Genomic DNA, 56,185 nt, shown 5'->3' on the forward strand with positions numbered 1-56,185 from the left:
TCCCTTCAAGGGCCGGTCTCTAGTTCAACGTGGATGAAGAAACGGGGGTCACGTCACAGCCGAACTAGGATTCGTCGCTCGGCATCATCTCGCGATCGAGGATGCTCTGAATTGGTCGACGCTGACAGGACTGCACCACTCCACCCTTTCCGACAGGATCAAAGCGAAGGACGGGTCGAGCAGTTCCTTTTTCTCCGATAAGCTCGACGAATTCCGACGGCAAACCAGTGAGCGAATTTCGCGGAATAGTCTTGCGATCAATACGGTTCCTGACCTTGCAATGTTCGGGGCGCGTGACTCATCCATAGCTTCCCGACTCACCGATCTTCGAACGGGTTCTTCGGGATTGGTCGTCGACAAGCTGTCCGCTATAGATAACGCGCTTCGTCACAAGGCCTCATTCGACGTTTCGCTGGGTTCCAGCTCTGTTGGAATTGCGCCGGCACTGTCCCAGTACGCCATCGCGATCGAGAAGGTAGAGGATGCGATCCGTCGGGCTGGCTCGGTGTACGAAGCGTTTCCATGACTCAGGGTCGCAATGGAAGCGAAATCGCGTCTAGGCCTACATCTATCGAAATCGCTGGTCTCCGTACTAGGGGGAGCAAAACCTTTCTATACACTTAGCGACCTTGACCGCCACTCTCTTCTGAAGATGAGCGGGCGGGGGTTTGGAACGTTGGCTGCAATAGGTGTTGAGGGAAGGGGGCCTGTCGGCGCGATTTCGGACCTTCTCGCCGCCTACGGCGAGTTGGATCGGCCGCCTGGCTTCGACATGGTAGCAGCCGTTCCCGAAATATTCGACACGACGGACGACGTCCGGACGATTGTAAAATCGATCGAGGGCGCTTGGGATTGGTTGGCTGGACAACTGGCAGCGACATCTAAGACCGATCTCGTCACGACCCAAGGGCTCGTCGCGTTGGCCAGTCTACTCCTCGCATTTTGGAGTGTCATCGTGGCGCAACTCGACTACAAAGGAAGCGCCGAAGACCCTACCAAGGCGCAGATCGAACAAATTCGCCAGGAGATACGGAACGCGGCGAATGAAGCGGTAAGAAGAGATGACGATCGCGAACGACATATCCGTTCTATCGATCGCCCCGCACCTCTTCGGGACGAACCGGATGGCCGGTCGCAGTTGCGACGTACGGTCTTCCCGGACCAACTAATTCGGGTGCGCGACACTCGCGGGTTATGGGCGTACGTCGAAGTCTACGACTACGCCTCAAATCAACCGATAAGCGGCTGGATCAGTCGGGCAAGACTACGGCGCCGGAACTAGCAGTCCAATCGTATCTCCCAGAGGCGGCATCGGGCGACACGCCCGCTTATACCAGAACAGCCGTGCCGATACACGCGAAACCCCAAGGAACTGTGCTGTTTGCCAGGCCAGGGTTGGCTGCGAGGATCGGAGCGGATGCCGTCAGTCCATCCCTTCGAGCAATATCGTCGGCACGGTCCTGCTCGACCGTGTGGCCGGTCATTTTTTTGCGCGTGATGCCGTGCCGGGCGAAGAAACGGTGCAGCGTCGCGATTGCCACCGTCACGCCGGCCTGGCTCAGCTCGCGACGCTGCTCGTCCAGCGTGATGTCGCGCCGCGCTTCGTGCACCGTCAGCATTGTCTCCCGATGCGCCTCGATCCGCCGCGACCGCGTGTCCCCGTCCTGCGGCTTGGAGGCGTAGGTGCCCGTGTTGCGGCGCTGGCCATGCCACCGGATTACCCTCGCGGCAGCCACACCAAAACGCGCCGCCGCAGCCCGGAAACTCGCGACGCTCACATCAATGTGTCCTGACCCTAAAATGTCCTACCCTAAATCGAGATTATTATTAAGTTCACGGTACCCTCAAATTCTCGACAAAACCGCCCATTTTAGTAACCTGTAACTCCACTCTGCTCGCTTGGCGACGTAGAAGCCGAAACATATCAGTAACGCGGAAAATGCAGCGAACGCGGCTACGCCATGAATTTTCCAGTTGCTGTAGCAGGTAATTAGGAAGAGGACGACCGAGAACGTCCTGAAGAATTTTTGTGTTCCTTCGAGCCGATCCAATTCGATCGATGCCGCAGGGCACGTCCGCCTGAGTTGGTCTCCCCAAAAACTCTTGTTGCTCCATAGTGCAGGTAACTTTGAGCCCGGTAAAGCAGCCTCAATAGCACTATTCTTGGCGTCGGTGGCAAGGATGTCAAAACAGGCAAAGCGTTCCCGCCGCGTTCCACGGACGAGCCAAGGTTCCAAAAGATCGTAGATGAAGTCCAAGGCGGCCCCAAAGGCATACACTACACTGCCAAGACCGTACGCCAGTGCTGCAAATAGCAGAATATCCCCGCCAGGAACAAGGTTGGTAACAGGAATTCCTAAAGATTTTTTGCCAGCGGCCATTATGGCGTAAAGAAGTACGGCGCCAGGAACGAAGACGGCAATGAGGTCCCGAAAGCCGAGCGAAAGATCCTGTGGTTTCAAAAGCGATCCTTGTGCGTCAGGAATTTTTGTACTGGGTTATGGTAGAGGTTTGCGTAAGTCGTCCGCTTTAACCCAACCTCTATCCGGTTGGGCGAACGCATCGGTAAATCCGGCGCGTCGAAGCATCTGCGCCCGGTTCTGCGCATCGTTCTTTGATTTATCCGTGCCCGAAGTAAGAGCGAAGCTGTTGCTAATTCGTGTGCGGTAGACGTGAACGTCGTTCGGCGGCAGTCCCGCGCGCTGCAACCACTGGTTCAATTGTCGCGCAAGCGCGCCAACCGCATCGGGTGCAGTTTGCGGCAGGGTGCCTACTACGGCAAACCAGCGATCGGAGACTGGCGGGGTCCCTGTCTCCGCCGCTGCAACGCCAGCGTTTTGGGCTGCCGCGACAGGTGAGTTCAAATAGACTTTTGGATCCTGCTGTGACAACGCAGTGCTGGCAACCTGTTCAGTTTCGGCGGCGATTTTGGCAAGACGAAGCTGTCCCAGTTGAGACACACCGCGACAGAGCCGCGCATTGGCACCAGTTCTAAAGTCCGTATCCGCGGGATCGTCGCAATAATCGATCGCTGTAGTCAGGTTGAGACGCGTACGCAGGTCGGGCGGCAGTTGTTCGAGAATGAATTGAGCTTTCGCGCGTCGAATTGTAGCGGCGTTACGAGCGTCCGTGATGCGAGCAAGTTCGGCATCGTGCTCAATCGTTCTTTGCAGCGCTTTCTCGGCACGCGTCCGCTCGCCATGTGTCAGCACCAAGGCGGCAACGCTGACGAGCATGCCGGCTGTTGCGATCAGCGTTTTCGACCAGAAATCTGCCCATTCGGTCCATGTCTGCGGTGCAGTGGCCATGGTTCAGACGCCTGTCGCCGGATACGGAAAAGCTGTGGGCTGCGAAAGTGTCGGGTCGACATGACTGCGTACGGCGGCATCGCAGATGGCATATCCCCAGTTAATCAACCGATCCTGTGTGCGATCATCGAGCCGCTTCAGCCGCGTCGGCACCCCCGCCAGTTCCGCCACCGCCGCCGGTGGGCACGCAAGCCCCGGCGCCCGGCCGGCATAGCGTTCGAACGGCGTGCCGATCCCCCAATAGGCACCGTCGCGTCCACCCGGCGCGTCGGCACCGGCGCGAAAGGCGGCGACGATCGCGCGCTTGCGCAGCGCGCGGACCTGATTGTCGATCACGTCGAGCACGCGATAGGCATGCCGTGGCCAGTCGGTCTTCGGCTCCTCCTCCGAATTCAGCCGCGCGCCGCCGTCGCTGACGAAGAGCGTGCGATAGCGTTTCCAAGCCGTCTCCAGCCCCATATTGTCGTAGACTCCACCATCGGTCAGCACGACCTGCGTAGTGAACGGCGGCCGCTGGAGATCGGCGGTCTTGTCGGGCGTGATCGCGCCCGGCGCCAGATCGATCTCGATCGGGGAAAGGACCGGCGGAAAGGCGGAAGAGGCGGCGACGGCGGTTGCGAGCGACAGGTCGGGGTGCGGCACGCGCCCGACGCGCCAGTCGCCCATATACGGCTTCGAAAAGCGCCACAGCACCCCCGACTGGACGTTGGTCGCGTTGATGACGAAACGCGGCGCGTTGGGCAGGTCCTGCAACGTCGCATCGCCGAACAGCGCCTTGCGATAGGCCGCTGCCACGCGGTCGCCGATGCTGCCGGGCAGGAAGATGCCACCAACGATCGCATCGGCATCCAGCGTCCGCCCGGCCAGCGCCCGCACCGGGACGACCACCTGTTCGATCAGCCGGTTTAGCGCGCCAGGCGTGCCCGGCTGTACCCGATGCCAGCACATCGCCAGCCGCGCGGCCGTGATCGACCCGCCGGACACGCTCGACACCCGCTTGACCCGGCTGAGGATGCCCGCCTGTTCCAACCGCCACAGCACACCCAGATGGAACAGCATCGCGCGATAGCCACCGCCCGAAAGGCACAGCGCCTCGCCATCCTCCGGGGCGTCGTCGGGTTCGGAACCGTTCAGCGGATTAGGCAGGGTCTCGCTCACCGATGCACTCCTTCCACCGAGTCCGGTTCGCCGTGATCGTCGTCCGGCTCGCCGGCGTCGACGGCATGGTCCTCCATCACCTCCGGCGCGACCTCCGCCGCCGGTACTGCCGCGCGCGCCAGCAACGGCGCGACGCGAGGGTCGGTGCGGTTGGTCGGCGCACCATCGGCGTCGAAGGTTGCGAACAGGACGTAATCGGCCTCGGCCTTGCTATAGCCCGGATCCCAGTGATTGTTGTCGGGCACTTGGCTGTGCCCGAAATGGCCACCCTGATTTCCCCACAGGTCGCAGTCGCGGCGATGGCCGCCCGGATCGCGCCCGCCCACCGCCGGATTGGGCGGTCCGGCGGGCCAGACCTGCGGGATGCCGTGCGTCTTCTCCAGCCAGCGGCACAGGCGGGCGACGTTCTTCAGCGTCGCGGTCCGTTTCGGCGCGCCGGCAAAGCCCACGACCTCGATCTGCACCGCGCTGTCACGGTTCGTCTCAGGCGTGCCGCGCGGATGGCGCAGCGCGCGCGCCGCCACATCGGTATCGATATGCTGGTAGATGGTCGTGCCGTCGACGGTGAAATGGGGATCGGACCGGTTCGCCTTGTACGCGCCGAACGCGCCGGTCGCGCTCGACCCTTCGGTCGTGTGATGGACGATCTTGTACGGACCGCCCAAATGCCGGCCGGAGGGGCCGGTGATCGGGTGCGATTTGGCAAACGGGCATTTGGCCATGGTCGTCGTTCCTTAGACGGCGGGAAGCGGGGGCAGCGGGATCGCGCTGATGAACGCCGCGCGGTATGCGATCACCCGCGCCCGCAGCAGCGGCGCGATGTCGCGCATCGTCGCATCGTCGAGCGCCAACGTCCCGCGCCGCGATTGCAGCGAACTCTCGTCGGCATGTAGCTTGAAGAACAGGATCTGGGTGACGGTCTTGTTCGCCGTCAGCGCGAAGGCCATGATTTCGACCACCGCCGTCCCGTCGGCCTCGTGCCGCACGGTCGCCACTTGGAACCGCCCGGCGCGGGCATGTTGCGTCTCGCGGTTGAACAGGGTGATGAGCGGCGAATCCTTGCTCATCGTTCCCAGCGCCTTCAGCGTGGTTTCCACCAGCTTGATCGCGATCGGTGCGCCGGTCAGCAGCACCCCGACCACCTCGAGGATCGCTTTATGCACCTCCAGGCCCTTGCCCTCAAACGCATAGGTGGTCCCGTCATTGGCGAGCGTGCGCCACCCGAAGCTGCCGAGCGCACCGACATAGGTATCGAACCAGCCGACCGGATCGCCTTCGCCCGGTACCTTCGCATTGGCCATGAACTGGGCGAGCAACATGCTATCGGCGATCGCCTGCCGGTGTTCGCCAGCGATGGCGGTCGCGAAGCTGACCACGTCGGACCCGACCACCAGCGCCTGCGGCGTACCGCCGGTCAGGACCGGTGCGGCGGCCGGCGCCATGCCTAGCATGACCGGCGGTTTGGGCGGCAGCGGGGCCGCCGCGATCGCGGTGCGTACCTGTTCGAGATCGAAGGTCATAGCGTCGTTCCTCCCTCTTCGCCGCAAATGCGATAGTCGACGAACAGCGCGTTCTCCTCGTTCAGCCGCGCCAGAAAGTCCCCCGATACGGGATAGGGGCGCACATCGGGGTCGTCGCGCCAGCGACGGTCGCCCCGGATCAGCCGTCCGCATGTGGCGTTGAGCAGCGCACGCTTAGTATTGCCCGCCGGCATCTGCCATCCGCGCGCGGGCAGGCGGGCGAACGCCTCGTCGGTCGAAACCATCGCCACCAGCGACGGATGCGTCATCAACGCGAGACCGCGCCCTTTCAGCGTCGCGTTGTGGCTGCCATGATGACCGACCTTATAGAAACGGGTGCGGGCGAGGATGCGGGCCGCCGTTAGCGTTCTGCTGCCCAGCTTATAGGGCTGGTCGTGCCACGATTCCCAGTTGCCGACCTGTGCATCGCCGGGAAACAGCATGAAGTCACCGCCGGGCAGCGCGAAGGCGATGACGAGGCTGGTATTGTTGGTGTCGCTGTCCAGCTTCAGCGCGAAGTCGCCCGCCGCCGCCAGCCAGTCACCATCGATCCGGCGACGGGTCTGTTCCTTCGCATCCTCGCTCTTCGTGAGCGGATCGGGGGGTTGTGTCCCGTAATATCGGTCGCGCAGCCAGCGGCGAACTTCGTCGTCCACCTTGGGGTTCGTCACCTCCGTCTCGGTCAACCGCCGTTCGGCTGGTGCGAAGGGCGAATGCTTGCTGCGATCCGCGCGGGGGTCGGCGAGCGCTTCGTCGAGCAGCGCGTCGGCCGATCCGGACGGGGCGGCATATACCTCGTCATCCCGTTTGGTAGGACGGTCCTTGAACAGCCGTTGGCTGCGCGGCGGAGCGAGGACGATCGCGGTCAGCGAAACATCGCCGGGGGTTGCGAGGACCGCGCCGGGGCCGAGATAGCGCACGTCACGCGCGGCGCGGCGCAGCCGGTCGAGAACCGCACCGGTAGTCATGCGCTTGGTTGTTGAAATGGGTGCGGCGGCAATGAACGCGTCTAGCCCCGCCAAGAGTCCCCTTGGCGCGGCGGCAAAAGCGCTGCCGGGCCGCTTGTTGCCGACCTGTTCGGCGATCACCTTCAGTTTATCGCGAGAGTGGTCGAAACGTTCGCGAATATCGCTCGCCTGCCGGTCGTCGGGATCCTCGGTCCATGCCATCCACACCGTGTCGATCTGCATCGCGCCGCCGAAGAACAGGCTGGCGGCATGTGCGAACCCCGACAGGTGGTCGGCGTGTTGGTGGGTGGTAATGACGAGGTCGAGCCGGCCGCCGCACGTCGTCCGGATATCTTCGGCAATGGCCCGCATCACACCTGGTGCATCGGGGGTACCGGTCAGCACGCCGCAATCGATCAGAATGAACGACTTCGCGCTGCCCGCCTGCAGCCGCAACAGGAAGCAGTCGCCCAGCAGGCCGCGCCGAACCTCGTCGCCCGCGTCCGCTGGCTGCGGACCACGGTACATGCGGACGGTGACGGTCGGTTCATCCATTGTGGGCCCCATCGTCGCGGTGGACCAGCGCGAACGGTTCGGTGACGTCGTGCCCCCGCCGCGCGAAGGCCATGCCGAGCGGACTGCCGGTATGGAAGGCGCGCTGTTGCTCCAACCGGACGGAGTCGTCGATCCGCTTGCGGATGATTCGGCGGACGCGTCCGTCGCGCAGGTCGACGATAACCGTCGCACCGCCCCGGAACCAGAAATCCCGTTTTTCTGATGAATCTTTTAACGCGCGCGCATCGAAATCCGTATCGGCCTGTTGCTGCTGCTTCGCGTCATAAAATGCTCTCCGTCGCTGCGTCACATGAAAGATCAACTGGTGCAGTTCCTGCCCGTCCGGTCCTTGTCGGCGCGCTATTCGAGCGGTATTAACGGCGAAATCGGGTTTTCTCGATTTTTTGCTTTTCTTGGCATCGCCAGGATCGCTGCTGCCGTCATGAAGTGCAATCGTCGCATAGTCGTCGGTGACCATGCGGATGCCCAGTAGATCCTCCCATTCCTTATCAATCGGGTTGACGCCGGTCGGTACTACTCCGGTTTCAGGATCGGCGGATGATTGATTAAGCCATTGCCACAGCCATTTCTGGTTGTGGTTGATGATGTCGATTGCCTTTTCGCGGAGATTGCGGCGCTCAACGTTTCGCGACAGCGATGATCCGTAATGGTCGTTGCCGTCGAAGGTGATGCCGAACTGTAATCCGGCCAGCGCACCTTGCATCAACCCGTTGACCCGGTTTTCCGTCGCGAGATGCTTGTGGCCGGTAAGGTCGGGCTCGTCCCACATCAAACTGGCCGGAGCATAGGATATGCAACCTGGCACCGGGATGCCGCGTTTGCGGAACGCGTCGGCAAAGGCGACGCGGTAGCCTAACGGGTCGTCGGGGACGAGGTCGGCATCGGCGGTGATAATCGCGCGCAGATATTCGCCGAAGCTGTTGTCGACCGGCGGCATGTAGTCCAGACCTCGGACGCACATCCGCAACATCTGGTCAGCGGTTTTTGCTGCTTCGCGCGCCAGCCGCCGGGTTAGCTCGATCGGTAGCGGCGTCCCGCTGCCCGGACGATAGCCGGCCAGCCGCAAAAGGTCGGCGGTGCGCCGTTCGTAGATGGTGACGAACGCGTCAAAGATCGCTGCGACTAAGAATTGTCCCCGCGCATGGGGTTCGGAAACGTCCTCAAGCTTGTGGACGGATCCGCCCGTCGCCTCTTCAGCGATCAGTTGCAGCGCATAGCGTAGCGCCCCCGACCGGCCGGTTGCATGGCCGAACTGCGCGGCGATGCCAGTCAGGAGCCCGCTCGTCCTGAGTGAACCGGCCGACGCGGCGATCTCCTGTTCGACCACCTCGGTCATAGTGAAATGCTGGAACAGTGCGACGATGTCGGCGAACCCTTCGTGGAAGGCGAGCATGTCGGGGTTGGAGGCGTCGATGGTGCGCGATTGCAGGCCGTGCAGGATGGCGTGCGCCGTCTCGTGCGCGACGATGTCGTGCGACAGGCAGGTGAACACCCATTCCGAATCGCGCCCCGCCACCTCGTCCGACTTGAAATAGCCGAACAGCAGCGCGGTCTTGTCGGGGCTGTAATAGGCGTTCGCCTCGCGCAGCGCGTGCGGATAGATGCGCAGCCGCTTGACATAGCCGCTGCCGACACCCGGCTTGCCGGGCCTGGCCCACAGCACCGCCCGGCCAAGCGCACGCTCGAACGCGCGGATCGTCTTCATCGCGACCGCGAACACCATCTGCTGATGGAATTGCGGCCGCCCCTCGGCCTGCGGCAACCCGTCCTGCGCCAGCAGGTTGGGGTGGTTCAGGTCGACCGGCGCGTAGAACAGGCCGCAGGCGGGATCGTAATCGATCACCTCCAGATAATCGTTGCACGGTCCCGGCCCCAGCGCATCCTCCCACGGCGTTTCCCATGGCAGGTCGATCACCGCGTCGTTGGTGATCGCGGTTTCGAGCGTCACCGATGCGCGCGGGTCGAACGCGTAGACGCGCAGCCGCCGCCGGGCGGGTGGCCGCAGCCACGGCGGTAGGTCGCCGCCCGCCGCCATCAGGCCACGCCCGCGAACCGCAACAGGTCGACCATCGCAAAGCGGCGATGCATATGCGCGGTATCGATCGTCGGCAGGAATGGCCGCCAGTCCGGCTCCTGCGCGAGATAGGAGGCGCGATCGCCGTCGATCAGGCCAAGGATCACCTCCGCCACGATCCGCCCGCCGACCGGCCCCAGCCGTTCGCCGCTTTCGAGCGCCTCGGCCTCCTGCAGCACATAGAACCACAGCGGCGTATTCTCGTCCAACCCCCATGGCGCCAGCTTCGCGAGCTGACCGGCGGTCAGCGGTTCGATCTTCATCGCCTTCGCCACGCGCTGTCCCGACGGCAGCGAGAAGGTCAGGTGCCGCAACAGGTTGCGCTGCGCCAGCGACGACGGGTTCGACACCGGATTGGCCTGTCCGACGACCGTCGCGGGCAGGCGGAACAGGGCGGTCGACAGCATCGTGTCGATCTTCTTGTTGGGCTTTACCTGCCCGTCCTTGAAATCGAAGAAGGTCGGCCAGTCGACGAAGCGGCGGGGCGCCCGCACCGCGCCCGACAGATCGTCGGGATCGCCCGCGGGCGACGCGGTTTCGCGAAAGATCATCGCGAAGAACGCCGATCCATCGGCGTTGCCATGGAAGTTCGCGCGATAGGACGGGCGGACCTGGCTATGGCCGAAGCGATAGGCGCCGACCGCGAATTCGACCGGAATATAGGGTTCGTTGCGCCATTTGTAGAATTTGCGCCCGTTGACCAGGATGTCGTCGACCAGCGCGTCGCCGCACGTCTTGCGCAGGAATTCGTGGACGATAATCCATTGGTAATGCCAGCGGACGATGCGCTGCGCCTCCGGAAACACATCGCCGCCACCCAATCCCACTTCGTCGCGGACATGATCGACCACCGCATTGTGGAAGCGCAAGAACGCGACCTGCAACTGCGACAGGATCAGGTTTTCGTCGTCGCGCGGATCGCCGATCAGCGCGATCATCTGGCTGTTGCGCGGCACGTCGAACTTTCCCGGCGTGCCGGTGTCCTCCAGCAGGAACTTGTCGCCGTCATGCCGGTCGTAGAGGTGCGGACTGCCCCCCGGACCAGCGCCATAGACATTGTCGAGGCCGAGCGAGGGCGTGCGGAAATTGGCGATATGTTCGGGATCGGCCTGTCGTTCGAGGCTGGAGGTCGGATCGAACGTCATGTCGTGGTCGATGAACTGCCCGAGAAAGGTCATGCCTGCCGACATCTTGGGATTGTTGTTGTTGTGTTCGGACAGGTTGAGGTCGACGATCAGGTCCTTGGGATCGGCATCGAGCTTTTCCTTCGCGTCCATTGGCCCATCGACCGCGCCGATATCCATCAGCGCCTTGCGTATGCGCGGCGTGTCAGACGAAAAGGGCGGGAGCTTGCCGAACATCCGGCCGAACCGGCCCGAATCGTAATAGTCGGAAACCGGCGGAATGATATCGCGTGGATAGATGCCGTGGCGCGCCATGAACTTCCCCAAACTTTTCGCGAGGAACTTGGCAAAATCTATCTCGTATCGGAGGGCGCAGAAATACGCCAAATAGTGTATTTAAGTATTTGGCGGGTCATCGGTTTTATACCGCCTGTTGAAGGCTGCTAGAGCTGTTTTAGATCCATCCGGCTCGTTGAGTATCCACGAAAGAGCGATTTTCGGATTTAGGCTTGGAGGCGGTTTAGGAAGTCGGCAAGGATGGCGCGAGTGCTGTGACAGGATCGTCGGGATCCGGAAATCGTCGCGATTGATGGCGGGACGTCATGAGGGGCTGCGGCAGCGCGGTTTGGGAGAGCGCCGCAAGTGCAATTCGCCGGCGGCAGTTGGTCGTTAAGCACGGTAAGCCGGCAGCCAAGCCGCGAGTTGGCCACCACCGTGCCGCACGGATCGACGCAGACGCGACCGTCATCGTGACGCGATCGAGACAAATGACGACATTACGCTGGTCGAGTTGCAGGCCCTGCTGGCGAAGGGAGGTACTCATCACCGACGCACTGATGATGGCGACCCGGCAACGCGGAAAGCCCGATGCTCTGCTTCATCACCCGGACCAAGCCAGCAAATATACGAGCGAGAAGTTCAAGCGGCTGATGACGGACAAGGGTGTGACCTGCTCGATAAGCCGGTCGGGCAACGTCTGGGATGACGCGGCCATGGAAAGCTTCTCGTCGATGTAGACCGATCGGGTCGGACGCAAGACATATCGAACGCGCAATCACGCGAAGGCCGACGTGTTCGATTACATCGAACGCTTCTACAATCCGACGCGACGCCACTCGACCCTAGGCTATCCCAGCCCCAACGACTTCGAGCGGCAAGCGCAGCTAGCTTAACCTCGTGTCTGCAGAAACCGGCAGCAGCTCAGCTATACGTCCAGCGCACAAGTCGGTTAGCAAGGTTTTCTGGCCGATGAGCGTGAGCAGGGGGGGGGCAGGACGCTCATCGGCCGCGGCAAATAACCGCAATGGATGTAGTGGCACGCAAGGTGTCTGCTGGGGAAGCGCGATCATCGAGATAGTGCGGAACCGCTCCGTTGCTGAGCTTGGTGTTTAGAACCTTACCCCCACCAACGAGCTAACCGCCGTGCAAATCGTTCCGTATCTGTTGTATCGTGCGCTTCCCGCCTGCCGGGCGCCTCGACATGATACGGCAGCTTCCGATGCAGCATGACCTGCGTCTGCGTGCGGTTGCGCGCGCGATTTACGACGCCTGGTATCCGTCCGATGACTGAACACGGTTCGGATTCAACGAGGCGGAGCGCTACGGCACCGTGAAGTACCGACATGCAGTCGACGCGACTCAACAGGCGCGGTGTGTTTTGGTGGCGCGTGGCGAGCAACTGAAATTTGCGGTGCTTCCTCGACGCTTACGGGACATGGAAGCGCGCGATGCCGCCATAGATACTCGCGCTGACATCGACCTCATAATTCCCGTTGGTCAAGGAGCGTTGATTGCTTGCTGCTTCAAACCCGTCCGGCACCGTGGGGAAGACGATGCGGTTTATGCAACCGATCCCGTTACGTACGCGGCGTAATTCCCATAAAAACGCTGAGTCAACGCCCCGGACTGTTAAGTAGTCTATGCATGCGGGCGATCCGTCGTTGGCAGCGACATTAAACTCAATATGCGTGTTCGAGCGGACAACGACATTTATCGTGGCTACCGGTGAGCAGCTGGCCATCATCGGCGCTATTATCGGCGCGCAGAGCATAAGTTGTCGCATGCCGTATATCCCGTGTCCTGCTATCGACTTTTACGGGTCGGAAACACCGGCCCCCGCACCGTCATCGCCGCCGCGGCATACGGCCGCTGCAACTCGACCACCTCGTCATAGCTGCCCCGCAGCCACGTATCGCAATCCTCGGGCCGCAGGATCGTTATCATCGCCTTGGGGTGGATTGGCGCAACCAGCTCGTTCGGATCGCACGTCACCATCGTAAACCCGTTGCCCTCGGCCGTCTGCTGCCAGAACCCGGCCACGGCGAACGTCGGCTGATCGGTAACCTGAAACCACAATTCCCCTTTGATCGGCGGCTTGTCGTCGCCAAGGTCGTGTTTGTCCGGTTTCCATTCGCAGAACTCGGTCAGCGGGACGAGACATCGGTTCGTGGGGTCCGCCGCCAGCTTGCGCCACTGAGGCAGTTTGAGGTTGCGGACGTTAGTCATCGGCCACGCCGGCTCACCGCCCAGCACGTCCCAGGACATGATGTCCCAGCCGCGTTCGCCGTCCTGCTCACGAATCACATAGGCGCGCCCCTTCGGCCGCAATTCCTGTGGATTGAACCGGTTGTCGCGGGGGCGTTCGGGGAACAGCTTCGCGGCTGAACCGAACAGGTCGGCAGGTTCGCCGGCGAATCGAGCGCGGTCGCACATGGGCGTACGCTAACCGATCGCATGTGCGCTCCCAAGCATGGTCGGTTGGCGGACCGTTCGCCTTTACATAGGCTGAGCGCTGTCCGTAGCGAAGCTGACGCAGATGGAGCGGTTCAATGGCTGGCCTTATACTTTTCGGCGCATCAATGTTCCTCCCCTTGGCAACTCAGGCGTTGGTTACCCCGCCTCCCGTCTTGCGGCACGACAACCCGTCCGCTGCTGAGCATGATCGTCGGATCGAGCAGTCGATCGTATGCCGGAAGGACGATCATATTTCGGTAACCGTTACCAACGGACGCTTCACTGCCATACGGATTGACGGTCATGACGATCCTGAAGCGCTTGCAATGGCACAGAACGCCCTTGGCGACGCCAAAATCGCGTCATTCAACTTGAGCTGCTTTGCCTTTAGCGCGATGCTCGCCCCTTACGATCAGAACCAAGGACTCCTGGCGGCCTTGACGCTCCGATACGCCAAGTGACGTCACCCAGCGCACCGCGCGATGATCATCACTGCCGGTATCTTGATTGCTTCATCTTCGACCGACATCCCGAGACGATTATGTAAGGCGTGCATGGCAACGGAAGCGACGTTTAGCACGATCGTCCAGGGTTGCGAGACGCGCCGACACGGTCGCGACGCGACGGCTGCAACTGGCGGCGACGATCGCGCGCGCTGCCTGAACCGCAGGTCGCGCCCAAGCTTCCGATCGACGACGACCCCGGTGCCTGTTCGGTGCCGCGGGCCGGCGGATGGCGTCGTGGTGCCCGCCGGGCGCAGGACACGTTGCGAGCGAGGAGGCGAATCCATCTTGCAAAATGTCTGTTTCGTTGTCGATGCGGTAGTCTCCCCCTAGATAAGCGGCTATCACGGGAGAAGTATTAGGCCGTGGCGACGTAAGGTTCGCTGTATAATTCTGTTAGCGTGGTCTACAGCCCAGCATATGACAGATGATGAAAGTAGCTTCGTCGCCTAGAAAGTTTTGGAGCGCTGAAACCGCAGCAATTGACCAAGAGTGCATGACATCTGGGTGCTGGAAATCAGGACCATCTAGTATCAAGCGCCAGCCGCCTTCGCCGGTCTGAAGCCGATTCCGTCGGCGCAGGACATAGAGCAGCTGGTCGCTGGGACGCCTCACCACAAACCACGTCGTAGACAATCGTGTTCCGCGATACCGCTCGGGGATGCTTAGAAGGGCGCTATCGGCCTGCATACGCGCGAGAAACTCCGTCGTATGGATTGCCCGCGCCACCCGCGTATCGAACGCCACTGCCTCGTCAACGCTGCCGAAGCACCATTCCGGCCAATCGTCCTCTTCCTTATCGTGCATAGCGGTTGCTCCAGTCGACATGCTGGACTTCCACCTTCGGTCGGAACGGCCCAGCGAACTCCGGAAGGCAGTTCATCCATCTTTCTTCCGTCTCGCGATCGTTCACCGTGCGACACCAGGCGAAGCGAGCTGGATCCCAGCTATAGCCCCGGGCATGAAGATGGTGGCGAACGTTCGGTCGCTCGCGGCTAATGCGCACGGACCATTCTTTTCGACTGGCATTACGGATCAGAGAGGCGAGCACGGTCGTGTCGTCCGCGAGACGATTGCGCAACAGCGTCATCAACTCAGAGGAGTTTGCGTGATGTACTCGCGGGGCGAGCGGTAGCCTAGCGCCTTGTGCGGGTGGACCTCGTTGTAGTGGGTCAACCAGGCGGGGAGCTGCTCGATGACGGTACGTGCGTCGGGTGCACGCGGACGTATTCGCGCTTAAGCGTGCGCACGAAGGCCTCTCCCATGCCGTTTGACTGCGGGCTGCTGACCGGCGTGGTACGCGGGACGAGGCCGATGTCGCGCGCGAAACGCTTGGTGTCACGGGCGACGTAGGGGCTGCCGTTGTCGGTGAGCCACTCGATCAGCTCGGCGAGGCGGTTCACGGGGCCGAAGCGGTGCTCGACGGTGGCAACCATCAGGTCGCGGACGTCCTCGGCGGTGATGCCGGCGGTGGTGGCAACGTGCCCCATGGCTTCCCGGTCGCAACAGTCGAGTGCAAAGGCGACGCGTACCTTCTCGCTGTTGTCGCAGCCGATCTCCAGCGCATCGGAGCACCAGCGGGTGTTGCGCCGGTCGACGGAGACCCGGCCATCATGGCGCCGCTCCTCACCCTTGCCGCTATGGGGCTGGAGGAGCAGGCCGTGAACCTTCATGACGCGGTAGACACGCTTTGGATTGGGCGCTGCGCGCCCGGTCTGCCGGGCCTGGCGGCGCAGCAGGGCATGCACGCGGCGATAGCCATAGGTTGGCAGGTCGGCGACGAGCATCCTAATGTCGGCGACCAACTCGGCGTCGGGCAGCGGCGGTCGCCCTCGCGGCTTGGGCGGTGGCAATTGGCGGCGCTCTGCCGACTATGCCACGGGATTTACGGGGGCCCCAAGCACCGACGCCGGCGCTGAAAGGCCGCTTGGCGACGGCTTTGCCTCCAGCAACTTGTTCCATCGTCCTTACCTCGTACTGGCAAGGACCTGGATAACGCCGATACCGATCAGCATGTCGGGCGGTAGTCGGTCGCGATACGCACCATACGACAAATATCCGTCTAGGCACGTCGCGACCTTGGAATTTGCTGGCTGGAGCAGCATGTTGCATCCCTGTTGTCCGGCGTTCGACGGAAGAACCATTGCCAGGGTATCAATACGTAACGTATCCAATCCAAATTCCTGGATCGATACTATAGATCGATAATATTCGCATTGTCGTCAGACGCGCACGGACTATGTGTAGTCGACCGTCACGCGACGATCGATCCATTATCGGAAAGCCCCAATGATCACCGAAATCAACGCTACCGAACTTGCTACCGAGCTGACCATCGCATGGTTGGGCAACTCGAATACGCGGGTAGCCGCAGACGACGTTCCCGCGTTCCTTCAGTCGATGTATGCAACGGTGACCGGCCTTGGTGCACCCGCCGAAGATACGTCTCCGGAGCCTGCGGAGCCCGAATACACGCCAGCCGTGTCGGTACGAAAGTCGCTCGCCAGCAAGGACCACATCATCAGCATGATCGACGGCAAGCCGTACAAGACGCTTCGTCGCCACCTTTCCGGGCATGGTCTTACGCCGGACGAGTATCGTGCCCGTTATGGTCTGAAGGCTGACTACCCCATGGTCTCCGAGACCTACAGCGAGAGCCGCCGCGATATGGCCAAGCGGATCGGTCTCGGGCGCAAGCCAAAGGCGGCGTCGGAGGCCCCTGCGTCAGCAGAGGCTGCTGCCGCGACGCCGCCAAAGGGTCGTCGCGGAGCGAAGAAGGCGGAAGCCGCCGACGCTTGATAACGGGTGGAGCAGGGCGGGCGTTTGGTGCCTGGCAACTAGCCAGGCACCTGCGGACGGCACGGGCGACTGAAGCCGGTAACTTACGGCAGACGCCGTCCCTGAGCGTTGTCGTCGAGTTCCTAGCGGCAATTGAGCATCGACCCTGCTCCAATCGGCGACGCGCTGCTCACCGGGGCAGGTTGGGCCCGTCGACCTGACTGCTTCCTGTGGGTATGCGCGTCGGCAAGAGGCCGACTGTCGTACACATCACCGACAGTGGCGCAGTATCTGCCCGCCTTTGAAGCACATCTCATGCTGCGTAAACGCAGTGGCGCCATCCAAAACGCTCATGACAGGAGTAGCGCCGTCGTGCATATTTGCCCGAGGATCTTCTCACTGCCATCGAGCGTGAGCCGACATCGGACCGCGTGTCAGCCGACGGCGGATGGCTGAGTTTGGGGGAGTGGCGATGGCAACGCGTTCGGACACGTCGGAGGCGGCTGTCGAAGGCGACGCGCGAGCTCGCGGCACATATCACTTCCTCGACGTCGGCGGCGTCAAGTATGGCGAGTGCGTGCTGGTTGTCTTCGGCAACAAGCGCATTCTGATCGATGGCAGCCATCAACAGGACTACAGAGGGCAGGACGGCTACCGATCCATTCCTCAGCAGCTTTCCGACGTCCTCGGCGAGGCCGCTCCCCACGACATCGACCTGATCGTGGTGACGCACGGACATGCCGACCACGTGGGCTGCCTGCCCGAACTGTTCGAGAACGGCATCATCCGCCCGAGCTTCGCCTACGTCACCCATCCCAAGGCCGGCTTCGGACGCGCCATGGATGAGAGCGCTTCCGACGACGGCGGCAGCGCCACCCGGAAGCTGGAGGCGGCGTTGCGCGAGGAGGACGCGAGCGATCTGAGCGACGCCGAGCTTGCCGCGTTCATCGACGCCGCCGAAACGGTCGAGAAGAGATACAACAGGTTTCTCCTCGCGCTGGCCGAAGGTGGGGTCGAGGTCCACCTGCACATGGGCGGACCACTCCCGGACGCGATCGAGAAGCGCCTCTCCGGCACGGGGGTAGCCCTGTTGGGGCCATCGGAGGAACAGCTCCTTTTCTGTGCGGAGCAGATAGCGAAGTCGAACCGCGAGGCACAGGACGCGATCGCCGCCAATGACGTTCGCGACACGACGGAGGTCGTTGCACTTTACAGGGCTCTGACCAGCGCCAGGCCGGGAGACGCGGGATATACGCGCGGCAACGCCATGAACTGCCAGAGCATCGTGCTCGCCTTCGGCCCCGAGTCGAACCGAGTTCTTCTCGCGGGGGACATGCAGTTCGCGGAGCCCGGCGTGCGCAAGATCGAGGAAGCAGTGTCCAGGCTTCGAGCAGACGTGGTGGCCGCCGGGCCGTATGCGATGTTCAAGACCACCCATCACACGAGCCACAACGGACAGGACGAAAGTCTTCTCGACGAGCTCGGCAAGCCGCGGATCATCGTTCACAGCGGAGGCCTTCGGGATGAGGCCCATCCCTATCCGAGCGTTCTCGAGGCGCTAGAAGCAAGAAGGGGGCGCATTTTCGCGAGGACGGATCGGAACGGCCTGATAAGCGTGACGCCGGGCGCTGCGGGTGATCGCGAGGTGGTCGTGGCCAAGGGCGAGCTCAACGACTTCACGGCCAACGTGCTTCCGGACGAGACCCGCCCGGAGTCGGAGCCCACCGGTCCGAAGACGCTGGCCATGAGCCCGCCCTCCATAAAAACAGTCGCGGAGGTTGCTACCGCAGGGCCGCAGATCATCATCGTGAACCTGCCGCCAGGGCCGATCGATCTGACGGTCGCCGGCGTCGACATCATCGTGCGGAATCCGAAGGATCCCCGCGTCGCGAGGCGGTCGGTCACATTCGCCGCTACTACGGCTGCGTCTACTACGAGGGACGAAGGTGGCGATTTCGCCGGTCTGCTCTTCGCGAGCGATCCGGACCGATTGCGGCTCAACGTAGGCCGATCTGAGGCCGATGCCGCCATCGCCCGCATCGAAGAGCGGGGCGGGCAGTTCGTCAGCGGCAGCGGCGACGACTTCTCCGATCGCGTTGTAGCCGCGCTACGCGACGGCCGCCCGCATCGCGGAGTGGTCATCGTCGGAGGCTACGACGTCGTCCAACCCCACCGGGTGGACTGTCTGGATCCGGAACTGAGGCGCAAGCTGGGAGGCGATATAACCAGCGATCTCGATCAGTTCTGGGTTTGGAGCGATGCTGCCTTTGGAGACACGGACGATGACGGTCTGGCGGAGCTCCCCGTCTCCCGCGTTCCGGATGCGCGAGACGCCCGGATGTTGAAGGCGGCGTTTGCTGCCGCGCGGTCCGAAGTGGCTGGAAGATTCGGCGTCCGAAACGTGCATCGTCCGTTTGCGGACGAAATCTGGAAGGGCATGGCCGGCACCGGGGACATTCTCGTCAGCGAGCCGTTCCGAAGCGCCGATCTCGACCACGACCGCCTAGTCGCCGGAAATCACTACCACATGCTCCACGGCGAGCTGGACGACGGAACCATCTTCACCGGCGAGGACGCAGAAGGCTATCCGGTAGCGTTCGAAGTGAAGCAGGTGCCGACGTCGTTTTCCGGCGTCGTCTTTACCGGATGCTGCTGGGGAGCGCTCATCGTCGACGGCTCGGCGCTACGATATGTGGACCGCTTGCCGCCGCCGCGGGTAGTCGAAGCGTCGATCGCGCTCTCCTATCTCAAGGCTGGAGCGCAGGCGTTCATCGGATGTACCGGCGCGCACTACTCTGGACCGTCTGTGGATCGAGAGGCGAACTTCGCCATGGATCTGCACGAAGCGTTCTGGGAGCATTTCGCGCAGTCTGGTTCGGCCTCTCATGCGTTGCACTCGGCGAAGCTGGCGTTCGCGGAGTCGATCGTTCGGGGGACGCACCTGGACCCCCTCAGTACGGCCAGACGGCTGAAGAACCTGGCTCAGTTCACCTGTTTGGGTTTGGGCTGGTGAATGCTATATCGGATGCGTGAAAGGAAGGCAGATGGCAAAGGCTCCAGCTAAGCGACGCAGAGCGCTCGTCGAACGCTCCAAGAAGGCGGTTTCCTGCAAAAGGGCTAGTGGCGTTGCCTCCTCAAGTTCTACGCTCGTCCGGCCCGCGTCCATCCTCAGGGTCCAGATGCCCAATTGGAAGGTGGTGTCGAGCGCTTCAATCGTCGAGGAAGCAGGAGTTGGTGACATGAAGACCGATGGCGGACCTTCGCTTAAAAACCTTCGGTTGAAGTTTTTTGGTCAGCTGGATGCGAAGTCCGGAGCGATGTTGGCGGATGTGGACCACAGCGTGAAGACCGTCCGGATTCAGCCGAAGAGCGGCGGAGCGATGAAGACTGCCGACATTCGCAACGGCAAAGTCACGATCGTTCAGGGTTGAACTCGCTCGAGTTCGTGATGACCTCGGCGGTTGTCACTTGCGCAATGCTGAATGGGGACGAATGCTGTCAGGGCAGCTGTCGTTCCGCGACCAATATTCATTACCGATTCAGAATTCGCAGTCAATCTCTGGTTCATCAAGCGGCATATCCGAACAGGAGAAACCTCATCAGCACTTTGATAAAGGCATCCTGCCGCTGAACTGCTGCCTGCTACTCCGACGCCAAATTAAACCACATACCAGAACCTCCATAACCTTGTTGAGCACTATGCCAACCTGCGTGTTACTTGCGCCTACCGGAAGGTTTATATCCGCATGGCGTCCGGTTCGTCAGGCACAGGCTTTGTCAGGGCTGCACTAGGCCGCAACCCTTTGGCAGTTAACGAAGGCCTTCACGTCGCAGGACGTTCGACACAGTCGATTGAGATACGTCGAGGCGCTCCGCAATTTCTACTTGAGTCAAATCACGTTCGTAGAGTGCCACGATGTTCGCATCCCGCGCCGCCTTTTTGCCTTTACCTTTAGGTGTATAGGTCATTGTTGCCATCAATCCTGGCCCTACTACCTCTTGAGTGAAGGTTTGACCACGATGACCAACGGCAGTGGCCTTGGCGATGCCGGTCTCCTTGTTCACGGTGACCGTGAATTTCTTTACGCCTGGGTCATCTGAGAGGCGATCCGTCAATGCCTTCAATTCGGAGGCGAGCCCTGCGCTGCTAGCTATCGGAACGAGGGCTTTTAAGGTCTTCGATTCCTTATTGGAACGTAGTGGCTTCACCATTTTAACCGCCTTCATGGTAGATGTAATATTCCGCTACCAAAAATACCACACTTTGTTAGAGGTGACCACCCTTGACCCGGTGCCGCACGGTCCGACGGACTTGGCTCTATTGAGATTTTGCGTGCGGTCCGGACAATTGAACGAGGACGATCGCGTCTTGATGGGAAATTTCGTCTTTCGTCGGTGGCGCTGCATCGCGAAACACGACAAGCTTCGCACCTGCGGTGGTTGGGACCGCCTTCCCCTTGAACTTCAGTTCGAACGGCACCGTCAGTGGCCTGAGCACTTCCAGATTGTCTAAGAGCAAGCGGCAGGGATCGTCGGCGTTCGCGGTTGCGTCGACCGCCGCGGCACGGAGTCTCCAGATCAGGTCGATGGCGACCATCGCCTCGCGCTTCTCGCCGCTCTTCTTGCTATATAGCTCCCAAGCTAGCGGCTCGGTCACGGTCACGTCGAGCAGTCGCTTCACGGTCTTTCCAACCTTCGCGAGCACGGTCACCTGCAGCGGATGGGTGAACGGTGGTGCGATCGGGAGGCCAACCCGTGACAGGTCGCCGCTCATCTGCTGTGCTAGGTCCGCCGCGTAGAGGTCGCGCAGTCGCCCGATGCGGACGTAGTCCGTGCCGAGGATGCCTTCGCCGTCAAAGGCTACGCGAGGATGTGCGACTGGCCATTTTGGAGACCAGTCCACTTGGAACGACATCGGTAGCTCGCCCGGAGGGGCGCCCGGTCGATCGACGGAGATAAGATGGCTACTGGCGGCACTCGCCTTGCCGGGGACGCTGAGGCCGCCGCCCATCAGCAGGACGCCGTTTGCCTTCTCGCGACCTGGTATGAGATCGCAGACTGGCGTGATCGCGGCGAGGATGTCCGGCTGGGTCGGGTAATCCGTCGCGGACTGAGGCGTCGCTGGCTGGGCATCGGCTCTCGGTGCGTCCTGGTCGTTCGCCACAGAGGGCGAGGCTGCCGCCGCCTTGGCTAAGCCCGGTTCGGCTACCCCAGTGTCAAGCGGCGTGATCGCTGCCGCGGGCTGCAGAATGTGACGTCGGACGAACAAGTCGCCGGTGAGGATCTTAGCCGGAATGGAGTCTGCGAACGACTTCACCTTCGTCATCGTAACCGCAGAGTAGATCGCCGGCACTTCAGACATGGGCTGGAGGATGGCCGGCGGAACGGCCGCCTCCCGAATGGGCGCGATCAGATCAGCCGGACTTTGCGCAAGCCGGGCCTCAACGAAGCTGCCCAGATAAGCGTTGAACAACCAGGTCAAGTATTCAAGCAGCGATATCTTCTCTTCCGCAAGCCGATACTTCTGCAGATATGAGCTTGTCAGCCTTCATCTGAGAAATGCTCTCGGACGACCCGTCGCTGTAGGTGACGACGACGATCTTCGCGGAATCACTCTCCTCCGTTCGGCGATCGACCTCGTACCGGCGTCCGTCCGCCGAGCCGGCCCTCTGCGACAGCGCGGACTTCGCGTCGCCGCGTTGCGCCGAGGGTTCCTCGATCACCTCCGCCGTCCGGCTAGCAGCTTCCACGTCGGACTTGCGTTCATTCCGCTCTACGCCCTTCGCCATGTTGAGGGCGTTCTGCAGGCGGGAGATGGCGCTGATCCCGCTCGTGCTGCTGATGGACATGGTCATGACTCCGTATACGGATTTGTGACCAGAACCCTTAAGGGGAGATCGTTGAGAATGCGTTGATCTGCAGGGAAGGGTCGCGCTCGAACTGCCATCTCGGACGTCGTCCAACACAGAAGGGGCATCAGTATTCATCCGCGCCGCCATCGTTTTTTTTCGTGCGCCGGTTGGACGGAGAGCGGTGAGGTTTCCAATCGTCCGGGGTGATGGACGGCAATGTTCTTGTGGTCCCACGTTCGACATCTCGTTCCGCAAGGGAGATGGGTCGGCGTGTCCAACGTCAACCGAATGGGCGCGTACGTCACGTTCGGCATCGTGAACGTCGGTGAGGTTCCCATTCTCTCGGGGATGGTCGTGGATCGCAATGGAAACGCGCAACAGCGGAGCATCGATGGCGAAGTCCTTCTGCTTCCAGGTCAAAATCTTCAAGTGTTTGCGGTCGTCAATCATCCGGGCATTCATGCCAGTATACGGTTCAGTGAACTCTCCGGCAGAACGCGCGAGACGGCCATGGAACTTCGTCCTGCCACCAGCTGATGGGTCTTGGGTAGCTTGAAGGAGAAGAAGTAGCGTCGGAACGATCGAAATATCTAAAAACTGTCACTCTTTTAATCAATATGGAATCTATAGAACAAAGTATATCTCTGCCTACTGAAGCTATTTCTCGAATTCAGTTATTAGAGAAAATGTATTTCTATGATCGTGGTCGTAGGAGCATGACTTTGCGTCCAGCGGTCACTGATCCGTTCGAGCGGCGGATCGTTTCCTTTACAAACTCGCTGCTGCGCGATCGAAGGTAAGCGTGGTTTGGAGGCCGCAGATTATGCCGCTTGCGCAATCGGCTGATCTGCCGGCGGCATCCAGTTCCAGGGCATGAGTTCGTCCCATCGGCTGGCAGGCCAGTCTGCCGCGACTTTGCCGATGACATCGGTGATGTAGGTCTGCGGGTCGACGCCATTCGCCTTACAGGTCTGGATGACGGTGTAGATGGCCGCAGCGCGCTCGCCGCCTGCACGGGAGCCGGCGAATAGCCAGTTGCGGCGTCCGACCGCGACACCGCGCAGCGCACGTTCGGCGATGTTGTTGTCGATCTCGAGGCGACCGTCATTGACGAAGCGCGACAGCGCGGACCATCGTTTTGTGCCGTAGGCGATGGCTTTCGCCGTGTCGGACCTAGGCGACAGATGGCGTAGGGCAGTGTCGAGCACCTCGCGCAAGGCGTCGACCAGCGGTCGGCTTTTCTCCTGACGGGTTCGGTATCGCACATCGGGCGGTTGGCCGCGGACCTCGGCCTCGACGGCATAGAGCGCGCCGATCCGCTCGAGGATGTCGGTGGTCAGCGGCGTCGGCGACCGCTCGTGCAGGTCGAAGACCTTGCGCCGGAAGTGCGCCCAGCATGCGACCTCGGTGACGCCGCTGCGGTAGAGCCCGTCATAGCCGGCATAGGCATCGGCCTGGAGGAAACCGCGGAAGCCGGCGAGATGGGACGTTGGGTGCGCGGCGGTGCGGTCTGGCGTGAAGCGATACCAGGTCGCACGTGGTGCCGTGCTGCCCGATGCCTGGTCGTCGGCCGCGTACACCCACAGCCGCCCGGTCGCGGTTTTGCCCCGGCCGGGGTCGAGCACCGGCACCGGGGTATCGTCGGCATGGATCTTGTCGGCCTTGAGCACCTCGTCGCGGATGCGGCTGACGATGGGATCGAGGAGTGCCGCAGCCTGTCCAGTCCAGCCCGCCAATGTCGAGCGGTCGATGTCGATACCTTGCGCCGCCATCATTTCGGCCTGGCGGTAGAGCGGCAGATGGTGGTCGAACTTCGAGACGACGACGTGCGCCAGCGTAGCGAAGGTGGCCTTGCCACGCGCCACGGCGCTGACCGGGGCGGGAGCCTAGACGATCTTCTCGCATACCCGGCAACTGTATTTGGGGCGGACGTTGCGCACGACGCGCCAGCGCACCGGCACGATGTCGAGCATCTCGTGCGCGTCCGAGCCGAGCGCGCGCAACGCACCGCCACAGTCCGGGCAGGTGCAGGCACCCGACGCCGGTTCGTGGACGACCTCCTCGCGCGGCAGATGCCCCGGCAGACTGCGGACGGGCACCGGCCGAACCGCTACGCCGCTGTCGGCCACCTCGGACACAGACGTATCGCGCTCGGTCTCCAGTTCCTCCAGCGCCAATTCGAGCTGCTCGATCTCGCGCCCCAGCTTCTCGGACGACGCCCCAAACTGCATCCGCCGCAGCCGGGCGATTTGTCCGCGCAGGGTATCGATAAGCAGGTCGCGGGCGGCGAGCGCGGCATTGGCCCGGGCGAGCGAAGCCTCCAGCGCGGCGATCCGCGCGGCGGCATCATCAGGGGAAACGGGCGCTTCCGGCACCCGCATTTTATAACAGATTGCATGGCAACGGGCGAGCAAAAGCAACGCAAAACCGCCGTTTCTACCCCGCCAGCGTCGGCGTGAACGTCCGCTCCGGTCGCCGCCAGTCGATGCCTTCCAGCAGCATCGACAATTGTGCAGGCGTCAGCGTCACTGTGCCCGTCGCGGTCAACGGCCAGACGAAGCGGCCACGGTCCAGGCGCTTGGAAAACAGGCAAAGCCCCTGACCGTCGAACCATAGCAGCTTGACCAGATGGCCGCGCTTGCCGCGGAACGCGAACAGCGCTCCGGAATGCGGGTTCTGCGCGAGCACCTGCTGCACCAGCACCGCCAAGCCATCGAACCCCTTGCGCATGTCGGGCACCCCGCACGCCAGAAACACCCGCGTCGGCAGCAGCACCGGGTTCACCGCAGCACCGACAACACCCGTGCAAGTGCACCCGCATCCACGCTCGCGTCGACACTCACCCGCACACCGCCCGGCAATTCGATCTGGATGAGCCCCGATGGATATGGCGCCGGCAGTGGCGCAGGCGGCGTCGGTTCCGCCACCTGCACCTCGGCAAATACCGGCAGCGACGGCACCGCCTCGGCCAGCTTGCCCTCGCGCAGCTGCTTGCGCCATGTGTAGATCAGGCTGCTCGATACCTCGCGACGGGCGATGATATCGCAGACCCGGATCCCCGGGCGGAACGCCTCGGCCAAAATCTCCAGCTTCTCCGCGTCCGACCATCGGCGCCGGCCTGATACCCGGCCGACCACCTCCATCCGACCAGTCATACGAGTGCTCGTATGACTGGTCGTAGAACCGATAACTTCCCGCACCGCCTGCGCCCTCGTCAAAGGCGACAAACATCCCCGCCACCGACGCTACCGCAAGGCGGCCTGCGGACCACGCTTACGATCGAAGCATCCCTCGACGGTCTGCGGCGGCGTCGGGCGTGGCCTGCAAGAAGGCTCGAACCTCCGACAATTCGCGACACCCCCCCATTGTCGGCGTCACGATGGGCAGGGCGTCCGGAGGCAGTACGAGGCTGCGATACGATCTGATGGTTGAAGGTGGTCTGAAAGCGTCGTTCCGGGAGCAGTTTGGCGTACCGAGCAAGTGTGGTCGGTAGGCAAAATCGTGGGCGCGCCGGTAGCGGAGGGCCATGTGGTCCTCATCGAGTACACGGATGGCGGCAGACGTTTTCGGTTCTACGACCGGTCATATGTCCGGGCGGGTGGATGGCGTCAGCCGGGTGTCGGGTAGAAGGCGCTGGTCGGACACTGGGAAGCTGAGGTTTCCGAAATCGCATGGCTTAGACGGAGGATGCTGCGACATGGACCCCGACTGCAACGATCACGATGGCAAACCCACGTTCGAGCAGTCCTTTGCGCCGAGCAAACATTCGGCTCGCTGCGATGCCAGCGACGGTGCCGGCCGCTCCGCCAGCGATCAGCAACGCCGTCACCGGCCAATCGACCAGCCCGGAAACCGCGTAGGAGGTTGCGGTCATCAGACCGAGCGCGCCAACGACGACCAGCGACGTGCCGATCGCAAAGGATAGCGGCATGGCGGTGGCGAGGACCAACCCCGGCACGATTAGGAATCCCCCGCCGATCCCGAAAACCCTGCCGCCCAACCTGCGCCCACCCCGACGAGGCTAAGGCGGGGCAGGAGCGTGAGAGCCGTTTGTCGTGTCAGACGAACGTCCAGTGCCTCCGCCATCCGTCGCTTGCGCAGCATCGTCAGGCCGACACCGATCATCAGAACGCCGAACAGGACCAGCAGACGTTTGCCGTCGATCGCCTTGCCAAGTTCGGCACCGAGTGCCGCGCCCGCGATGCCGGACGCGGCGAACACGCCCGCGCACGGCCATTTGACGCGACCCGCCCGCGCATGGCCTATGAGCGCGGCGAGCGCGTTGACCGTCACCGCGACCGCAGCGGTGCCAATCGCGGCCTGTGCTGATCCAACTCCGACCACGTAGACCAGCAACGGTACGGCTAGGATCGAGCCACCCCCAGCCATCAGACCGAGGATCAAGCCGATCAACCCGCCCGAAGCAAGAGCGACGAGGGCCGTGCTGATATCCATGTCTGGCTCAGGCGGCCGCCTGCCGGTTCCACGGCATGATGCGCAACAGCCTGGCCATTCCGCACCGGCCCGTCGTGCCTGCGAACACCAGTCCTGCGCCAACGAACGCGGAGACGCCGAGAAAGCCGGGTGCCAGGAGAAAGCCGAGCAGCACGCTCGACAGCACCAATGCACCAGCCGTGATCTGCACCTGTCGCATCATTTCGATCGGCTGCTTGCGATTGGTGATGATCGGATGACCGTCCCTTCGCCAGGCGTCGATGCCACCGTTCAGAATATATGCGGGCGCTCCTTGCGCCGCACCGGCGAGTCCTGCCGCATTGGCGGCGGTGCGCATCCCGGAGCGACAGTGGAAGACGACAAGGTGCTCGCTGCGCGTCAGATCGGTGATACGGTCAAGCGGAAGGCTGACCGCGCCTGGAATGTGCTCACGAGCATGTTCGTCGGCATCGCGAATATCGACTAGGCGCGCCCCGGCATCGATCAGACAACGGGCATTGGCAGGGGAGAGTGTTGGAAGGGCCATGAGATCAATCCTTACAGTAGAGCTGGTAAAGGGTGGCAAGCAGCGTTTCGACGCGGGGATCGGCGATGCCGTACCGCAGCGTCTGGCTCTCGCGGCGGAAGCAGACGAGCCCTTCGTCCCGCATCTTCGCGAGGTGCTGTGAGCAGGCCGACTGCGACAGGCCGACGTCGCGGGCGAGATCGCTCACTGTAACCTCACCATGTTCGACCAGCTTGCACAGCAGCATCAGTCGTCGCCGGTTGCCGATCGCCTTGAGCGTATCGGCGACATGCTCCGCCTTCGCCTCGAAGGTCGCCAGATCCATCGAAGGCTTGCGCATTCTGATTACTCCATTAAATGCTGCTAATTTAGTAATATCTAATATGTAGTCAAGGCACTGCGGCGAGAATCATGATCCAACCCTTCATCGAGGCATTCTTCGACGAGCCGACCAGCACGATCAGCTATCTCGTCGGCGATCCCGTCACGCGCATCGCCGCAGTCATCGACCCGGTGTTGGACTTCGATCTGCCCAGTGGCTTGGCCGACACCCGCTAGGCTGAGCGGATCGTCGTGTTCGCGCGCAAGCACGACTGGCGGATCGGGATGGTTCTGGAGACGCACGCCCATGCCGATCATCTGTCCGCCGCGCCGTTCATCAAGGCGCACACCGGCGCATGGATCGGCATTGGTGCGCAAATTCGCGACGTGCAGCGGATCTTCCGCCCGATCTTTGGAGTGAGCGATCTGGATGCGGATGTCGATGGCTTCGATCGGTTGTTCGAGGACGGTGATCGATCCGCGATCGGCGAACTTGAGGTTGAGGCGCTGCATGTCCCCGGTCACACGCCTGCCGATGTTACGTACAAGGTCGGTAATGCGGCGTTCGTCGGCGACACGTTGTTCATGCCCGATTACGGCACCGCTCGCACCGATTTTCCCGGCGGTGATGCGCGCACGCTCTATCGTTCGATCCGGCGGTTGCTTTCACTCCCCGATGAGACGCGCCTGTTCATGTGCCACGACTACAAGGCTCCGGGTCGCGATGAGTTTCGCTGGGAAACGACGCTTGGCGCGCAGCGTCGGACCAGCGTGCGCGTCCATGACGGCATCGACGAGGCCGAATTCGTTGCCCTGCGCGAGCAACGCGATGCGGGGCTGCGCACGCTTAGGCTGCTGCTGCCTTCGATCCAGGTCAACCTGCGCGCTGGTCATTTCCCAGCAATGGAGGCCAACGGCGTCATCTATCTGCGTATCCCGGTCAAGTGGGGAGTATGCGATGCATCAGGCGATGCGTTGAACGTGACCTAGGGTCTGTCGTTCACGGGATCACGCCGACGCAAGCTGGCATGCCTCTCCCGCAACGCATAGTCGGTCGCGACCCGACCGCTTGGCTTGGTACAATGCCTCGTCGGCACGACGTAGGAACGTCGATTCGCAATCGTCCGTTGCCGAGGTCGCGATGCCGATGCTCGCGGTCACGGAAAGTGTGTTCCCGTCGAGCAATACGATGTCCTCGCTCCTGATACGCTGCAGCAGTCGCTCGCCTAGGAGGGAGGCGTCCGCCGACTTGCTATCGACCGCCAGTATGACGAACTCCTCGCCTCCGTAACGAGCCACCACGTCGTTGGTCCGAACGATGCTCGCCATCAAGCCGCTGACATGTCGCAAGACCTGGTCGCCGACATCGTGCCCGTACGCGTCGTTGACGTGCTTGAAGTGATCGAGATCGACCAGGAGCGCTGAAAGCGCACATCCCGTGCGATGGGCCCGACTCAGTTCCTCGGCGAGCCTGCCGTCGAGATACCGGCGATTATAAACCCCGGTCAGTGAGTCGTGCATGACGTCGCGTTCCAGCGATGCGATGCGGATGATGTCCCGGGTCGTCATTTCGGACAGTCGCGCGACGATCAGGACGAACGCACCCCCCGCCAGGAGGATGGAAGCGACGATGAGGTCGGGTATCGTCACGATCATCGGGACGTGGGCTGCGCCGAACACCGCATAACCGGCGAGGAAAGCGAAGATCAATCTCCGAAGCCATAGCCAGCGGACCTGCAACGCTCCCGAACCAAGTGCGTGCAGGATCGATCGGATCGACGGCAACGCCGCGGCAATCATGGCCATGCCGCCAGCGATCATGAGGAAGAACGTCCAGTACACGGCAGCGACTTATCCGAGATTGATGGAGATACTCCTAATCGTATGGTGCGTCGCAAGAATAAAAGTCGTCCGATTGGCCGGGCTGGCGATCGACGTGCGAGCTCAAACATCCTGGTGCACGTATGTTGAACCGGACGCTGTCAGGAAGACGTCGGTGCCGATAGCCTCGTCGGACGAGAGGTCGACCGCCGTGCGGCCGAACCTTTCGATCGGGATGCCAGGCAAGCGCTTCACGCTTTGTGCCGTGGACCCCGTTATCGGGTAGCAGTATGAATGCTTCCGAACGAATCTTCCGACGCCCCCTTCGTGGGCGCTTTCCCCCACCGCTGCCTCGCGCCCGAGCAGGAGACGGCGACCGGCTACGCCGCGACGTTTCTCAGAATACGGTCATTGCGCTGCATGGGCAGGCGCCGAATTGGAACGGCGAGGGAGCGCGGTCAGGAAACCCCGCATCTGATATTTCCGTTGGTCAGGATCCTGCGTTCGTTCTGAAGACCACGCGATCGGTTCGCATTCTTGCTTCCAGCAGTTCGGGCTTGAGGAATGGTCTAATTTCGTCCAGTTGCCGCTCGGAAGCCGAAACGATGAATTGGCGGGTCGTCTCGATCGTGAATCCGTTGTGGTTCGCGACGTTGACCTGGTCAACATCGCGGTCGTTCCACGCGACTTCAAAGCACCTGTTTGGGGAGGGCGTGCCGACCAGCAGTGTTCGTCGACCCAGCGCCATCGTGATGAACTGCGCGGCTCCTTGTGCACCGTCCAGTCCCTGAAGGGCTGTTCGTTGATCAGGAGATCCTCCTTCATATTCTTGACGATGCAGAACCTCATCCTTCGAACTACGCATACTTGACCCACAAATTCCGTTTCATCATGTCGATCACGGAACGATGAGCCTGACGTCCATTCTCTTCATTCGTTTCAGGCACCACGGCTCTCTTTTGTGTTCTAGTTATAAAAGGCTTTGTGCAATGAAGATGAAGGGATCGACCCTTGTCATCATCCTGGCGTTGTATGATTTTTCTCACGACTGGATATGAGCATGGAACGGTGCAGGACTTGACCATGAACGATGAGATCCGGGGGATCGTCCGCCGCTTAGGTGTCGGCGATGCTCGAGCCGACGAGCAGTTTCGCATCCTGACCGAACTGGACGCTGGGCGCGCTGGCCTTCATTTCTTCGGCCATCGAGTCGTTCATTTTCATTCTCCGAAAGGGATTTTCGATCCCCTTGGAAGCTGTCGTTCTACTTTCTGATTTTTAGACGCTTAGATCAGTCCGACCTGCAGCGTAGTCGGGGAAGTGTCGATCCTATAAACTGCGACAGGCTGTTCGGTCGCCTGTCCTCTACTCGAAAGCACGAACGGCGTACGCTTGGTCGGCCGTACTAGTGTTGTCTAGGGCAACGGCGATACCGATCGTTCGGCTGACTAGCCTTGCGGCAAAATCTTTAAATTTCCGAGAATGTTAGGCGCAATCCATGCGACTACACGACCCAAAAAGAACCTTTTCAGGGTCGAATAAGGCTGTGACGGGGTCACGGTTAGGTAGTCAAAGCAGCTCGATCAGACGGCCGAGATCCCCTCTTTCAATCGCAGGCTCGATGCCGTGCGGTGCGCCTTCAAGTAGGTCGCGTCGATCATGACCGTTCTTGGCTCCGCGAGTGCAGCCGCCAACACCTCCATCATGCGCGGGAACACGCCTGCCGCCCCCCAGGCGCTTCCACCGACTGTAGAGCGTCTTGGGCGGACCGTAGGCGCTCGGCGCATCACGCCAGCGCAGCCCGTTCTTGCTTGCCGTGGCTCATTGGAGAGAACGGCCGCAACCGCTCCATATGCTCGTCCGTCAGCCAAAACAGGTCTCTTATCCCGGTCTCCTTGCTGAGCCTGAATCAGAGTGCGGCACTCACATGAATGGGTTCTGACCCTAAGCGTGCGTGGCAATGTCGTTAACGTGCGTATCGGACGCCTTAACGTGCAAGATTAGTCAGATCAGGAAGGGTGGTGCCCAGGGACGGGATCGAACCGCCGACACTGCGATTTTCAATCGCATGCTCTACCAACTGAGCTACCTGGGCCTGTCCGGGTGACCGGAAGAGCCGGCCTGTTAGCCGTGCGAATCGTCCCTGTCCAGCCCGGTTTCGGATTTTTCGTCGGAAGAAGCGGCGGGGCCGGGAATCCGGTATCCTTCGCCCATCCAGTTCAGCATGTCGCGGTCGCGACAACCGCGGCTGCAAAAGGGGCGGAAGGCCGGTTCGGACGGGGTCGAACATAGCGGGCAATGGTTACGGGAAGCGAGCCTGGACATGCCCCGCCGATATGGCGAGGCCGCTGTCCGCCCGCAAGGCGAGCGGCGCGCCGAGCGTACGCTCGACCGCCTGGATCCAGTCCGGGCGCGCGGCGATGGCGGCGATGACCGCCGGATGCGCCGCAAGCGTGCGTTCGCCACTGCCACCGGTTCGTTCCGCCTGTCGCAGCAGCGCGCGGGCATGGGCGGGAACGTGCGCGAACAGTTCGGGAAGCGACGCACGCGATCGACGTCGGACGATCTGCAGGAAGCCGAAGCCGTTGACGGCGGTCCGCTCGAAGGGTTGCGGCAGGATCGCATCGACCGCTTCGGCCGCGGCGATGCGCGCAGCCTTGTCGTTCACGGTCGGCAGGTCGATGCCGATCGACCCGGTGATGTCGAGCCGCGTGATCGCGGCGGCCGCCGCACGCGCCCCGGTAACGGCAAGCGATGCCGGGGCAAGGTCGCCATCGATATCGATCAGCGTCATCGCCGGGGTCAGCGCGATCGACAGCGCGCCGCCCACGAAGGCGACGTTGCCGGTGGTCGCCTCTTCGATCAGCAAGGGCCAGCCGGCCTCGCCTAACAGGTCGCGTTCGAACGCGCCGACAATGCGTACCCCCGCCAGATCGGCGATCGACGGTCCGTCATCGCGCTGCGCATCCGGCGGGGCGGGGCGGGCGCGGGCGCGTTTGGGCTTGCCGGGTTCGGACAAGGCCGGCCGGGTGATCTCGACCAGCAGGGTCGCGCCTTCGGTCACGGCGCGGGGCAGCGGGCTTAGCACCGCCTCGCCATCGTCCCAGGCGACGATTCCCTCGTTGCGGATCGGCAGGCGGCGGACCAGTCGCGCGGACAGGATCGTGCCCGCACGCAATGCGTCGTCGGGTTCGATGCGGGCCTCGACAATCTCGCCGTTGACGATGCGCGCGGCTCGGACCTCGCCGATGCCGCGCTCGACGATCCAGTCAGCCAAGCGGCACGCCGGCGGTTTCGAGCAGCGCGCGCGTGTCGAACAGCGGCAGGCCGATCACCCCCGAATGGCTGCCCGACAGGAAGCGGACGAACGCTTCGGCGCGGCCCTGGATCGCATAGCCGCCGGCCTTGCCCAACCCTTCGCCGCACGCGACATAGGCGTCGATCTCACGCTGCTCCAGCCGCTTGAACGCGACGATCGTGTCGGCAATGCGGATGCGCGCCTGTCCATCGGGCATCAGCACGCACACCGCCGACAGGCAATGGTGGCGGCGGCCGGAGAGCAGGCCGAGCAGTTCGCGCTGGATGTCTTCGGTCGTGGCGGGGGGCAGGATGCGGCGGCCGAGCGCGATCGTCGTATCGCCCGCCAGCACCACCGCGCCGTCGACCGGGCCGATCGCGCGGGCCTTCGCTTCGGCAAGGCGCAGCGCATAGGGGCGCGGCAACTCACCCTTCAACGGGTTCTCGTCGATATCGGGAGCCTCGACGCGGTCGGGCACCACGCCGATCCGCGCCAGCAGATCGCGGCGGCGGGGCGAGGTCGAGGCAAGTATCAGGCGCATGGGCGTGGACCCGGTCACGCGGAACCGATTTACTTGAAGCGGTAGGTGATGCGACCCTTGGTCAGGTCATAGGGGGTCAGTTCGACCAGCACTTCGTCACCGACCAGCACGCGGATGCGGTTCTTGCGCATCTTGCCGGCGGTGTGCCCCAGGATCTCGTGATCGTTCTCGAGCCGGACGCGGAACATCGCGTTGGGCAGCAGTTCGACCACCTGGCCGCGCATTTCGAGAAGTTCTTCCTTCGCCAAACAGATACCTCGTGAAATTAGGGCGCACCGGAAACGGGCGGGTTCCCTTAGGCGCAAACCGGAAAAAAAGAAAGCACGAACGACCGGACCCGTGGCTGGCACGGCCGGTCGTGGCGTCGGCGCTGGAAATAGGGTGTGGCGGCGGGGAGGGCAAGGGTGTGCCGTTCCCTGTCATCATCCCGCCTGCGCGGGGATGACGACGGGTTTCATGCCGGATTATGCGCCTTCAGAAACGCGGTCATCTCCTGCAAAAACTGCAACCGATCCTCGCTGCGCGAAAAGAAATGGTCGCCGAGCGGCTGTTCGACATAGCGGTGCGGCTTGCCGGCGCGCTTCAGTTCGGCGGCAAGCGTGCGCGATTGCGCGACCGGCACGCGCTTGTCGACCTTGCCATGCATCAGCAGGATCGGCGTCGAGAAATCGGCGGCGTGAAAGCGCGGCGAGATCAGCTGGAAATCGGGCGCCTGCGTGCGCAGCCAGTCGCCGATGGTGCGGCCGTTGAGGAACTGGCTGTCATAGCGGCGCAGCGCCGCCAGGTCGGATACGCCGGCATAGCTGATCGCGCAGCGGTATAGTTTGCCGTCGCGCTGCGCGGCGCGCATCGCCGCATAGCCGCCATAGGATGCGCCGACCATGCAGACGCGCGTGGGATCGGCGACGCCTTCCTTGGCCAGATGGGTGACCGCGTCGTTCAGGTCGTCCTGCATCTTCAGGCCCCATTCGCCCGCGCCCTTCTTGGCGAACGCGACGCCATAGCCCGACGATCCGCGATAATTGGGCTGGATCACGACATAGCCGAGTTCGGCCAGATATTGCGTCCACCAGTCCCAGCTTTCGCTGTCGCGTGCCGACGGGCCGCCATGCGGCAGGACGATCAGCGGCAGGTTCTTCTGTCCCGACCGGTGGCGGGGCATCGTCAGTACCGCCTCGATCGGGGTTCCGTCGCGCGCGATGTAGCGGATGGTGCTGACCGGTGAGAGGCGGCGGCTTTGCAGCGTGTTGCTGTTCCACGCGACGCGCTGCATCCGGCTGAACGCGCTGTCCCAATAATACAGGCCGCCCGGCTGCGACGGGGCGGCGACCTCGATCAGGAATTTGTCGCGCTTGCGGTCCCACGACACGATCTTCGCACGGCGATCGCCGATCGATTTGTCGATATCGCCCTGCAGCGTTTTGAGCTTGTCATCGAACCAGACGGTGCGGCCGTGCTTGTCGGTCAGGGTCACGCCGGCGACGTCATTCTCGTCGGCATTGTCGATGATGCCGTCGACGTCATAGCCGTCGACCGAATGCAGTTTCTTGCCTAGCGACAGGTCGGGAAGCGACACCTGATAGACCGAGGTGAAGCCGCCTTCGTCGTCGAGCGCGATCGCGCTGCCATCGGCGCGGAAGGTGATCGGGATGGTCAGCCCGTCCTCGTCCTTGCGCGCGCGCCGGGCGATGACGCGGAAGCTTTCGGCGTTGTTGGCGCGGTAAAGCAGCGCCGAACTGCGCGACTGGTCGTTATATTGATAGGCGGCGCGGACCTGCCCCTGCCCATCGGCATACCAGCTATAGACATTCGGCCGCCCCTCCGCGACGCGGCGCGACTTGCCGGTCGACACGTCGATCTCGAACACCGCCGGGTTGAAGTCGGTTTCGCTTTCGATTCCCGTCTGGCGCGACAGCAGGATTCGGGGCGATCCGTCATGCGCCACCCACAGCACGTCGTCGGCGCGCAACCCCGACTTGTCCCAGTCGAGCCGGCGCGTCGTCTTGAAATCGGCCTTCACGGCCAGCACGCGGGTAACGTAATATTCGTTGCCGTACAGCATCTGCTGCGTGCCCAGCCCGACGATCAACCAGTCGTCATTGACCCAGCGCCACCAGTTGATGTCGGTATCCTCGGGTGCGCCGAGCGCCTGGCGCTTGGCGCTGTCGAACAGCGACGACAGCACCAGCACCTGTTTGCCGCCCATCGCGCTCTTGGCGACGACGCGGGTGCCGTCGGGCGACAATCTGGGCGATTCGACCGAGGGGAGTTCGGCGAACACCTTGATCGGCACCGGGGCGGCGGGGTCGACCTTGGCGGGTTTGTCCGCAGGCGGCGGCGGCGGCGGCGGCGGCGTCTGGGCCGAGGCGACGGTGGCGAGGACAAGGCCGATGGCCGCAACGAAACGCATGAAACCCCCTGTTCGGGGGCGGCCGGGATGCGCCCCCGCGCACCGGTTCCGGCAAGAACGGACGCCCCCATCCGCCGCCAACCTTACCGCAGCGGATGGGGGACGCAATCGGTCAAAAGCACCTATCCGGCGGTATGTCCGGCAAGCGCGGCGAGCAGCAGCAGCGCTACGATGTTGGCGATCTTGATCATCGGATTGACCGCCGGGCCGGCGGTGTCCTTGTACGGATCGCCGACGGTGTCGCCGGTTACCGCCGCCTTGTGCGCCTCCGATCCCTTGCCGCCGTGATTGCCGTCCTCGATATATTTCTTGGCATTGTCCCACGCGCCGCCGCCGCTGGTCATCGAGATCGCGACGAACAGGCCGGATACGATGACGCCGAGCAGCATCGCGCCGAGCGCGGCAAAGCCCTGTGCCTGACCCGCGACCCACGTCACGATGTAATAGACCGCGATGGGGGAGAGGACGGGGAGCAGCGAGGGCACGATCATTTCGCGGATCGCGGCGCGGGTGACGATGTCGACGGTGCGGCCATATTGCGGGCGGCTGGTGCCGGCCATGATGCCGGGGTCGGCGGCGAACTGCGCGCGGACGTCCTCGACCACCGATCCCGCCGCGCGACCGACCGCGGTCATGCCGAACGCCCCGAACAGATAGGGGAGCAGCGCGCCCAATAGCAGCCCGACGATGACATATGGATTGGACAGCGAGAAATCGACGGTCAGGTCGGGGAAGAACAGTTTCAGGTCGGTGGTGTACGCCCCGAACAGCACCAACGCGGCGAGCGCGGCCGAACCGATCGCATAGCCCTTGGTCACCGCCTTGGTCGTGTTGCCGACCGCGTCCAATGCGTCGGTGCGGCGGCGGACCTCGTCAGGCAGGTTCGCCATTTCGGCGATGCCGCCGGCATTGTCGGTAACCGGGCCGTATGCGTCGAGGGCAACGACCATGCCGGCGAGCGCCAACAACGCGGTCGCGGCGAAGGCGACGCCGATGATCCCGGCTAGCTGGTAGGAGGCGACGACCGCGACGACGATCACCAGCGTCGGCAGTGCCGTCGATTCGAGGCTGATGGCGAGGCCCTGAATGACGTTGGTGCCATGGCCGGTGACGCTGGCGCGGGCGATCGACTTGACCGGGCGGTAGGCGGTGCCGGTGTAATATTCAGTGATCCAGACCAGCGCGGCAGTGACGGCGAGGCCGATCATCATGCACCAGAACAGGTCCATGCCGGTGAAGCTCTGTCCGGCGACCGGCGCCTGCGCGCCGAGCGCCCCTTCGACGGTCAGCGTGTCGCCGCCGGGATCGAGGAAGCCTGCCCCGCCGATCACCGCGTTCAGATCGCCCAGCGCGTAGGTCGCCGCGAAATAGATGGCGGGGACGGCGAGCAGCGCGGTGGTCCAGAACCCCTTGTAGAGCGCGCCCATGATCGACTGGCCCCTGCCCAGCCGGACCATATAGGTGCCGAGGATCGAGGTGATGATACACACCCCGCCGACGATCAGTGGCAGCGCCATCAGGCGGAGCAGTTCGGCGGGCGGTGCCTGTACCAGCAGCGCGATAGACACCATGGTCAGGCCGATGGTGACGACATAGGTTTCGAACAGGTCGGCGGCCATGCCGGCGCAGTCGCCGACATTGTCGCCGACGTTATCGGCGATGACGGCGGGGTTGCGGGGGTCGTCCTCGGGGATGCCCGCCTCGACCTTGCCCACCAGATCGGCGCCGACGTCCGCCGCTTTCGTGAAGATGCCGCCGCCCAGCCGCGCGAAGATCGAGATCAGCGACGCACCGAAGGCGAGCGCGGTCAGCGCCTCGACCACTTCGCGGTCGCCCGGACCATGGCCGGCAATGGCAACGAGGTACCAGAAGATGCCCGAGATCGCGAGCAGGCCGAGGCCAGCGACCAGCATCCCCGTGATCGCGCCCGAGCGGAACGCCATGGTCAGTCCGCTCTGCAGCGAACCCCGCGCTGCCTCGGCGGTACGGACATTGGCGCGGACCGAAATCTCCATGCCGACATAGCCCGCGACCCCCGACAGGATCGCGCCGATCAGGAAGCCGACCGTCGACAGCGGGCCGAGCGTGGGGAACAGGATGATGGCGACGATGACGCCGACGATGGCGATGGTGCGATACTGGCGACCCAGATAGGCCTTGGCCCCTTCCTGGATCGCGGCGGCGATATCCTGCATCCTGGCGTCACCCGCCGAGGCGCGCAGCACCTGCATACTCGTGAACACACCGTACAACACGGCCAGCGCACCACACGCCATGGCCAGATAGACTATCGTCATCCGCAACCCCTCCTGCACAGGGCCGCCCGGCTGTCTCGTCGGGTCGAACCCTTGGAAGCGGGGCAGCTTATGCCGATGGGCGGGGGGCGCAAGGGGGAATGCGGGGGAGCTTCCAATCCTCCCCATGCCAATGGGGAGGGGGACCAGCCGCAGGCTGGTGGAGGGGCAAGGCCGCGGGCGGTGGCGTTTGTGGCCTTGCCCCTCCACCCCTCGCTGGCGCGAGCGGTCCCCCTCCCCGCGAGCGGGGAGGATTTAGTGTTGGTAGCCGAGGCGGTCGGGGAGGGGGATGGGGTGGCCAGCATTTAGTAGGGTCAGGCCCGCCCCTTCCGCGAACCTGCCGATCCGGGTCGCTGCTACCGGGGGCAGCGCGTCGCAGGCGAAGAGCAGTTCGTAGTCGTCGCCCGCCGTGGCGGCGGTCAGGGCATCGTGGCCGAATGCCTTGAGGCCGTCCGACAGGGGAACGTCCGCGAGGTCGATCGTCACCTTGAGGCCGCTCGCCGCCGCCATGCGGGTCGCGTCGATCAGCAGGCCATCGGACACGTCCATCATCGCGTGGACGATGGGGGCGAGCGCCCGTCCTTCTGCAAGGCGCGGGGTCGGGCGGCGATAGCGGTGCAGCAGCGGCGCGGGTCCGTCCGCCCCCTGTGCGATGGCAAGGCCCGCGCCGGCATCGCCGATCGTGCCGGTCACCCATAGCGCATCGCCGGTCTTCGCGCCGTCGCGGCGGGGGGCGTGCGCGCTACGGCCGAGTGCGGTCAGCGACAGGACGCGGGGAGCATGGGGGGGCAGCTTCACCGTGTCACCGCCGAGCAGGGGGCAGGTGTAGGTGCGCAGCACGTCGTCGAGGCCGGCGAGGAAGGCGCGGTCCCAGGCGTCGTCGCCGATCGGATAGCCGAGCATCACCCCGACCGGCTCCGCGCCCTTGGCGGCGAGGTCCGACAGGTTGGTCGCGACCAGTTTCCACGCGACATCGGCGGGGGGATCGCCCGGGAGGAAATGAACCCCTTCGACGATCATGTCCTTGGTAAGGATCAGGTCGCCGAGATGCGCGGCGTCGTCGGTCAGGTCGTGCGCGCCGGGATGGAGCGGCAGGGTACGCAGCACGGCGATGAAGTCGGCTTCGGTCATGGCCGCTCTGTTGCGCCCGCCGTGGACCCCAAGTAAAGCGCCAGTCGCCCATGACCGACCCCATCATCATCGCCGTGCCCAAGGGGCGTATCCTCGACGAAGCGATGCCGTTGCTCGCCCGCGCCGGTATTGTCCCCGAGGCGGCGTTTCGCGATCCCGACAGCCGGCTCTTACGCTTTCGCACCGACCGTGCCGATATCGACCTTATCCGCGTGCGCGCGTTCGACGTGGCGACCTTCGTCGCGCATGGCGCGGCGCAGCTGGGGATCGTCGGGTCCGACGTGCTGGCCGAGTTCGACTATTCGGAACTCTACGCGCCGGTCGACCTGAAGATCGGGCATTGCCGCATCTCGGTCGCGGAACCGGCGGGGATGGCCGCGACCGACGATCCGCGCGGGTGGAGCCATGTGCGCATCGCCACCAAATATCCGCATACGACGCAGCGCCACTTCGCGGCGCGGGGTGTGCAGGCGGAGTGCGTGAAGCTGAACGGGGCGATGGAGCTGGCACCGGTGCTGGGCCTCGCGCCGCGTATCGTCGATCTGGTGTCGTCGGGGCGGACGCTGAAGGAGAATGGGTTGGTCGAGGTCGAAACCATCGCCGAGGTGACGTCGCGGCTGGTCGTCAACCGTGCGGCGTTCAAGACCCGCGAACAGGTCGTGCCGCTGGTCGATGCGTTCCGCCGGGCGGTGGCGGCATGATCCGGCTGGACGCGGGTGCGGCGGGCTTTGCCGCCGACTTCGCCGCCTTGGTCGATGCGCGGCGTGAGGCGGACAGCGACGTCGCGCGCGACGTGACCGCGATCCTGCGCGCGGTGCGTGACGAGGGCGATGCGGCGGTGCGCGCCTTTACCGAGAAGTTCGACGGCCATGATCCGGACGTAACCGGCTGGCGGATCGAGCTGGCCGAGTGCCGGGCTGCGCTGGACGGGCTGGACCCGGAGCTGCGGGCGGCGCTCGAATTGGCGCACGACCGGATCGTCGCCTATCACGCCAAGCAGCGGCCCGAGGATCGCGACGAGGTTGACGCCGATGGCGTGCGGCTGGGCGCGCGGTGGAGTGCGGTCGCAGCGGCGGGGGTCTATGTGCCCGGCGGACGCGCCGCCTATCCATCGTCGGTGCTGATGAACGTGGTGCCGGCCAAGGTCGCCGGGGTCGAGCGGATCGTGATGGTCACGCCGACGCCGAAGGGCGAGGTCAATCCGCTGGTACTCGCCGCCGCCGCGCTGGCGGGGGTGGACGAGGTGTGGCGGATCGGCGGGGCGCAGGCCGTCGCGGCGCTGGCATACGGGACCGACCGGATGCAGCCGGTCGATGTCGTGACCGGGCCGGGCAATGCGTGGGTCGCCGAGGCCAAGCGGCAGCTCTACGGCGTGGTCGGGATCGACATGGTCGCCGGTCCGTCGGAGATCGTGGTCGTTGCAGACGGGCAGAACGACCCGGACTGGATCGCCGCCGACCTGCTCAGCCAGGCCGAGCATGACCCGACCAGCCAGTCGATCCTGTTCACCGACGATGCCGGGTTCGGCGATCGGGTGGCGAAGGCGGTCGACGACCAGATCGCCGAGCTGGCGACCGGACAGGTAGCGCGGGCGAGCTGGGATGCGAACGGGGCGATCGTGATCGTGCCGACGCTGGCCGATGCGATGCCGCTGGTCGACCGGCTGGCGCCCGAGCATCTGGAACTGGCGGTCGGCCATCCCGAACCGTTGTTCAAAGCGGTGCGCCATGCCGGGTCGGTGTTCCTCGGTCGCTACACGCCGGAAGCGGTCGGAGATTATGTCGCGGGGCCGAACCATGTGTTGCCGACCGGGCGGCGGGCGCGCTTTGCGTCGGGGCTGTCGGTGCTGGACTATATGAAGCGGACCAGCTTTCTGGGGCTGGACGCGGCGGCACTGGCGAAGATCGGGCCGGCGGCGGTGACGCTGGCCGGGGCCGAAGGGCTGCCGGCGCATGCGCGATCGGTGGCTATTCGACTGTAATTGCTGGCTGCTCCCCTCCCTGGCAGGGAGGGGCCGGGGGGTGGGTCGGCCCGCGAGCGAGCGTTGCGCCCGCCCCAAACCTACCCACCCCCGGCCCGTCCCTTGTCAGGGAGGGGTGGGTCTGTCGGCCAAAGTTCACGAAAGTCACACTTGCCACGCAATTGTGCAGTGGTCGGACCATCGGGGTCGGGCAGGCGGACGGTTCAAAGAGCGCGGCGACGCTGGCATGGTCCGGCTTTGTAGGAAAGCGCCCCCTCGACTTCCGAGCCGGACAGCGGCTATGGGGCGGCGCTTATGACCAGCAAGAATTCCCGTCCGCGCGGTGCCCGTCAGGCACGCGCCGCCGCCCGGTTGGCCGCCGTCCAGGCGCTGTACCAGCATGAGATGGAAGCGACGCCGATACCGGCGCTCCTCCACGAATTCCACCAGCACCGGCTGGGCGCGACGATCGAAGACGTCGAATATGCCGAGGCCGACGTCCATTTCTTCGACGACGTGGTCAAGGGCGTCGATGCGCGCCGCGACGAGATCGACGCGATGATTTCGTCGAAGCTGTCGAGCGGATGGACGCTCGACCGACTGGACAAGCCGATGCGGCAGATTTTGCGCGCCGGGACGTATGAGTTGATCGCGCGGCCGGACGTGCCGGTGGCGGCGGTCATCAGCGAATATCTGGACGTGGCCGATGCGTTTTATGATCGGCGCGAAAAGGGGTTCGTGAACGGGTTGCTCGATTCGGTGGCGAAGGTGGTTCGGGGGTAGTTCCTTCCTCCCCCGCTCGCTTCGAGCGGAGGTTCGAGCCTGTCGAGAACCGAAGTCGAGAAGGCGGTGTCCCAAGCGACCGGGTTCTCGACGGACGCTTCTCGACTTCGCTCGAAGCTGCTCGAACCGAACGGGGTGGGCGGTAAGGGTCGCGTTCCTTTCAACCGTTCGTCCTGAATAGCCATTGAGCTTGTCGAAATGGCGTATCGAAGGACCGCCACGGATGCTTCGATACGAGCCTTCGACAAGCTCAGCCTCTACTCAGCACGAACGGAGGGCGGGGGCAGAAAGCCAGTCCCGGATCGCCTCGTTCACCGCTTCCGGTGCCTCCCATGGCACAAAATGCCCGGCATCGACCTTCACCACCGTAAGGTCGGGCACCACCGTTTCCAGCCCCTCGACCTGTACCGGCAACAGCGCCTTGTCGCGGGTTCCCCAGATTACCAGCGTCGGTTGGGTGACGGGCGGGAAGGAGGCGTCGAGCCATGCCGGACGCTCGGGCGTTTCGCCCGGCGCGGGGACGATGATCGCCGAGGCGCGGTACCAGTTGAGCATCGCGGTCATCGCGCCGGGTTGCGACCATTCGTCGAGATAGGCCGCCTTGTCCGCCCCCACGATGGTACGCGTCACGAGCTTGGCGAAGCCGGTCGCGAAGAAATGTTCGAGGCCGCTGCCGATCAGGCCGCGATCGATCGACGTGTCGCGGAATTTGGTGATGTACTGGCTGGCGGCGCGCTGGTCGGGATCGTCGAACAGCGAGCGCTGAAAGATCAGCGGGTGCGGCGCGTTGAGGATGATGAGGCGTTCGATCCGGTCGGGATGGCGCAGCGCCGCCATCCACGCGATCGCGCCGCCCCAATCATGGCCGACCAGCGTGAAGCGCCCGACCCCCAGCGCATTGGCAAGCGCGATCAGGTCGGCGACGATGCGGTCGGGGGCATAGTCGGCGACCGTCGCGGGCTTGTCGGAGCGGGCATAGCCGCGCTGGTCGGGGGCGATGACCTGATGGTCGCGCGCGAATTCGGACAGTTGATGCCGCCACGTCCGGTGCGACTCCGGGAAACCGTGGAGGAAGATCATCGCCGGCGCACCCGGATTGCCTGCGACGGCGACGTCGAGCGACACGCCGGTCGACAGCGCGATACGGCGCAGGGCGGTCACGGATAGCTGACCGTCTTGGGGATTTCGGGGATGGGGATGAACTCGTCGGCATCGTCGGGGACTTTGGGGAAGTTGCCCGCTTTCCAGTCGGCCTTTGCCTGATCGATGCGATCGCGGCGTGAGGAGACGAAATTCCACCAGACGTGGCGCGGCGTCGTGAACGCTTCGCCGCCGCACAGCATCACGCGCGCACCGCCCGATGACCTGAGCGTCGCCGCGATGCCGGGGCGCAGGACGTAGAGCGTCATCGGTTCGAGCGGAACGCCGTCGAGGGCCGCGTCGCCGTGCGTCAGGTAGAGTGCGCGTTCGTCGGCACCCGCATCGATCGGGATCGCGCCGTTCGCGTCGAGGATGATGTCGGCATAGATGGTCGCGGCATATTGGGTGGTCGGGGCGGCGACGCCCCACAGGTCGCCCATCACGACGCGCGCGGTCGCGCCGCTGCCGCTGACGATCGGCAGGCGATCGGCCTCGACGTGCTCGAACGCGGGATCGATTTCTTCGCGATCCTCGGGCATCGCCAGCCAGGTCTGGATACCCGACAGCAGCGGTCCGCCCGCGCGTTCGTCGTCGGGCGAACGTTCGGAATGGACGATGCCGTGGCCGGCGGTCATCAGGTTGACCGCACCGGGTTCGATCCGGGCGAAGGTGCCGAGCGAATCGCGATGGTCGATCGCGCCGCCGAACAGATAGGTGACCGTCGACAGGTTGATATGCGGATGCGGGCGCACGTCGATGCCCTGTCCGGGGTCGAGTTCGGCCGGTCCCATCTGATCGAAGAAGATGAACGGGCCGACCATCGTCCGCGTCTTCGTCGGCAGGGTGCGGTGCACCTTGAACCCGCCCAGATCATGGGTGATCGGCTGAATCGTCTGGAGAAAGAAACGGTCTTTTTCCATCAATCGGCGTCCAGTTCGGGGTAATGGCGGAAAATGCCGTTGTCGTTGAACGGGATGCGCCGGTCGCTGGCAAGATAGTCGGCGATGCCGGGCAGCGTCGCCACCGCATCGCGGATCGCGATCAGCCGGGGCAGGCCGCGCTCCAGCGTCGTCATCCGGCGGGGAAAGGCATAGCGCAGCCCCTCGACGATCTGGAACAGCGAGGTGTCGACATAGGTCCAGCGATGGTCGATCGCCCATGGATCGTTGTTCTCGCCCAGCAACCCTTCGAAATAGAACAGGTATTTGTGCAGGCGTTCGTTCAGGAACTGCTTCGCGGCGCGGGCGGCCTCACCCTGCTGGTCCTCGTAATAGTCGCTGGTACCGACCGGGTGGTGGACGGCGTGCACCTCTGTCACCAGGTCGGCGATGGTCAACTGCCATTGATTGGCCCATTGCCGGTCGCGAATGCTAGACATGCTCAGGCCATGGCGCTCGCCCAGATATTGCAGGATATTGGCGACCTGCGCGACGACGAAGCCGTCGAGCGCTAGGAAGGGCGGCGCGAAGGGCGGGCGCGGGTGCCGCTCCAGCATTGCCAGCATCGCCTCCACGCCGTCCTCGCGCGCACGGTCGCGATAGGCGATGCCGGCACCTTCCATCGCGAGGCGGATGAATTCGCCGCGGCCCTGTATCGTCGGCCAGTACCACAGGTCGTAGCTCAATCGGCATCTCCCGGAGCGCGGGCACGGATCGCCAGCGCGTGAATGCGGGTGGCCAACAGGTCGGCAAGCGCCCGGTTGACCATCCGCTGCCGCCCAACGCGCGACTGGCCGATAAAGCCATCCGCTACGATCGTAACGGAAAAATGAGTTTCGCCGGTGCCGTCATCGCCCATATGGCCGGCGTGATGATGGCTGTCGTTGGTCACGACCAGCTGGGTCGGGGACAGGGCGTCGCGCAGCCGCTGGGCGATCAGATCGGCGAGCGGCATGGTGGTGGTGTCGGTCATCAGACCTATATAACCGGTTTTGCCAAAGGGAGTCGCGTGGCGCGCGAGAAGATCAGCAAGGACCGCCCCAATGCCCGGTTCCACGGGAGGGTCGAGGCGACGGGCCGACCGTGCGAAGTGCCGGGATGTGACGATGCGGGCGAATTCCGTGCGCCGCCCGTCGAGGGTGCGCCGCAGGGGGGCGAGCGGCCGAGCGCCTATCGCTGGTTCTGTCTGGAGCATATCCGCGCGTTCAATGCCGGGTATAATTACTTTGCGGGCATGACCGCCGAGGAAATCCATGATGCGCAGCGCCCCTATGCCGGATGGGAGCGGGAGACGCGGGCCTTTGCGCGTGCGGGCGGCGATCCGGGGCCGGCCTGGGCCGATTTCGCCGACCCGCTCGACGCAATCGGGGCGAAGTTCCGCGATGCGCGCGTGAACCGGGCCGAGCGCAAGGACGGCCGGCCGCTCAGCCCCGCCGACCGGTCGGCGCTGAAGGTCATGGGGCTGGACATCGATGTCGACCGGACGGGATTGCGTCAGCGTTATTCGGAACTGGTGCGGCGGTTCCATCCCGATCGCAATGGCGGCGACCGGCAACATGAGGCGGCGTTGCAGAAGGTGATCGCGGCGTATCAGCAGTTGAAGGGGGCGGCGGCGTTTGCTTGAATTCCCCCTTTTTCTCTGATCCGTTTGCTTCGAGCGCAGGTTCGAGCCTGTCGAGAACCGTAGTCGAGAAGGGGTTGCCCCAAGCGGGCGGTTCTCGACGGACGCTTCTCGACTTCGCTCGAAGCTGCTCGAACTGAACGGTGGGGGATGGGGGCAGGGGGGGGCGTCCCGAGAGGGAATGTTGCGACCGCCCCAAACCTACCCACCCCCGGCCCCTCCCTTGTCAGGGAGGGGAGGAGCTTCACGCGAAATTGACCGCCACCGCCTCCAGTTGCTGGGCGACCATGCCCCAGCCGCCTTCGAAGCCCATTTCGGCGTGCATCTTCGCCGTCTCCTCGTCCCAGTGACGGGCGGCGGCGCGGTAGTGGGTCGCGTCGCCATCGGCTTCGAAGGCGAAGATGCCGACGAACGCGAGTTGCTGCGGCTGCGGTATCCAGCCGGGGGCAAGCGCGTTGGTGAAGAGGATCCGTTCATAGGGGACCGCTTCGAGAATCACGCCTTCGCCGGTCATTGCCTCACCACCCGGGCCGCGCATCGTCGTCGCGAAGCGACCGCCGGGCGTCAGGTCGAGCGCGAGCAGCTCGGTGGTCCAGGGGCGCGGCGCCCACCATTTGGGAAGATGTTCGGTCCATGCCCGCCACACCGCGTCGACGGGGGCGGCGATGCGGCGTTCGATCGCCAGTTCATGTTCGGTCATGTTCTTCCTTCCACTGAACGGCCGTACCGATAGCCGCCGGTACGGTCGCGTCCAGCTTGCTTATGCGCGCGGACCGACCAGTCCAAAGCGAACCCCCTGCGGATCGACGGCGACGATCGAATAGCTGCCGCTGGGAATCTGGTCCGGCCCCTGCAGGATGGTGCCGCCGCCCGCCGTGATCCGGTCGACGGCGTGGTCGATATCGGCGACATGGGTCGAATATTGCCAGCCGGGTTGTCCGCCCGGCACCATGCCCATCGCCGCGCCGATCGCGACGTCGCCGCACAGCAGGAACTTGTAATCGCCGAACGACCCCATCGGCATCGACCCTTCCTGTCGCCAGCCGAACCGGTCGACATAGAAGGCGATGGCGCGGTCGGGGTCGGGCGCCATCAGCTGGTTCCAGACAAAATGGCCGGGCGTCGCCCGCTCGGCGGACTGGAAGGCGGTGCTGGTTTCGTCGCTCTCGCTGCGCATCAGATAGAGCGCGGCGCCCTGCGGATCGGTCAGCATCGCGATGCGGCCGACACCGGGGATGGTGGTCGGGGGCATGTGCTGCGTACCGCCCGCCGCGACGAAATCGACGGTGGCGGCATCGACGTCGTCGACCGCGACATAGCCGAGCCAGACCGGTGCCGGCATCCCCGGCGGCATCGCCATCAGCCCGCCGATCATCGCGCCGTCGGGGGCGACGAACAGGCGGTAATCCATGTCGGGCATGCCCGAATCCTGCACCTGCCAACCGATCACGTCGGTGTAGAAGGTCGCCGCCGCGTCTATGTCGCTGGTCAGCAATTCATACCAGATGAAGTCGCCCTGCCGGTTCATGCACCTGCTCCCATGCGTTGATCGAAAATCGGGGTAAAACCGCCATAGACCATGCGCTTGCCGTCGAACGGCATGGTCCGGTCGGCCATGCGCGGGTCGGCCATTACCGCCTGCCAGCCGGTGTCGCGTGCGTCCTTCGACGGCCATTCGATCCATGAATAGCAGGCGACCTCGTCCGGCCGGAGATCGAGGGCGCGGGCGTAATCGGTGTGCTTGCCCAGCGGCACGTCGTCGCCCCACCCCTCGACCACGCGCAGCGCGCCGTGATCGCGGAACACCAATGCCGATTCGGCAGCGAAGGCGAGATAGGCGTCGCGGTCCTCGCTGCGGACCGGGGTCAGGCAGCCATCGACATAGCCGGGCGTGCCGCCGTCGCCGCTGACCATCACGCCGTCGAACCCGCCATAGATCATGCGCTTGCCGTCGAACGGCATGTCGAGTTGCGCCATGCGCGGATCGGCCATCATCGCCGCGCCGGCCGCATCGCGCGTCGCCCGGTCTGGATATTCGATCCAGCTGAACAGCACATCCTCGTCGTCCGCCAGCGCGACCGATCGTGCGAAATCGGTGCGAGTGCCGGCGGGCACATCGTCGCCCCGGCATTCGACCAGACGCGTCGCGCCGAGATCGGCAAAGATCGCCGCCGCCGCTGCGACATGCCGTTCATAGGCGGCGCGATTGGCACGCGGCACTGGGGTCACGAACCCGTCGATATAGGTCATGCGCAGTCTCCCTTCGCCGCCCATTCGGCATAGCCGACGGGCGGTTCGCCGGTGAAGCCGGCCAGTTGCGCGGCAAGCGCGCGGTGAAAGGCGGGGCGGGCGGTGCCGCGGTCGACATAGGCGACCAGCGTTGGATGCGCTCCGAGCAGTTCGCTGCCCTCCATGATCCGCAGCACCGCGACCATCATCAGGTCGCCGATGCTGAAATCGCCGTCATACCATGTCCGGCCACCCAGCCGCGCCGCGACCTCACCGAAGCGTTCGGTGATACGCGCGTCGACTACGGGCAGACGCGGTTTCGACCATGGTTCGTCGCGTTCGAACAGCATGGCGATGGCGTGGTCCATGATCGGCGGTTCGACGGTGTTGAGCGCGGCGAACAGCCATTCGGTCGCCCGCGATTTTGCCGCCGGATCGGTCGGGAGCAGCACGCCATGCCGTTCGGCGACGTGCAGCACGATCGCACCCGATTCGAACAGCGTCAGATCGCCATCCTGATAGGTCGGCACCTGTCCAAAGGGTTGGCGCGCGCGGTGGTCGGCCCGCTTTTGCGCCCCCTGCGACAGATACTCCACATCATAGGGTTGGCCGGCTTCTTCCAAAATCCAGCGGACGCGAAGGTCGCGGACCTGGCCCTGAGCGAAATCGGGCACCCAGTCGAAGGCGGTGATGACCGGGCGGGTCATGCCGGGCCGTCGGTGTGGGCAGCTTCGGCGGCGGCCATGTCCATGGTGAATGGTCCCCAGCCATGGCCGTCGAGATCCTCGAACGCGCGGCTGTACATGAACCCTTCGTCTTCGGGATCGTGGAGTTCGCGTCCGCCCGCCGCCACGGCGGCCTGCGTGATCGCGTCGACGGCGGCACGGTCGTCGAACGACAGCGCCAGCAGTACGCCGCTTTCGGTCTTCGCATCGATGATCCGCTTGGGCGTGAAGCTCGCGTAGAATTCGCGATCGAGCAGCATGACGTGGATCGTCTCGGACCACGTCATGCCCGATCCGCGATCGTTCGAGAAACGATCGTCCTTCACGAAGCCGATTGCCTCGTAAAAGCGTGTCGCGGCAGGCACATCGGCGACCGCTAGGTTCACGAAAATCATCTTCGACATGGCACCCTCTCCCCGGACCTGCGAATCGCTGTTTGTCTTGGGTGCGCCTGTGGGTTACAAATTGCAACGATGGAGTTAGAAAAAGTAACCAAGGCGGACAAGCGACGCTATGACGATGCCTGTGGCGCGGCGTTGGGCATGGAATATGTGGGCGAGCGTTGGGCGCTGCTGCTGATGCGTGAGTTGCTGCTTGGGCCGCGCCGCTTCGGCGAGTTGCGCGCTGGGCTGCCGGGGATCAGCGCCAATGTGCTGACGCAGCGGTTGAGCGGGCTAGAGGCGGCGGGGATCGTGCATCGCCACCGCCTTCCACCGCCCGCCAATGTACAGGTCTATGAACTGACGCGCTGGGGCTATGAAAGTGAACCGGTGGTGCTGGCGCTGGCGAAATGGGCGCTGCGATCGCCCACGCATGATCCGTCGCTGCCGTTTTCCGCCGTGTCGCTGATGCTGTCGCTGAAGATGCTGTTGCTGCCGGAGCGGGCGGGGGGCTGGCAGGCGCGGGTCGCGTTCCGGTTCGGCGAGGACGCCTATGTCGCGACGCTGGCCGATGGCGCGTTGCATGTCCGGCGCGGGGCGGGGGACGTCGAGGCGACGCTGTCGGGCGCGCCGTCCGCATTCCTGCCGGTCGTCTATGGCGGACGGCCGCTGGCGATGGTGGAGGCGATCACGGTCGAGGGGAACCGGGCGATTGCCGAACGGTTCACGACGCTGTTCCGCCTGCCGCCAAAGGTTGAGTAGGCGGCTTCGACTTCCTAAAGACGCCGCGACGCTCCCGCCGGTGCGCCGAGCAGCGAAAGGCCCGCATGACCACCACCGATACCCCGCCCGAAGCATCCGCGACCACGATCCTGAGCGCGCCCGACCGGATGTTGAAGGTGCGCGACCTGTTCGGCATCGACAGCGATCTCGAAGTGCCCGCTTTCTCGATTGCCGACGAACGCGTGCCCGACGCCGATCCGGCCTATGTGTTCGATCCCGACACGACGCTGGCGATCCTGGCGGGCTTTGCGCACAATCGGCGGGTGATGGTGCAGGGCTATCACGGCACCGGCAAGTCGACGCATATCGAACAGGTCGCAGCAAGGCTGAACTGGCCGTGCATCCGCATCAACCTCGACGCGCATATCAGCCGCATCGACCTGATCGGGCGCGACGCGATCGTGCTGAAGGACGGGCAGCAGATTACCGAGTTCCGCGAAGGGTTGCTGCCATGGGCGTTGCAGACGCCGACCGCGTTGGTGTTCGACGAATATGACGCCGGGCGCCCCGACGTGATGTTCGTGATCCAGCGCGTGCTGGAGACCGAGGGCAAGCTGACGCTGCTCGACCAGAACCGCGTGATCCGGCCCAACCCGTATTTCCGGCTGTTCGCGACCGCGAACACGGTGGGGCTGGGCGATACGTCGGGGCTGTATCACGGTACGCAGCAGATCAATCAGGGGCAGATGGACCGGTGGAACATCGTCGTCACGCTGAACTACCTGCCCGCCGCCACCGAAGCGCGGATCGTGCTCGCCAAGTCGGGCGAGTATGACAAGGTCGGCGGCAAGGACGCGGTCGAGAAGATGGTGCGCGTTGCCGACATGACCCGGCGTGGGTTCGTCAACGGCGATATCTCGACGGTGATGTCGCCGCGGACGGTGATTACATGGGCACAGAATGCGCTGATCTTCGGCGATGTCGGTTTCGCGTTCCGGCTGTCGTTCCTCAACAAGTGCGACGAGGCCGAGCGGGCGCTGGTCGCCGAATATTATCAGCGGGTGTTCGGCAAGGACCTGCCCGAGAGCGTGGTGGCGAAGGCGTAACTTCCTTCACCCCTCGCTGAACAGGGAGGGGCGGGGGTGGGTTGGCCTGCGAGCGAATGCCGCGCGTTTCACGGACCTACCCACCCCCCACCCCTGCCTTGTCAGGGAGGGGGAGCGCGTCACGGAGCCTTGCCCGCGCAGCATTGACTCGCATGTCAGCAACGCCCACGCTCAAGCCATGGCACATCAGCATCCGCTTGCCGTCGCCCCGGGCGACATCGACCATATGGGGCACGTCAACAACGCGGTGTACCTGTCATGGGTACAGGACGCGGTGGTCGCCTATTGGGAATGCGTCGCGCCGGCCGAGGCGGTGGCGAAGCATCTCTGGGTCGCGTTGCGCCATGAGATCACCTATCGCCGTCCAGCCTTCCTCGACGATACCATCGTCGCGACGGTAGTGGCGGAACGGGTCGAGGGGGTACGTGCCTATTTCTCGACACTGATCAAGCGGGGCGAGGAGGTGCTGGTCGAGGTGCAGAGCACATGGTGCTCGCTCGATTCGATCACCAAGCGGCCGGCGCGGCTGGCACGCGATGTGGTGCACCGCTTCCTCCCTGAATAACGATTTCGTTTTTTGCAATTGCGGTGAAAACCTGTGCAGTTGCGATGCTGCGCTGCAAAATGCACATCTCTGGCAACGAAACGACGCATGAGCGTCGGTCCCAACAAACCGGAGAAAATTCATGCGCAGCTTTGCCGCCGCCGCCGCCTTTCGTGTCGCCCTCGTCGCCGCGGGCATGCTGATCCCGACGCTCGCTTCGGCGAACGAGATCGAGCGTGACGGCTACAAGTTCGACTACACCCGCAGCGTTGCCGATAATGGCGCGACCGTCCTGAAGGGCACCGTCGTCACCAGCGGCGAGCCGTTCCGCCTTGAAGTGCGCGACCGCAACGTGTCGGGCGAAGTCGGCGGCCGTCCGGTCCGCTTCCGCATCGCCAAGCCGCTGACGCCGGTGAAGCAGGTTGCTGCCCGCTAAGCGATAAGGCCCGCGCGGTCTGAAACGCCCGCCCCCGACAAGGGGGCGGGCGCTTCGCGTTTGGGGGTTGGTGCTCCTGTTTCTATCGCCGAACCGTTCGCGCTGAGTAGGGGCCAAGCGAAGTCGAACACCCGTACCGAAGCGCCTGCGATGGTCCTTCGATACGCCCTTTCGACTTCGCTCAATGGCTACGCAGGACGAGCGGTCTGGAACAAGGACTTCTGCCCTTCGATCCCTGTGTCAGCGATTCGCGGACGAACCTGCCATCCCGCTGTAATCGATCCGCCACAGCCGCAGCGGCGATCCCTTGGGCAGCGGGACCGGCGACAGCCAGCCGGGCATCTTGTTATGCGCCAACTGGTCGTAGAACCCGCCGGGTGAGCGCGCGCGATAGACGGTGGTTTCGGCCATGTTGGGGCAGGTCAGCAGATAGGTCGCGCCGTGCCGGCGGGCGATCGTGCGGAAATTGTCCGGGTCGCCCTGAAACGCATGATGCACGTCGAGGATCGCGTCGCCATTGCGGTGATAGGGGCCGGTGATGCCGTCATGATGCGTCGCGACGATCAGGCGCGGCCCCAGATCGACATGGGTGAACATTACCGCGCGAGGCAGGCGGTTCAGCGCCTGTAGCGCGGGCAGGCTGGCGCAGCGAGCCCCGGCGCGCAGTATCTGTTTCGTGCGCGCGTCCTGCGGCTTGATGCGGACATGCTTCGTCAGGCCGCTGTCGGGCAGCATCGACAGCAGCTTGCCGACCTGATCGACGAACAGGTTGCCGAGCAGAAGCAGCGAGATCACCCCCGCCGTGCCCAGCACGCGTACCGCCGCGTGCCTGCGCGACAGCAACCACGGGACCAGCATCCAGGCGAGCGCCACCGTCCCCGGGATCGCCAGCAACTGCGCGGCCGGCCCCGAACGGATTTGCCAGAACAGCATCGCCACCGCGAAGGTCGTGAACAGCGTCACGACGGCCCAGCCGACGAAATCGGCCGAACGCCGCGCGCGCCAGGTCGCGAAGATCGCGCCGAGCAGACCAATGATCGGTCCGGTCACGATCAACAGGATCGTCCGTCCCGGCATGGTGTAGAGCGGTTTCGCTTCGCGCACATTGTTCAGCCAGGTGCGGGCCAGTTCCTCCGACACGCCTTCGGGCCGCGCAAGGCATTGCGGGAACAGCGTCGCGAACGCGCCGGCCAGCACCGCCCCCGCGACCAGCGTCAGCGCCAGCCGCGCTCCCCAAGCCTGCGGTCCGATCCGCGCGATCAGCACCAGCAGCGCGCCGCCCGCCACGACCGCCGACAGCCACACCGGGGTCAGCGCGTCGCAGCGCATCGCGTAATTGGCGTTGGAGGCGAAGGCGACGAAGCCGATCGTGCTCGCCCCCGCCAGCGTCGCGCCATAGACGGTAAGTCGCCGCGCCTCCGCCCGGTCCCACACCCAGCGCAAGGCGACGATCGCGCCGGCCATCGCGCAATAGGGCAGGAGTTCGAGGCCGATGGTCAGCGACAGCGCCGACGACAGACCGACGACCATGCCGCCGCGCGCCTGCCGGTGATCGGCGATGCCGGCGACGGTCCAGGCGAGGCAGGCGAGCTGCCAGCCATGATGGTCGATGCGTTCGGGCATGAACATCAGCAGCGTCGACGAACAGCCGAGCAGGAACAGCACCGCCAGCGGCCATGCGACCGGCGACACCAGCCGCCGCACCGTGACCGACAGGGCGATCAGCGCGACCCCCATCGGCAGCAGCGGCGCGATGCCGACCGCCAGCCGCTCGGCCCAGACCGGCCCGGCAAAGGGTTTGAACAACAGGATCAGCCCGGCGATCGGCAGGTCGACCAGCCGCGACCAGTGGATGTCGAGCCCGCCCGGCGGGTTCAGCCGGTATTGGCGCAGATCGTACCAGCCTTGCCCGCCCAGCCATGCGCGGACCTGCATCAGCCGCATATTGTCGTCGGTATCGGACAGGGCCAGCCAGTGGACCGCGTTCCACCGTTGCCACAGGAACCATGCCGCCAGCACGACCCAGGCGAGCAGCAGCCAGCGCAGCCAGTGCCGGTCGAGTTCGCGGGCGAAGGAGGAATGCCTGGTCAAAACTACTTTCCCCCGCGCCCGCCGCGATCTACGGCGGCTGTCCTGCCATGGTGGCAAAGGCGGCGCTGTATCGGATGGCGCGCAAAGGACAAGGGTGGGGACGCGGGTGATCGCGCGGATCGAACGACTGATACCGGACGGGGTGCTGGGCCAATTGGTCCGGTTCGGCATCGTCGGCGGGCTGTCGACGGTGATCTATGCGATCGTGTATCTGCCGCTGGTGTCGTATGTCCTGCCGACCGGCTATGCGTTCGCCGCGGTCGTGCCGGCGTTCATCGTCGCCGCCGCCTTCGGCTGGGTCGCGCACGGCCGGTGGAGCTTTCGCGACCACGGCACGCGGTCGGGCGGCGCGGAACAGCCGGTCAAGTTCCTGCTGGTGCAGGGATTCGGCATGGTGCTGAACGGCCTGTTCACCTTCGGGCTGGTCGATCTGGGCGGGCTGGCGGACTGGGTGCCGCTGGTCCCCGCCGTGCTGGTCACCCCCTTCGCCACCTTCGCGCTCAACCGTTCATGGGTATTCGGATAAGATGGACCGCATCGTTTACGACCGCATGGCAGCGCACGACTCGACGCATTGGTGGTATCGCGCGCGGCGGGAAATACTTGCCGATTATGTCGAGCGCTATGCCGGGTTGCAGCCGGGTGCCCGCATTCTGGAGATCGGGTGCGGTACGGGCCATAACCTGCCGATGCTGGCCGGGTTCGGCACGGTCGATGCGATCGAGATCGATCCGGCGGCGCGCGCGATCGCCAGCGAGCGGCTGGGCAAGCCGGTCGGCACCGCGCCGCTGCCGACGCTCGACGGGGTCAGCGCGCAGTATGACCTGATCGCGGTGCTCGACGTGGTCGAGCATATCGAGGACGATGTCGCCACCTTTCGCGGCATGGCCGATCGGCTGGCGCCGGGTGGCAAGATTCTGGTGACCGTGCCCGCGCATCAATGGATGTGGAGCGCGCATGATGTGGTGAACCACCACCATCGCCGCTATTCGAAGGCGACGCTGGCCAAGGCGATCGCGGACGCAGGGTTGAAGCATAACGGGCTGCGCTATTTCAACTCGCTGCTGTTCCCGGCTGCCGTCGCGGCACGGGTCGCGGGCAAGCTGACCGGCAAGGACGACAGCGACGATTCGCCGCCGCCCAAGGTTTTGAACACCGCGTTCGAAGCGATCTTCCGGCTGGAGCGCTATCTGATCGGCCGGATACCGATGCCGCCGGGGCTGTCGATCGTGACGCTGGTGTCGAAATAGGGCCTGAGTTGATTCCCGGACTGGTCGTTTTGCTTCACGCTCTTATGGCGTGAAGGCAGGTGAACGGGGCGGTCCAGCAGGACAGGTGACTGCGTTCACGAACCAGTCTTCGTGCTTCGCCTTCGCGGCTGAGCGGCCGGTGTCTGTCCAAGAATATCTGTTCGAAAATCAACAAACCTGTTCCGGTCGGTACGACATGATAGGCCGTTGATGATCGCGTTGTGACGTTGATGTAGAACAGCACTGGTCGACGGTCCCGCAGGCACCGCCTAGCTGCTGCGGTCCATTGAGATCGATATCGTCTTGCATCCCAAATGGCCGTGCTCGACACGAAGGGCTCTTGGAGTTCACCCAATGAAACCCAGCCGTAGCGATACCTGCGCCCCGGAAGGAGTCGTCCGACCGGGACAGGTGTGAAAGACAAAGCCTGCCGACGTCTCATCTGGCGGGTTTGCAAGATTGCGGCGGGGGCTGCCAAGCGACTTCCGCGTTGATGACGCGTTTATTCCTCCGTCCACTACCCCCGCCGGAACCACCGGAACTTCGGCCCCGCCGATTGCAAAACCCCGCGCCGGAACAGTCGCGCGCCGATGACGATCGTGATCGCCACCCACAGCAATTGCCAGGCCAGCGCAGCGATATGCGGCCACCATTCGCCGCTGGTCGCGGCGCGGGCGGCCATGGCGAACGGGCTGCTGAACGGGAAGATTTCGGCGGCGAGCGCGACCCAGCTGCCCGGTCGGCCGATCGCGGCAAGGGCGAAGCCAAACATCGCCATCTGGAAAATAGTGATCGGCAGCGACAGCATCTGGATTTCGCGCGGCGTCGATGCCTGTGCGCCGACCGTCAGGAATACTGCACCCAGCAGCATATAGGCCATGGTGAAATAGAGAATATAAAGCAGGACGAA

The 56,185-nt window shown here is 64.0% G+C and carries 55 protein-coding genes, 1 tRNA gene and 7 pseudogenes (1 of these 63 cut by a window edge); 18 read left to right on the forward strand and 45 right to left on the reverse strand.

The features are described 5' to 3' along the window. Window positions 1-538 precede the first annotated feature (538 nt). Window positions 539-1,282 carry a hypothetical protein gene (locus ASE59_RS16675; RefSeq protein WP_156360143.1) on the forward strand — a complete coding sequence of 248 codons (744 nt, stop codon included), beginning with the start codon at window positions 539-541 and terminating at the stop codon, window positions 1,280-1,282. 46 nt (window positions 1,283-1,328) lie between these two features. Here the strand turns inward: ASE59_RS16675 and ASE59_RS16680 are convergent, their stop codons facing one another. From ASE59_RS16680 to ASE59_RS16710, 9 genes are all read right to left on the reverse strand, one after another. Continuing rightward, on the reverse strand, window positions 1,329-1,778 hold the full coding sequence (locus ASE59_RS16680; protein WP_156360144.1) for a hypothetical protein: 450 nt from the start codon (window positions 1,776-1,778) through the stop codon (window positions 1,329-1,331). Window positions 1,779-1,844: 66 nt separating this feature from the next. Next, window positions 1,845-2,462 carry a hypothetical protein gene (locus ASE59_RS19960; protein ID WP_156360145.1) on the reverse strand — a complete coding sequence of 206 codons (618 nt, stop codon included), beginning with the start codon at window positions 2,460-2,462 and terminating at the stop codon, window positions 1,845-1,847. Window positions 2,463-2,498: 36 nt separating this feature from the next. Beyond that, entirely contained in the window at window positions 2,499-3,308 is an 810-nt protein-coding gene (locus tag ASE59_RS19965; RefSeq protein WP_156360146.1) for a hypothetical protein, read from the reverse strand. A 3-nt stretch (window positions 3,309-3,311) separates the two neighbouring features. Then, window positions 3,312-4,466 carry a patatin-like phospholipase family protein gene (locus tag ASE59_RS16685; RefSeq protein ID WP_200913331.1) on the reverse strand — a complete coding sequence of 385 codons (1,155 nt, stop codon included), beginning with the start codon at window positions 4,464-4,466 and terminating at the stop codon, window positions 3,312-3,314. After that, window positions 4,463-5,188, reverse strand: a complete 726-nt coding sequence (locus ASE59_RS16690; RefSeq protein WP_056458974.1) for an N-acetylmuramoyl-L-alanine amidase — start codon at window positions 5,186-5,188, stop codon at window positions 4,463-4,465. Before ASE59_RS16690 ends, ASE59_RS16685 begins: the two co-directional genes overlap by 4 nt. A 12-nt stretch (window positions 5,189-5,200) precedes the next feature. Continuing rightward, complete coding sequence (locus ASE59_RS16695; protein WP_056458976.1) at window positions 5,201-5,986, reverse strand: hypothetical protein; 786 nt, start codon at window positions 5,984-5,986, stop codon at window positions 5,201-5,203. Continuing rightward, entirely contained in the window at window positions 5,983-7,488 is a 1,506-nt protein-coding gene (locus ASE59_RS16700; RefSeq protein ID WP_056458979.1) for a hypothetical protein, read from the reverse strand. Before ASE59_RS16700 ends, ASE59_RS16695 begins: the two co-directional genes overlap by 4 nt. Further along, entirely contained in the window at window positions 7,481-9,271 is a 1,791-nt protein-coding gene (locus tag ASE59_RS16705; protein ID WP_156360147.1) for a hypothetical protein, read from the reverse strand. The genes ASE59_RS16700 and ASE59_RS16705 overlap by 8 nt, the downstream gene beginning before the upstream one ends. Before the next feature lie 272 nt (window positions 9,272-9,543). Next, window positions 9,544-11,022 carry a peroxidase family protein gene (locus ASE59_RS16710; RefSeq protein WP_056458984.1) on the reverse strand — a complete coding sequence of 493 codons (1,479 nt, stop codon included), beginning with the start codon at window positions 11,020-11,022 and terminating at the stop codon, window positions 9,544-9,546. A 503-nt stretch (window positions 11,023-11,525) separates the two neighbouring features. Between ASE59_RS16710 and ASE59_RS16715 the strand changes: the two are divergent. Beyond that, window positions 11,526-11,879: pseudogene (locus tag ASE59_RS16715) on the forward strand (IS3 family transposase); the annotation flags it as partial. A 910-nt stretch (window positions 11,880-12,789) separates the two neighbouring features. Here ASE59_RS16715 and ASE59_RS16720 read toward each other — a convergent pair. Then, complete coding sequence (locus ASE59_RS16720; protein WP_056458987.1) at window positions 12,790-13,419, reverse strand: SOS response-associated peptidase family protein; 630 nt, start codon at window positions 13,417-13,419, stop codon at window positions 12,790-12,792. 116 nt (window positions 13,420-13,535) lie between these two features. Between ASE59_RS16720 and ASE59_RS16725 the strand changes: the two genes are divergently transcribed. Continuing rightward, on the forward strand, window positions 13,536-13,901 hold the full coding sequence (locus tag ASE59_RS16725; RefSeq protein WP_056458989.1) for a hypothetical protein: 366 nt from the start codon (window positions 13,536-13,538) through the stop codon (window positions 13,899-13,901). 438 nt (window positions 13,902-14,339) lie between these two features. Here ASE59_RS16725 and ASE59_RS16730 read toward each other — a convergent pair whose 3' ends face one another. The 3 genes and pseudogenes from ASE59_RS16730 to ASE59_RS16735 all read right to left on the reverse strand — a co-directional run. After that, entirely contained in the window at window positions 14,340-14,750 is a 411-nt protein-coding gene (locus tag ASE59_RS16730) for a hypothetical protein (RefSeq protein WP_056458991.1), read from the reverse strand. Next, entirely contained in the window at window positions 14,740-15,033 is a 294-nt protein-coding gene (locus ASE59_RS19975) for a hypothetical protein (protein WP_156360149.1), read from the reverse strand. Before ASE59_RS19975 ends, ASE59_RS16730 begins: the two co-directional genes overlap by 11 nt. After that, a pseudogene (locus ASE59_RS16735) lies at window positions 15,033-15,811 on the reverse strand (IS3 family transposase); the annotation flags it as partial. The gene ASE59_RS19975 and the pseudogene ASE59_RS16735, both read right to left, overlap by 1 nt. A 421-nt stretch (window positions 15,812-16,232) precedes the next feature. Here ASE59_RS16735 and ASE59_RS16740 point away from each other — a divergent pair. The 3 genes from ASE59_RS16740 (at window position 16,233) to ASE59_RS16750 (ending at window position 20,152) form a co-directional block, all read left to right on the forward strand. Next, window positions 16,233-16,742, forward strand: a complete 510-nt coding sequence (locus ASE59_RS16740) for a MucR family transcriptional regulator (protein ID WP_056458993.1) — start codon at window positions 16,233-16,235, stop codon at window positions 16,740-16,742. A gap of 451 nt (window positions 16,743-17,193) precedes the next feature. After that, the gene (locus ASE59_RS16745) at window positions 17,194-19,734 is read left to right on the forward strand and encodes an MBL fold metallo-hydrolase (protein ID WP_056458995.1); all 2,541 of its coding nucleotides are present in this window, start codon (window positions 17,194-17,196) and stop codon (window positions 19,732-19,734) included. A 226-nt stretch (window positions 19,735-19,960) separates the two neighbouring features. Beyond that, a complete protein-coding gene (locus ASE59_RS16750; protein ID WP_056458999.1) occupies window positions 19,961-20,152 on the forward strand; it encodes a hypothetical protein in 192 nt (63 codons plus the stop codon). A 379-nt stretch (window positions 20,153-20,531) separates the two neighbouring features. Here the strand turns inward: ASE59_RS16750 and ASE59_RS19365 are convergent, their stop codons facing one another. The 3 genes from ASE59_RS19365 to ASE59_RS16760 all read right to left on the reverse strand — a co-directional run bounded on the left by ASE59_RS19365 (window position 20,532) and on the right by ASE59_RS16760 (window position 22,576). Further along, window positions 20,532-20,948, reverse strand: coding sequence for a sigma factor-like helix-turn-helix DNA-binding protein (locus ASE59_RS19365; RefSeq protein WP_082458534.1), 417 nt, complete (start codon window positions 20,946-20,948; stop codon window positions 20,532-20,534). Window positions 20,949-21,039: 91 nt separating this feature from the next. Next, complete coding sequence (locus tag ASE59_RS16755; protein WP_056459002.1) at window positions 21,040-22,203, reverse strand: hypothetical protein; 1,164 nt, start codon at window positions 22,201-22,203, stop codon at window positions 21,040-21,042. 4 nt (window positions 22,204-22,207) lie between these two features. Beyond that, complete coding sequence (locus ASE59_RS16760) at window positions 22,208-22,576, reverse strand: hypothetical protein (protein WP_056459004.1); 369 nt, start codon at window positions 22,574-22,576, stop codon at window positions 22,208-22,210. Between the two features lie 267 nt (window positions 22,577-22,843). On the opposite strand from ASE59_RS16760, the gene ASE59_RS16765 reads away from it, so the two are divergent. Then, window positions 22,844-23,110, forward strand: coding sequence for a hypothetical protein (locus tag ASE59_RS16765; protein WP_156360150.1), 267 nt, complete (start codon window positions 22,844-22,846; stop codon window positions 23,108-23,110). Window positions 23,111-23,394: 284 nt separating this feature from the next. On the opposite strand, the pseudogene tnpC reads toward ASE59_RS16765, so the two are convergent. From tnpC to ASE59_RS16795, 6 genes and pseudogenes are all read right to left on the reverse strand, one after another. Continuing rightward, a pseudogene (gene tnpC, locus ASE59_RS16770) lies at window positions 23,395-24,954 on the reverse strand (IS66 family transposase). A gap of 55 nt (window positions 24,955-25,009) precedes the next feature. After that, window positions 25,010-25,357: an IS66 family insertion sequence element accessory protein TnpB gene (gene tnpB / locus ASE59_RS16775; protein ID WP_056459012.1), complete on the reverse strand. Its 348-nt coding sequence runs from the start codon at window positions 25,355-25,357 to the stop codon at window positions 25,010-25,012. Then, window positions 25,354-25,716 (reverse strand): IS66-like element accessory protein TnpA, encoded by a 363-nt coding sequence (tnpA, locus tag ASE59_RS16780; RefSeq protein WP_235515822.1) that lies wholly within the window; start codon window positions 25,714-25,716, stop codon window positions 25,354-25,356. The genes tnpB and tnpA overlap by 4 nt, the downstream gene beginning before the upstream one ends. Before the next feature lie 533 nt (window positions 25,717-26,249). Beyond that, window positions 26,250-27,028 (reverse strand): annotated as a pseudogene (locus ASE59_RS16785) (sulfite exporter TauE/SafE family protein). 7 nt (window positions 27,029-27,035) lie between these two features. Beyond that, a complete protein-coding gene (locus tag ASE59_RS16790) occupies window positions 27,036-27,554 on the reverse strand; it encodes a rhodanese family protein (protein WP_056459018.1) in 519 nt (172 codons plus the stop codon). Between the two features lie 4 nt (window positions 27,555-27,558). Beyond that, window positions 27,559-27,873 carry an ArsR/SmtB family transcription factor gene (locus ASE59_RS16795; RefSeq protein ID WP_056459021.1) on the reverse strand — a complete coding sequence of 105 codons (315 nt, stop codon included), beginning with the start codon at window positions 27,871-27,873 and terminating at the stop codon, window positions 27,559-27,561. Window positions 27,874-27,944: 71 nt separating this feature from the next. Here ASE59_RS16795 and ASE59_RS16800 point away from each other — a divergent pair. Continuing rightward, window positions 27,945-28,844 (forward strand): annotated as a pseudogene (locus ASE59_RS16800) (MBL fold metallo-hydrolase). Between the two features lie 18 nt (window positions 28,845-28,862). Here the strand turns inward: ASE59_RS16800 and ASE59_RS16805 are convergent. The 11 genes and pseudogenes from ASE59_RS16805 to thiL all read right to left on the reverse strand — a co-directional run bounded on the left by ASE59_RS16805 (window position 28,863) and on the right by thiL (window position 39,349). Further along, window positions 28,863-29,696 (reverse strand): GGDEF domain-containing protein, encoded by an 834-nt coding sequence (locus tag ASE59_RS16805; protein WP_156360151.1) that lies wholly within the window; start codon window positions 29,694-29,696, stop codon window positions 28,863-28,865. A 469-nt stretch (window positions 29,697-30,165) separates the two neighbouring features. Beyond that, the gene (locus ASE59_RS19980) at window positions 30,166-30,540 is read right to left on the reverse strand and encodes a hypothetical protein (RefSeq protein WP_156360152.1); all 375 of its coding nucleotides are present in this window, start codon (window positions 30,538-30,540) and stop codon (window positions 30,166-30,168) included. Between the two features lie 733 nt (window positions 30,541-31,273). Further along, window positions 31,274-31,560, reverse strand: a pseudogene (locus ASE59_RS16815) (IS5/IS1182 family transposase); the annotation flags it as partial. A gap of 134 nt (window positions 31,561-31,694) precedes the next feature. Further along, window positions 31,695-31,770, reverse strand: a tRNA-Phe gene (locus tag ASE59_RS16820). Window positions 31,771-31,799: 29 nt separating this feature from the next. After that, window positions 31,800-32,000 (reverse strand): DNA gyrase inhibitor YacG, encoded by a 201-nt coding sequence (locus ASE59_RS19370; protein WP_082458536.1) that lies wholly within the window; start codon window positions 31,998-32,000, stop codon window positions 31,800-31,802. After that, the gene (locus ASE59_RS16825; protein WP_056459031.1) at window positions 31,978-32,952 is read right to left on the reverse strand and encodes a hypothetical protein; all 975 of its coding nucleotides are present in this window, start codon (window positions 32,950-32,952) and stop codon (window positions 31,978-31,980) included. The genes ASE59_RS19370 and ASE59_RS16825 overlap by 23 nt, the downstream gene beginning before the upstream one ends. Then, the gene (locus ASE59_RS16830; RefSeq protein WP_056459034.1) at window positions 32,945-33,514 is read right to left on the reverse strand and encodes a Maf family protein; all 570 of its coding nucleotides are present in this window, start codon (window positions 33,512-33,514) and stop codon (window positions 32,945-32,947) included. The genes ASE59_RS16825 and ASE59_RS16830 overlap by 8 nt, the downstream gene beginning before the upstream one ends. Window positions 33,515-33,543: 29 nt before the next feature. Beyond that, window positions 33,544-33,762, reverse strand: coding sequence for a translation initiation factor IF-1 (infA, locus tag ASE59_RS16835; RefSeq protein ID WP_003049127.1), 219 nt, complete (start codon window positions 33,760-33,762; stop codon window positions 33,544-33,546). Between the two features lie 206 nt (window positions 33,763-33,968). Continuing rightward, window positions 33,969-35,924 (reverse strand): alpha/beta hydrolase family protein, encoded by a 1,956-nt coding sequence (locus ASE59_RS16840; protein ID WP_056459037.1) that lies wholly within the window; start codon window positions 35,922-35,924, stop codon window positions 33,969-33,971. A 122-nt stretch (window positions 35,925-36,046) separates the two neighbouring features. Next, on the reverse strand, window positions 36,047-38,221 hold the full coding sequence (locus ASE59_RS16845) for a sodium-translocating pyrophosphatase (protein ID WP_056459040.1): 2,175 nt from the start codon (window positions 38,219-38,221) through the stop codon (window positions 36,047-36,049). Window positions 38,222-38,473: 252 nt separating this feature from the next. Further along, complete coding sequence (gene thiL / locus ASE59_RS16850) at window positions 38,474-39,349, reverse strand: thiamine-phosphate kinase (RefSeq protein WP_056459043.1); 876 nt, start codon at window positions 39,347-39,349, stop codon at window positions 38,474-38,476. 50 nt (window positions 39,350-39,399) lie between these two features. Between thiL and hisG the strand changes: the two genes are divergently transcribed. From hisG to nusB, 3 genes are all read left to right on the forward strand, one after another. Continuing rightward, complete coding sequence (gene hisG / locus ASE59_RS16855; protein ID WP_056459046.1) at window positions 39,400-40,050, forward strand: ATP phosphoribosyltransferase; 651 nt, start codon at window positions 39,400-39,402, stop codon at window positions 40,048-40,050. Further along, on the forward strand, window positions 40,047-41,330 hold the full coding sequence (hisD, locus tag ASE59_RS16860; protein ID WP_056459049.1) for a histidinol dehydrogenase: 1,284 nt from the start codon (window positions 40,047-40,049) through the stop codon (window positions 41,328-41,330). The genes hisG and hisD overlap by 4 nt, the downstream gene beginning before the upstream one ends. Before the next feature lie 294 nt (window positions 41,331-41,624). Continuing rightward, a complete protein-coding gene (nusB, locus tag ASE59_RS16865; RefSeq protein WP_056459052.1) occupies window positions 41,625-42,092 on the forward strand; it encodes a transcription antitermination factor NusB in 468 nt (155 codons plus the stop codon). Between the two features lie 261 nt (window positions 42,093-42,353). Here nusB and ASE59_RS16870 read toward each other — a convergent pair whose 3' ends face one another. Genes ASE59_RS16870 through ASE59_RS16885 form a run of 4 tightly spaced genes read right to left on the reverse strand, consistent with a single transcriptional unit; the run spans window position 42,354 to window position 45,143 of the window. Next, on the reverse strand, window positions 42,354-43,253 hold the full coding sequence (locus ASE59_RS16870; RefSeq protein WP_056459055.1) for an alpha/beta fold hydrolase: 900 nt from the start codon (window positions 43,251-43,253) through the stop codon (window positions 42,354-42,356). Continuing rightward, a complete protein-coding gene (locus tag ASE59_RS16875) occupies window positions 43,250-44,152 on the reverse strand; it encodes a pirin family protein (protein ID WP_056459057.1) in 903 nt (300 codons plus the stop codon). The genes ASE59_RS16870 and ASE59_RS16875 overlap by 4 nt, the downstream gene beginning before the upstream one ends. Further along, complete coding sequence (locus ASE59_RS16880) at window positions 44,152-44,856, reverse strand: glutathione S-transferase (RefSeq protein WP_056459060.1); 705 nt, start codon at window positions 44,854-44,856, stop codon at window positions 44,152-44,154. Before ASE59_RS16880 ends, ASE59_RS16875 begins: the two co-directional genes overlap by 1 nt. Beyond that, the gene (locus ASE59_RS16885; RefSeq protein ID WP_056459062.1) at window positions 44,853-45,143 is read right to left on the reverse strand and encodes a BolA family protein; all 291 of its coding nucleotides are present in this window, start codon (window positions 45,141-45,143) and stop codon (window positions 44,853-44,855) included. Before ASE59_RS16885 ends, ASE59_RS16880 begins: the two co-directional genes overlap by 4 nt. Window positions 45,144-45,179: 36 nt before the next feature. Here ASE59_RS16885 and ASE59_RS16890 point away from each other — a divergent pair, with 36 nt between their 5' ends. Beyond that, on the forward strand, window positions 45,180-45,794 hold the full coding sequence (locus ASE59_RS16890; RefSeq protein WP_056459065.1) for a J domain-containing protein: 615 nt from the start codon (window positions 45,180-45,182) through the stop codon (window positions 45,792-45,794). Between the two features lie 241 nt (window positions 45,795-46,035). Here ASE59_RS16890 and ASE59_RS16895 read toward each other — a convergent pair whose 3' ends face one another. The 6 genes and pseudogenes from ASE59_RS16895 to ASE59_RS16920 all read right to left on the reverse strand — a co-directional run bounded on the left by ASE59_RS16895 (window position 46,036) and on the right by ASE59_RS16920 (window position 49,149). Then, a complete protein-coding gene (locus tag ASE59_RS16895; RefSeq protein WP_056459068.1) occupies window positions 46,036-46,491 on the reverse strand; it encodes an SRPBCC domain-containing protein in 456 nt (151 codons plus the stop codon). Window positions 46,492-46,551: 60 nt separating this feature from the next. Then, a complete protein-coding gene (locus ASE59_RS16900) occupies window positions 46,552-47,319 on the reverse strand; it encodes a VOC family protein (protein ID WP_056459071.1) in 768 nt (255 codons plus the stop codon). Continuing rightward, entirely contained in the window at window positions 47,316-47,732 is a 417-nt protein-coding gene (locus ASE59_RS20785; protein ID WP_321163237.1) for a DUF1428 domain-containing protein, read from the reverse strand. The genes ASE59_RS16900 and ASE59_RS20785 overlap by 4 nt, the downstream gene beginning before the upstream one ends. Further along, window positions 47,715-48,041: pseudogene (locus ASE59_RS20790) on the reverse strand (DUF1428 domain-containing protein); the annotation flags it as partial. The pseudogene ASE59_RS20790 and the gene ASE59_RS20785, both read right to left, overlap by 18 nt. Beyond that, window positions 48,038-48,727: a glutathione S-transferase family protein gene (locus ASE59_RS16915; RefSeq protein ID WP_056459074.1), complete on the reverse strand. Its 690-nt coding sequence runs from the start codon at window positions 48,725-48,727 to the stop codon at window positions 48,038-48,040. The gene ASE59_RS16915 and the pseudogene ASE59_RS20790, both read right to left, overlap by 4 nt. Next, entirely contained in the window at window positions 48,724-49,149 is a 426-nt protein-coding gene (locus ASE59_RS16920; protein WP_056459077.1) for a VOC family protein, read from the reverse strand. The genes ASE59_RS16915 and ASE59_RS16920 overlap by 4 nt, the downstream gene beginning before the upstream one ends. A gap of 69 nt (window positions 49,150-49,218) precedes the next feature. Between ASE59_RS16920 and ASE59_RS16925 the strand changes: the two genes are divergently transcribed. The 4 genes from ASE59_RS16925 (at window position 49,219) to ASE59_RS16940 (ending at window position 51,934) form a co-directional block, all read left to right on the forward strand. Continuing rightward, window positions 49,219-49,887 carry a winged helix-turn-helix transcriptional regulator gene (locus ASE59_RS16925; protein ID WP_056459080.1) on the forward strand — a complete coding sequence of 223 codons (669 nt, stop codon included), beginning with the start codon at window positions 49,219-49,221 and terminating at the stop codon, window positions 49,885-49,887. A 65-nt stretch (window positions 49,888-49,952) separates the two neighbouring features. Continuing rightward, window positions 49,953-50,954, forward strand: a complete 1,002-nt coding sequence (gene cobS / locus ASE59_RS16930; RefSeq protein ID WP_056459083.1) for a cobaltochelatase subunit CobS — start codon at window positions 49,953-49,955, stop codon at window positions 50,952-50,954. A 178-nt stretch (window positions 50,955-51,132) separates the two neighbouring features. Next, window positions 51,133-51,519, forward strand: coding sequence for an acyl-CoA thioesterase (locus tag ASE59_RS16935; RefSeq protein WP_056459086.1), 387 nt, complete (start codon window positions 51,133-51,135; stop codon window positions 51,517-51,519). Window positions 51,520-51,640: 121 nt separating this feature from the next. Further along, the gene (locus tag ASE59_RS16940) at window positions 51,641-51,934 is read left to right on the forward strand and encodes a hypothetical protein (RefSeq protein ID WP_056459089.1); all 294 of its coding nucleotides are present in this window, start codon (window positions 51,641-51,643) and stop codon (window positions 51,932-51,934) included. 240 nt (window positions 51,935-52,174) lie between these two features. Here the strand turns inward: ASE59_RS16940 and ASE59_RS16945 are convergent, their stop codons facing one another. Next, window positions 52,175-54,025: a hypothetical protein gene (locus ASE59_RS16945; protein WP_056459092.1), complete on the reverse strand. Its 1,851-nt coding sequence runs from the start codon at window positions 54,023-54,025 to the stop codon at window positions 52,175-52,177. Between the two features lie 94 nt (window positions 54,026-54,119). Between ASE59_RS16945 and ASE59_RS16950 the strand changes: the two genes are divergently transcribed. Both ASE59_RS16950 and ASE59_RS16955 read left to right on the forward strand, forming a co-directional pair. Continuing rightward, entirely contained in the window at window positions 54,120-54,551 is a 432-nt protein-coding gene (locus tag ASE59_RS16950; RefSeq protein WP_235515823.1) for a GtrA family protein, read from the forward strand. Between the two features lies 1 nt (window position 54,552). Beyond that, the gene (locus ASE59_RS16955) at window positions 54,553-55,275 is read left to right on the forward strand and encodes a class I SAM-dependent methyltransferase (RefSeq protein WP_056459095.1); all 723 of its coding nucleotides are present in this window, start codon (window positions 54,553-54,555) and stop codon (window positions 55,273-55,275) included. 517 nt (window positions 55,276-55,792) lie between these two features. Here ASE59_RS16955 and ASE59_RS16960 read toward each other — a convergent pair. Beyond that, window positions 55,793-56,185 carry the end of an ABC transporter permease gene (locus tag ASE59_RS16960; protein WP_056459098.1) on the reverse strand. It continues 825 nt past the right edge of the window, so 393 of the gene's 1,218 nt are visible here — the last part of the coding sequence; the start codon falls outside the window, past its right edge — the gene reads right to left on this strand; it ends in the stop codon at window positions 55,793-55,795.

The organism is Sphingomonas sp. Leaf10 (assembly GCF_001421245.1).
Lineage (GTDB): Bacteria > Pseudomonadota > Alphaproteobacteria > Sphingomonadales > Sphingomonadaceae > Sphingomonas.

Excerpts from the sequence above, each read along its gene's own strand:
- ASE59_RS16675 (WP_156360143.1), top strand. The coding sequence starts at position 539 with ATGGAAGCGAAATCGCGTCTAGGCCTACATCTATCGAAATCGCTGGTC.
- ASE59_RS19965 (WP_156360146.1), bottom strand. The coding sequence starts at position 3,308 with ATGGCCACTGCACCGCAGACATGGACCGAATGGGCAGATTTCTGGTCG.
- ASE59_RS16690 (WP_056458974.1), bottom strand. The coding sequence starts at position 5,188 with ATGGCCAAATGCCCGTTTGCCAAATCGCACCCGATCACCGGCCCCTCC.
- ASE59_RS16695 (WP_056458976.1), bottom strand. The coding sequence starts at position 5,986 with ATGACCTTCGATCTCGAACAGGTACGCACCGCGATCGCGGCGGCCCCG.
- ASE59_RS16700 (WP_056458979.1), bottom strand. The coding sequence starts at position 7,488 with ATGGATGAACCGACCGTCACCGTCCGCATGTACCGTGGTCCGCAGCCA.
- ASE59_RS16710 (WP_056458984.1), bottom strand. The coding sequence starts at position 11,022 with ATGGCGCGCCACGGCATCTATCCACGCGATATCATTCCGCCGGTTTCC.
- ASE59_RS16720 (WP_056458987.1), bottom strand. The coding sequence starts at position 13,419 with ATGTGCGACCGCGCTCGATTCGCCGGCGAACCTGCCGACCTGTTCGGT.
- ASE59_RS16725 (WP_056458989.1), top strand. The coding sequence starts at position 13,536 with ATGGCTGGCCTTATACTTTTCGGCGCATCAATGTTCCTCCCCTTGGCA.
- ASE59_RS16730 (WP_056458991.1), bottom strand. The coding sequence starts at position 14,750 with ATGCACGATAAGGAAGAGGACGATTGGCCGGAATGGTGCTTCGGCAGC.
- ASE59_RS19975 (WP_156360149.1), bottom strand. The coding sequence starts at position 15,033 with ATGACGCTGTTGCGCAATCGTCTCGCGGACGACACGACCGTGCTCGCC.
- ASE59_RS16740 (WP_056458993.1), top strand. The coding sequence starts at position 16,233 with ATGATCACCGAAATCAACGCTACCGAACTTGCTACCGAGCTGACCATC.
- ASE59_RS16745 (WP_056458995.1), top strand. The coding sequence starts at position 17,194 with ATGGCAACGCGTTCGGACACGTCGGAGGCGGCTGTCGAAGGCGACGCG.
- ASE59_RS16750 (WP_056458999.1), top strand. The coding sequence starts at position 19,961 with ATGAAGACCGATGGCGGACCTTCGCTTAAAAACCTTCGGTTGAAGTTT.
- ASE59_RS19365 (WP_082458534.1), bottom strand. The coding sequence starts at position 20,948 with ATGAAGGCGGTTAAAATGGTGAAGCCACTACGTTCCAATAAGGAATCG.
- ASE59_RS16760 (WP_056459004.1), bottom strand. The coding sequence starts at position 22,576 with ATGACCATGTCCATCAGCAGCACGAGCGGGATCAGCGCCATCTCCCGC.
- tnpA (WP_235515822.1), bottom strand. The coding sequence starts at position 25,716 with ATGGAGGTGGTCGGCCGGGTATCAGGCCGGCGCCGATGGTCGGACGCG.
- ASE59_RS16790 (WP_056459018.1), bottom strand. The coding sequence starts at position 27,554 with ATGGCCCTTCCAACACTCTCCCCTGCCAATGCCCGTTGTCTGATCGAT.
- ASE59_RS16795 (WP_056459021.1), bottom strand. The coding sequence starts at position 27,873 with ATGCGCAAGCCTTCGATGGATCTGGCGACCTTCGAGGCGAAGGCGGAG.
- ASE59_RS19980 (WP_156360152.1), bottom strand. The coding sequence starts at position 30,540 with ATGCGTAGTTCGAAGGATGAGGTTCTGCATCGTCAAGAATATGAAGGA.
- ASE59_RS19370 (WP_082458536.1), bottom strand. The coding sequence starts at position 32,000 with ATGTCCAGGCTCGCTTCCCGTAACCATTGCCCGCTATGTTCGACCCCG.
- ASE59_RS16830 (WP_056459034.1), bottom strand. The coding sequence starts at position 33,514 with ATGCGCCTGATACTTGCCTCGACCTCGCCCCGCCGCCGCGATCTGCTG.
- ASE59_RS16840 (WP_056459037.1), bottom strand. The coding sequence starts at position 35,924 with ATGCGTTTCGTTGCGGCCATCGGCCTTGTCCTCGCCACCGTCGCCTCG.
- ASE59_RS16845 (WP_056459040.1), bottom strand. The coding sequence starts at position 38,221 with ATGACGATAGTCTATCTGGCCATGGCGTGTGGTGCGCTGGCCGTGTTG.
- thiL (WP_056459043.1), bottom strand. The coding sequence starts at position 39,349 with ATGACCGAAGCCGACTTCATCGCCGTGCTGCGTACCCTGCCGCTCCAT.
- hisG (WP_056459046.1), top strand. The coding sequence starts at position 39,400 with ATGACCGACCCCATCATCATCGCCGTGCCCAAGGGGCGTATCCTCGAC.
- hisD (WP_056459049.1), top strand. The coding sequence starts at position 40,047 with ATGATCCGGCTGGACGCGGGTGCGGCGGGCTTTGCCGCCGACTTCGCC.
- nusB (WP_056459052.1), top strand. The coding sequence starts at position 41,625 with ATGACCAGCAAGAATTCCCGTCCGCGCGGTGCCCGTCAGGCACGCGCC.
- ASE59_RS16875 (WP_056459057.1), bottom strand. The coding sequence starts at position 44,152 with ATGGAAAAAGACCGTTTCTTTCTCCAGACGATTCAGCCGATCACCCAT.
- ASE59_RS16885 (WP_056459062.1), bottom strand. The coding sequence starts at position 45,143 with ATGACCGACACCACCACCATGCCGCTCGCCGATCTGATCGCCCAGCGG.
- ASE59_RS16895 (WP_056459068.1), bottom strand. The coding sequence starts at position 46,491 with ATGACCGAACATGAACTGGCGATCGAACGCCGCATCGCCGCCCCCGTC.
- ASE59_RS16900 (WP_056459071.1), bottom strand. The coding sequence starts at position 47,319 with ATGAACCGGCAGGGCGACTTCATCTGGTATGAATTGCTGACCAGCGAC.
- ASE59_RS20785 (WP_321163237.1), bottom strand. The coding sequence starts at position 47,732 with ATGATCTATGGCGGGTTCGACGGCGTGATGGTCAGCGGCGACGGCGGC.
- ASE59_RS16915 (WP_056459074.1), bottom strand. The coding sequence starts at position 48,727 with ATGACCCGCCCGGTCATCACCGCCTTCGACTGGGTGCCCGATTTCGCT.
- ASE59_RS16920 (WP_056459077.1), bottom strand. The coding sequence starts at position 49,149 with ATGTCGAAGATGATTTTCGTGAACCTAGCGGTCGCCGATGTGCCTGCC.
- ASE59_RS16925 (WP_056459080.1), top strand. The coding sequence starts at position 49,219 with ATGGAGTTAGAAAAAGTAACCAAGGCGGACAAGCGACGCTATGACGAT.
- cobS (WP_056459083.1), top strand. The coding sequence starts at position 49,953 with ATGACCACCACCGATACCCCGCCCGAAGCATCCGCGACCACGATCCTG.
- ASE59_RS16935 (WP_056459086.1), top strand. The coding sequence starts at position 51,133 with ATGGCACATCAGCATCCGCTTGCCGTCGCCCCGGGCGACATCGACCAT.
- ASE59_RS16940 (WP_056459089.1), top strand. The coding sequence starts at position 51,641 with ATGCGCAGCTTTGCCGCCGCCGCCGCCTTTCGTGTCGCCCTCGTCGCC.
- ASE59_RS16955 (WP_056459095.1), top strand. The coding sequence starts at position 54,553 with ATGGACCGCATCGTTTACGACCGCATGGCAGCGCACGACTCGACGCAT.